Source organism: Vibrio penaeicida (assembly GCF_030689305.1).
Lineage (GTDB): Bacteria > Pseudomonadota > Gammaproteobacteria > Enterobacterales > Vibrionaceae > Vibrio > Vibrio penaeicida_B.
Map to the genome: position 1 here is coordinate 1 of NZ_JAUYVM010000015.1, position 57,671 is coordinate 57,671.

At 44.7% G+C, this 57,671-nt stretch carries 42 protein-coding genes (1 of these 42 running past the window's edge); 34 read left to right on the plus strand and 8 right to left on the minus strand.

Annotation, left to right across the window (positions count from 1 at the left end; genetic code table 11):
• Positions 1–26: 26 nt before the first annotated feature.
• From Q8W40_RS20510 to Q8W40_RS20615, 22 genes are all read left to right on the plus strand, one after another.
• Positions 27–4,952 carry a cadherin-like domain-containing protein gene (locus Q8W40_RS20510; protein ID WP_305399859.1) on the plus strand — a complete coding sequence of 1,642 codons (4,926 nt, stop codon included), beginning with the start codon at positions 27–29 and terminating at the stop codon, positions 4,950–4,952.
• A gap of 461 nt (positions 4,953–5,413) precedes the next feature.
• On the plus strand, positions 5,414–6,052 hold the full coding sequence (betI, locus tag Q8W40_RS20515) for a transcriptional regulator BetI (RefSeq protein ID WP_305399860.1): 639 nt from the start codon (positions 5,414–5,416) through the stop codon (positions 6,050–6,052).
• The gene (betB, locus tag Q8W40_RS20520) at positions 6,049–7,521 is read left to right on the plus strand and encodes a betaine-aldehyde dehydrogenase (RefSeq protein WP_305399861.1); all 1,473 of its coding nucleotides are present in this window, start codon (positions 6,049–6,051) and stop codon (positions 7,519–7,521) included. Before betI ends, betB begins: the two co-directional genes overlap by 4 nt.
• A gap of 46 nt (positions 7,522–7,567) precedes the next feature.
• Entirely contained in the window at positions 7,568–9,229 is a 1,662-nt protein-coding gene (gene betA, locus Q8W40_RS20525; protein WP_305399862.1) for a choline dehydrogenase, read from the plus strand.
• A gap of 74 nt (positions 9,230–9,303) precedes the next feature.
• On the plus strand, positions 9,304–10,248 hold the full coding sequence (locus tag Q8W40_RS20530) for a choline ABC transporter substrate-binding protein (RefSeq protein ID WP_370693412.1): 945 nt from the start codon (positions 9,304–9,306) through the stop codon (positions 10,246–10,248).
• Positions 10,249–10,332: 84 nt separating this feature from the next.
• Positions 10,333–11,190 (plus strand): choline ABC transporter permease subunit, encoded by an 858-nt coding sequence (choW, locus tag Q8W40_RS20535; RefSeq protein ID WP_305399864.1) that lies wholly within the window; start codon positions 10,333–10,335, stop codon positions 11,188–11,190.
• A 3-nt stretch (positions 11,191–11,193) separates the two neighbouring features.
• Positions 11,194–12,396: a choline ABC transporter ATP-binding protein gene (choV, locus tag Q8W40_RS20540; protein WP_305399866.1), complete on the plus strand. Its 1,203-nt coding sequence runs from the start codon at positions 11,194–11,196 to the stop codon at positions 12,394–12,396.
• Between the two features lie 55 nt (positions 12,397–12,451).
• Positions 12,452–13,561 carry a hybrid-cluster NAD(P)-dependent oxidoreductase gene (locus tag Q8W40_RS20545; protein ID WP_305399867.1) on the plus strand — a complete coding sequence of 370 codons (1,110 nt, stop codon included), beginning with the start codon at positions 12,452–12,454 and terminating at the stop codon, positions 13,559–13,561.
• Positions 13,562–13,928: 367 nt separating this feature from the next.
• Entirely contained in the window at positions 13,929–15,182 is a 1,254-nt protein-coding gene (glyA, locus tag Q8W40_RS20550; protein WP_305399869.1) for a serine hydroxymethyltransferase, read from the plus strand.
• A gap of 27 nt (positions 15,183–15,209) precedes the next feature.
• Complete coding sequence (locus Q8W40_RS20555) at positions 15,210–16,583, plus strand: L-serine ammonia-lyase (RefSeq protein WP_305399871.1); 1,374 nt, start codon at positions 15,210–15,212, stop codon at positions 16,581–16,583.
• Positions 16,584–16,623: 40 nt separating this feature from the next.
• Positions 16,624–17,874 (plus strand): sarcosine oxidase subunit beta family protein, encoded by a 1,251-nt coding sequence (locus Q8W40_RS20560; protein WP_305399873.1) that lies wholly within the window; start codon positions 16,624–16,626, stop codon positions 17,872–17,874.
• Positions 17,875–17,883: 9 nt separating this feature from the next.
• Entirely contained in the window at positions 17,884–18,180 is a 297-nt protein-coding gene (locus Q8W40_RS20565; RefSeq protein WP_305399875.1) for a sarcosine oxidase subunit delta, read from the plus strand.
• Positions 18,177–21,200 (plus strand): sarcosine oxidase subunit alpha family protein, encoded by a 3,024-nt coding sequence (locus Q8W40_RS20570; RefSeq protein WP_305399877.1) that lies wholly within the window; start codon positions 18,177–18,179, stop codon positions 21,198–21,200. Before Q8W40_RS20565 ends, Q8W40_RS20570 begins: the two co-directional genes overlap by 4 nt.
• A complete protein-coding gene (locus tag Q8W40_RS20575; protein WP_305399879.1) occupies positions 21,190–21,810 on the plus strand; it encodes a sarcosine oxidase subunit gamma in 621 nt (206 codons plus the stop codon). The genes Q8W40_RS20570 and Q8W40_RS20575 overlap by 11 nt, the downstream gene beginning before the upstream one ends.
• Positions 21,811–21,853: 43 nt before the next feature.
• Positions 21,854–22,711: a formyltetrahydrofolate deformylase gene (gene purU, locus Q8W40_RS20580; RefSeq protein WP_305399881.1), complete on the plus strand. Its 858-nt coding sequence runs from the start codon at positions 21,854–21,856 to the stop codon at positions 22,709–22,711.
• A gap of 301 nt (positions 22,712–23,012) precedes the next feature.
• Positions 23,013–24,209 carry a formaldehyde dehydrogenase, glutathione-independent gene (gene fdhA / locus Q8W40_RS20585; protein WP_126607733.1) on the plus strand — a complete coding sequence of 399 codons (1,197 nt, stop codon included), beginning with the start codon at positions 23,013–23,015 and terminating at the stop codon, positions 24,207–24,209.
• Between the two features lie 245 nt (positions 24,210–24,454).
• Entirely contained in the window at positions 24,455–25,435 is a 981-nt protein-coding gene (locus tag Q8W40_RS20590) for a dipeptidase (protein ID WP_101114743.1), read from the plus strand.
• Between the two features lie 11 nt (positions 25,436–25,446).
• On the plus strand, positions 25,447–25,983 hold the full coding sequence (locus Q8W40_RS20595) for a 4-vinyl reductase (RefSeq protein WP_305399884.1): 537 nt from the start codon (positions 25,447–25,449) through the stop codon (positions 25,981–25,983).
• A gap of 95 nt (positions 25,984–26,078) precedes the next feature.
• Positions 26,079–28,139: an NADH:flavin oxidoreductase gene (locus tag Q8W40_RS20600; RefSeq protein ID WP_305399886.1), complete on the plus strand. Its 2,061-nt coding sequence runs from the start codon at positions 26,079–26,081 to the stop codon at positions 28,137–28,139.
• Between the two features lie 30 nt (positions 28,140–28,169).
• Positions 28,170–30,113 (plus strand): (Fe-S)-binding protein, encoded by a 1,944-nt coding sequence (locus tag Q8W40_RS20605; protein ID WP_305399888.1) that lies wholly within the window; start codon positions 28,170–28,172, stop codon positions 30,111–30,113.
• Positions 30,110–31,396: an electron transfer flavoprotein subunit alpha/FixB family protein gene (locus tag Q8W40_RS20610; protein ID WP_305399889.1), complete on the plus strand. Its 1,287-nt coding sequence runs from the start codon at positions 30,110–30,112 to the stop codon at positions 31,394–31,396. The genes Q8W40_RS20605 and Q8W40_RS20610 overlap by 4 nt, the downstream gene beginning before the upstream one ends.
• Positions 31,389–32,165 (plus strand): electron transfer flavoprotein subunit beta, encoded by a 777-nt coding sequence (locus Q8W40_RS20615; RefSeq protein ID WP_305399891.1) that lies wholly within the window; start codon positions 31,389–31,391, stop codon positions 32,163–32,165. The genes Q8W40_RS20610 and Q8W40_RS20615 overlap by 8 nt, the downstream gene beginning before the upstream one ends.
• 117 nt (positions 32,166–32,282) lie before the next feature.
• Here the strand turns inward: Q8W40_RS20615 and Q8W40_RS20620 are convergent, their stop codons facing one another.
• Both Q8W40_RS20620 and Q8W40_RS20625 read right to left on the minus strand, forming a co-directional pair.
• Complete coding sequence (locus tag Q8W40_RS20620) at positions 32,283–33,335, minus strand: GlxA family transcriptional regulator (protein ID WP_370693413.1); 1,053 nt, start codon at positions 33,333–33,335, stop codon at positions 32,283–32,285.
• 160 nt (positions 33,336–33,495) lie between these two features.
• The gene (locus Q8W40_RS20625; protein ID WP_305399892.1) at positions 33,496–33,744 is read right to left on the minus strand and encodes a hypothetical protein; all 249 of its coding nucleotides are present in this window, start codon (positions 33,742–33,744) and stop codon (positions 33,496–33,498) included.
• 90 nt (positions 33,745–33,834) lie between these two features.
• On the opposite strand from Q8W40_RS20625, the gene Q8W40_RS20630 reads away from it, so the two are divergent.
• The 4 genes from Q8W40_RS20630 (at position 33,835) to Q8W40_RS20645 (ending at position 38,316) form a co-directional block, all read left to right on the plus strand.
• On the plus strand, positions 33,835–35,109 hold the full coding sequence (locus Q8W40_RS20630; RefSeq protein WP_305399894.1) for an aromatic ring-hydroxylating oxygenase subunit alpha: 1,275 nt from the start codon (positions 33,835–33,837) through the stop codon (positions 35,107–35,109).
• Positions 35,110–35,406: 297 nt separating this feature from the next.
• The gene (locus Q8W40_RS20635; RefSeq protein ID WP_305399895.1) at positions 35,407–36,894 is read left to right on the plus strand and encodes an alkaline phosphatase; all 1,488 of its coding nucleotides are present in this window, start codon (positions 35,407–35,409) and stop codon (positions 36,892–36,894) included.
• Between the two features lie 148 nt (positions 36,895–37,042).
• Positions 37,043–37,663 carry a hypothetical protein gene (locus Q8W40_RS20640; RefSeq protein WP_305399896.1) on the plus strand — a complete coding sequence of 207 codons (621 nt, stop codon included), beginning with the start codon at positions 37,043–37,045 and terminating at the stop codon, positions 37,661–37,663.
• 41 nt (positions 37,664–37,704) lie between these two features.
• The gene (locus Q8W40_RS20645; RefSeq protein WP_305399897.1) at positions 37,705–38,316 is read left to right on the plus strand and encodes an HAD family hydrolase; all 612 of its coding nucleotides are present in this window, start codon (positions 37,705–37,707) and stop codon (positions 38,314–38,316) included.
• Positions 38,317–38,327: 11 nt separating this feature from the next.
• On the opposite strand, the gene Q8W40_RS20650 is transcribed toward Q8W40_RS20645, so the two are convergent.
• Positions 38,328–38,810 (minus strand): DUF1772 domain-containing protein, encoded by a 483-nt coding sequence (locus Q8W40_RS20650; RefSeq protein WP_305399899.1) that lies wholly within the window; start codon positions 38,808–38,810, stop codon positions 38,328–38,330.
• 60 nt (positions 38,811–38,870) lie between these two features.
• The gene (locus Q8W40_RS20655) at positions 38,871–39,461 is read right to left on the minus strand and encodes a Crp/Fnr family transcriptional regulator (protein ID WP_305399901.1); all 591 of its coding nucleotides are present in this window, start codon (positions 39,459–39,461) and stop codon (positions 38,871–38,873) included.
• Between the two features lie 108 nt (positions 39,462–39,569).
• On the opposite strand from Q8W40_RS20655, the gene Q8W40_RS20660 reads away from it, so the two are divergent.
• The 4 genes from Q8W40_RS20660 to Q8W40_RS20675 all read left to right on the plus strand — a co-directional run bounded on the left by Q8W40_RS20660 (position 39,570) and on the right by Q8W40_RS20675 (position 41,615).
• Entirely contained in the window at positions 39,570–39,914 is a 345-nt protein-coding gene (locus tag Q8W40_RS20660; protein ID WP_101114758.1) for an ArsR/SmtB family transcription factor, read from the plus strand.
• On the plus strand, positions 39,907–40,410 hold the full coding sequence (locus Q8W40_RS20665) for an SRPBCC family protein (protein ID WP_305399902.1): 504 nt from the start codon (positions 39,907–39,909) through the stop codon (positions 40,408–40,410). Before Q8W40_RS20660 ends, Q8W40_RS20665 begins: the two co-directional genes overlap by 8 nt.
• A 140-nt stretch (positions 40,411–40,550) precedes the next feature.
• Complete coding sequence (locus Q8W40_RS20670) at positions 40,551–40,736, plus strand: hypothetical protein (protein ID WP_305399903.1); 186 nt, start codon at positions 40,551–40,553, stop codon at positions 40,734–40,736.
• Between the two features lie 114 nt (positions 40,737–40,850).
• Positions 40,851–41,615 (plus strand): potassium channel family protein, encoded by a 765-nt coding sequence (locus tag Q8W40_RS20675; RefSeq protein ID WP_305399905.1) that lies wholly within the window; start codon positions 40,851–40,853, stop codon positions 41,613–41,615.
• A 72-nt stretch (positions 41,616–41,687) separates the two neighbouring features.
• Here the strand turns inward: Q8W40_RS20675 and Q8W40_RS20680 are convergent, their stop codons facing one another.
• Entirely contained in the window at positions 41,688–42,248 is a 561-nt protein-coding gene (locus Q8W40_RS20680) for a hypothetical protein (protein ID WP_305399907.1), read from the minus strand.
• Positions 42,249–42,858: 610 nt separating this feature from the next.
• Here Q8W40_RS20680 and Q8W40_RS20685 point away from each other — a divergent pair.
• A complete protein-coding gene (locus Q8W40_RS20685) occupies positions 42,859–47,457 on the plus strand; it encodes a discoidin domain-containing protein (protein ID WP_305399909.1) in 4,599 nt (1,532 codons plus the stop codon).
• A 254-nt stretch (positions 47,458–47,711) separates the two neighbouring features.
• Here Q8W40_RS20685 and Q8W40_RS20690 read toward each other — a convergent pair whose 3' ends face one another.
• The 3 genes from Q8W40_RS20690 to Q8W40_RS20700 form a co-directional block, all read right to left on the minus strand.
• The gene (locus Q8W40_RS20690; RefSeq protein ID WP_305399911.1) at positions 47,712–48,404 is read right to left on the minus strand and encodes an NAD(P)H-binding protein; all 693 of its coding nucleotides are present in this window, start codon (positions 48,402–48,404) and stop codon (positions 47,712–47,714) included.
• A gap of 19 nt (positions 48,405–48,423) precedes the next feature.
• Positions 48,424–49,047, minus strand: a complete 624-nt coding sequence (locus Q8W40_RS20695; protein WP_305399912.1) for a LysE family translocator — start codon at positions 49,045–49,047, stop codon at positions 48,424–48,426.
• Positions 49,048–49,129: 82 nt separating this feature from the next.
• Complete coding sequence (locus Q8W40_RS20700; protein WP_305399913.1) at positions 49,130–50,869, minus strand: methyl-accepting chemotaxis protein; 1,740 nt, start codon at positions 50,867–50,869, stop codon at positions 49,130–49,132.
• A 405-nt stretch (positions 50,870–51,274) separates the two neighbouring features.
• On the opposite strand from Q8W40_RS20700, the gene Q8W40_RS20705 reads away from it, so the two are divergent.
• The 3 genes from Q8W40_RS20705 to Q8W40_RS20715 all read left to right on the plus strand — a co-directional run.
• The gene (locus Q8W40_RS20705; RefSeq protein WP_305399914.1) at positions 51,275–55,804 is read left to right on the plus strand and encodes a PAS domain S-box protein; all 4,530 of its coding nucleotides are present in this window, start codon (positions 51,275–51,277) and stop codon (positions 55,802–55,804) included.
• A gap of 71 nt (positions 55,805–55,875) precedes the next feature.
• Positions 55,876–56,613, plus strand: a complete 738-nt coding sequence (locus Q8W40_RS20710) for a response regulator (RefSeq protein ID WP_305399916.1) — start codon at positions 55,876–55,878, stop codon at positions 56,611–56,613.
• A 198-nt stretch (positions 56,614–56,811) separates the two neighbouring features.
• Positions 56,812–57,671 carry the start of an EAL domain-containing protein gene (locus Q8W40_RS20715; protein ID WP_305399917.1) on the plus strand. It continues 1,144 nt past the right edge of the window, so only the first 860 of its 2,004 coding nucleotides appear in the window; it begins with the start codon at positions 56,812–56,814; its stop codon lies off the right edge, out of view.

The following is a 57,671-nucleotide window of genomic DNA, read 5'->3' on the forward strand; positions in this document are numbered from 1 at the left end:
ATGGTGAGATCAACTTCGGCTACCAGGTGAAAGACGCGGACGGCGATGTAGACAGCGCGAACGTGAAAGTGACCGTGACGTCGGAAGACGATGCGGTAGACGCGGTGAATGACGAAGTGACGGTTGCCGAAGACGGCAGCATCACGCTGAACCTAACGGGCAACGACGAGGCGCCAGACGGCGGTCTTGAAATCACGCATATCAACGGCGTGGCGTTAACAGGCTTGGCACAAAACATCGCGGTGGACAATGGCACCGTGGTAATCGCGGCGGATGGCGCGATGACGTTCGAGCCAGCGGATGACTTCAATGGTGAGATCAACTTCGGCTACCAGGTGAAAGACGCGGACGGCGATGTAGACAGCGCGAACGTGAAAGTGACCGTGTTTGATAACATAGCACCTAATAAACCAACCATCACAAACATTACAGACGACTCAGAAAACAGTGATTACTCTGAAGTGACTTTGCATGGTACGGGTAGTGAGGCTGGTAACACTATTGAAGTGTTTGCTAAAGATGAAGACGGAAAAGACGTCCTAATCGGAACGGCGATTGTTCAAGATGACTTAAGTTGGACGCTTGATATCTCTGATATCAGTGTAACGCCTACGAATGACAATGAGTTTATGTTTGCGAAGGAAACGGATCCTGCAGGCAATGTTAGTGAGGCATCTGATACGGTTCATTATTATCACGGTACCTTTGACCCTGCCGTTACAGAGGCGTCTGATGACTACGTACTTCTTGGCGGTGGTAATGACGAGCTTAGAATGGTGTCGGATGACGACAATGACTACTTTGTTGCTGATGGCGGTGCCCATCATGATCGTGCCGTGTTTACTGGTTCTATTGAAGATTACGATATTAGTATCAATAGCGATGGTGAGATTGTGATATTTGAGCCGACTGAGAATGACAAAAATATCTTTAGAGAATTTGAGTCATTTAAGTTTGATGAAGAAGTTTACACAGTTGAAGACCTGCTTAAACCAGAGGTGACTATTACCAGTGATGCAAATAATGATGAAGTATTGGCAGGCTCTGAGATTGGTCAAAATATTGCTTACCAGATAGATCTTCCGAAAGGGGCGACAGTTGGAACTGTCTTACTCGTTACTTTACCTTCTGGAGTTCAGTCAATTACATTGTCTGAGCAGCAAATTACTAGTGGGAAAGTAGAAGGTTCCTATGTAACTCCTGCAGAGGGCAGTGATTTTGAAGTGAGCGTGTCTATAACGTACCCAGATGGTTCTCAATATGGGTCTACAGATACCGTTCACGTAAACGAAGGACCTGAAGTTAACGATTTCTCTGTATCGTCAACGTCTAGCGTCTTTGACGTACCATTCTCTAGTCATGCGACCGATACAGAAGATGATGCGGATTCAAGTAAAACAACGAGTGTTGTGATTACAAGACTTCCGGAGTTTGGAACGCTATATGTGGTAAATGACGATGGTTCGAGAACAGATTTAGCAGTTGGTTCAAAAGTCGATGATACCTCTAACATTAAGTATGAGTTAGACGGGAATGTTAATGCTGATTTCAGTTTTGATGCGACTGATTACCATAGCGATACCCCAATTAATGACTTAACAGAAATCGCTTTAGAAAGTGGTTTGGTGATTACTGGAGGAAGCATCGCAGATGATGGTTCTTTGGTTCAGGGAACACTGAATTATCATAGCGCAGTTAATGAAAATGGAATTGGTGTTAACGGCAATGAAGTTGAAAGTGACAGCAAAGAATATATTTCTATTGATTTTGGTGATGGTACGAATGTAACTGAAGCAAATATCTCGCTTGGCAGTTTACATGACCATTATACCGATACTGATCTTGGGATTGACGCCAAGGTTCATATCGAACTCTACAAAGATGGCGTTTTACAGAAAACCGTTATAGTTGATTCGTCCAGTGATATTGAGAACTCTCAATATGTTGCCAACCTTCAATTAGACAGTGGCTTTGATGAAATTCGTTTGACGACAACAGCAGGTCAGAATTCAAACTTCACTTTATCGAATATCGAAGTGGTTGATTCAGAAATTAATGACGAAATCGAGTATAAAGCAGTCGATTCTGATGGGCAGGAAAGTGATGACACGGCAGTTGTAGACATTACCATTCCAAGCTCCGAGACTGCACTAGAGAGAGCGCCTGTTGTTAACGGCGATGCAGACTTAGGTAACTCTGCAGAAGATAACGCGTTTGTTATTGATGCGGCTAAATTACAGCTACTGTTGAATACGGCGACGGACGAAAATCAAGACGACTTGTTTATTTCCGCTCTTTCTGTCGATGAATCAAAAGGAGAGCTTGTTGTTACAACTAACTCTCACGGTCAAGTGACAGGTGCGGTGTTCCACCCTAACGAGGATATGTCTGCGGACGATATTAAGTTTGATTTCACTGTTAGCGACGGTAAGTTAACAGATACGGGGAGCGCTTACCTGGATGTTACCCCAGTAGCTGATGCGCCAGAGGTTAATGTATCGCTCACAGGTAGCCCTACTCACGTCTACTCTGAGTTCCCTACATTTGGAATGACCTACGACGACTTCTTACCTGAAAACTTCGATGGAACAGAGTTTGGTATTGAGAACACTCAAATTATTGATGTGTGGGGCGAACGGTCAGGTACATCAGAGCGTGATTACGTATTTGGTGAATTTGACAATGGCGCTAGTTATTCAATATCAGGTGGTGACGGCAACGATATTCTAGTCGGCGCCAAGAACTCTAAAAATGACATCAGAGGCGACTTAGGTGATGACATTCTCGTAGCGGGTAACGGCACTGATGCGTTGTATGGTTCAAATCATTACGATCCTAATGCCAAAGATGTTGCAATCCTAAAAGGTAGCAGCACGGATTACGAAATCAGCAAAGGCTCTGGCTTTACCAGTAATGACCGTTGGTTCAACTTCTCTGAAGATGGAGCGAACGAAGTTAATTCATTGCATTTGCACAACATTAAGTATGTTCAGTTTGAAGATGGTATTTTTGAGCTCGACCCAGACACAGGTTCGTTGACAAAAGTTGAGCCTACATCATCTGAATATCCACTGAATATTGAAGCATCCTTAACAGATGTTGATGAAAGTGAGACGTTAACGGAGATAGAGATTTCTGGCCTTGCTCAAGGCGATGTGTTGAAAGACACCAGCGGAGCAGTCATCGGCACTGCTTCAAGTGATGGCACTATCACGCTTTCTGGTCTTTGGTCTTCCGATGCAACATCGGTGACCTTATCTGGTTTGACTCTAGTAACTACTGCAACTAACGCAGCGGAAATTTCTGTAACTGCAACGTCTCAGGAAGGAAGTGATACAGCAAATACAGCCTCAGGGGATGACTCTATCGTCCTTAGTGATTTTGCTGGCGTAACAATGAGTGGTGATGGGCAAAGCAACACGACTGGCGACACGCATGACACCATTGTCGGCGATACTACTGGCACCGTTGTTACTCATGGGCAAGATTATAATATTGCATTCATGGTTGATACTTCAGGTAGTGTTGGAAGTAGCAATGTTGAAGATATCGAAGACCAGCTAGAGGAAGTCTTTGATAGCTTGATCAACAGTGCAAAAGGTGAGCACTCCGGTACGGTTAATGTGATGTTGGTAGATTTCGATACATTGGCGCATACAAGTGTGAGTGTGGATCTTGCTGATGAAGGGGCTAAAGACAAGCTTGAAACTGTTTTAGATAGCTTGAAGTCTGGCGGCGGCACGAATTATGAAGATGCATTCACTGTTACCAATAACTGGTTTGAAACGGTGAAAACAACACATCCAGAAGCCAATAACATGGCGTATTTCATTACCGATGGTCGCCCAACTTATTACAACACGGATGTTACTAACCCTGTTGTATACAATAGACCAGGGAACTCTAATGATCGTACGTTAGATGATATTTTAAACAATGCTGATTACGTACCGGGTCAAACCTATAGCTACGCAGGCAAGACAATTATCGATACGCATGGAAAAGTATACAGTTATACGTCGGGCTACCACTATGGAACGTTCCAAGGGTTCATGAGACCTGATGGAACGGGAGAGCATGAGTTTGTGCAGATAGCTGGTCGCGGATCCTACGCAGACAGTGCTACCCTTTCACAAGCTGAGCTTGGGTTCGAAATGCTCGAAAGTAACGGCGTAACGGTGGAAGCAATTGGTATTGGCAGCGGCTTGAATGAAGATCAGTTAAAAGATTTTGATTCAGATGGTAACGTGCAAACCAATGTAGATGCAGATGATTTAGCTGAAGCCATCCTTGGTACTTCAGAAGATAAGCTTCCAGGTGCCGATACCATCTCTGCGGGTAGAGGTGACGACATTCTATTTGGTGATTCTATGCACATGTCTGGTGTATCTGCACAGGGTTACGAAGGAATCAAAGAGTATGTGGCAGGTAAACTCAATGTAGCGGAAGTATCTGATGCGCAAGTGCATAATTACATCACCGAAAACATTGAAGAGTTCAATCAGTCAACGGATAAAGATAAAGCTGATCACCTACATGGGAATGAAGGTGATGACATAATCTTTGGTCAAGGTGGCAATGATTACCTATATGGTGGCGACGACAACGATACATTAATTGGTGGACTAGGAAGTGATATTCTGACTGGTGGTGACGATGCAGATGTCTTTAAATGGGTTAACTCCGATTTAGATGGCAGTACAGACAGCATTACCGATTTCCACATTAATGAAGGTGACAAGCTTGATTTGAGTGATTTGTTCACGGACTTATCTGAAAATGAAGTGACATCTATGCTGGACCAAATAAAAGGTACAGTGAATGGCGATGATGATCACTCAAGCATAACCGTTGATAAAGACGGAAGCTCGGTGACGATTGACTTTGAAGGCGTATCAGCAACGGATCTTACTAACAACTTGAGCACGATACTTCTTATTAAAGATGACTAATCAATAAGTAAAATCTTTGTATGTACTTTGAAATGCCGGGGCTAAAGCCTCGGCATTGTTATTTATAAACCGACAACAACTAAGTGACTTAATTTAATTAGATAAATATACGTAAGCGTTATTTCTCATCAACCATGTGATTTAGTTAATTTTGGGTGCTTTAATAAAAGCGATTTATATAAATATATTTTCATTTTCTCTTATCCTAAAGACGACACCATTATTCTTAATTGCGCTATCAGAATCCCCCGCTTTTCCATTCTCTCTCTTTTCAACCTTCAATGTCGGATAGAATTTAAACCTTTAAAAACAAATGGATATAAATATTTTTCTTTGGATTTCTATTTGTTTTTTTGACTTTTTACGCCGATTTCGCTGCGTTGACAATATTCTTAATAGGTCGCATTGTTTTGTTAAATGGTCATTTAATAAAAACCCCAATCGCATATTCGGAGGGTGTTATGCCAAAAATAGGAATGCCAGAAATAAGGAAGCCACAGCTAATAGAAGCGACTATGACGGTTATAGACCGCGTAGGAATGCAAAGTGCTAGCATTGCCTTAATTAGTGAAGCGGCAGGCGTATCCCCAGCAATAATAAATCACTACTTTGGTGGCAAAAATGGTCTGCTTGAAGCCACCATGCGCCAAGTACTTCAGCTGTTAGCAGAAGGAGTTAAAGAACGCCTTTCGGATATTCATGGAAGTGATGTTTTGGGAAGAGTTATGGCGATTGTGGGTGGAAATTTCGACAATAGGCAGGTCGAGAAGCGAATAGTGAAAACGTGGTTAGCTTTCTGGCCTCATGCAATGCATAACCCCATGCTTTTCCGTTTGCAAAGAGTAAACGAGCAACGATTGGTTTCTCATTTAGTTTATGAGCTTAAAAAAGTGCTACCAAAAGAAAAAGCAAAAATGGTTGCTATGACTACCGCTTCATTAATTGACGGAATTTGGCTTAGGGGGGCATTAAACCCAAAAGGTATCGATGCTGAATTTGCGCAACAATTAATCGAAGAGTATTTATTTAGCCAATTACCTGAGGCGTTATTAGCAGACAAACAGTATTTTGCGCATACCAAGAAAGGAACACTTCAATGAGTGAAATAAGTGGCGATTTAAAACAACTTTTTATAGGTGGAGAGTATGTTGATGCGACGTCTGAAGAATGCTTTACATCCATTAATCCAGCGAATGGAGAAATCGTCTGTGAAATACAGCAAGCGTCCAGTGAAGATGTAGACAGTGCCGTTTCTGCTGCAAAAAAAGGAGGGAAGGTTTGGGCAAAGTATTCAGCAGTAGAACGAAGCCGGATTCTCCGGCAGGCGGCAGAATACTTACGTGAATGGAACGACGACATTGCGTTAATTGAGGTAATCGATACAGGAAAACCTATACAAGAAGCGCTGGAAGTTGATATTCAGACTGGTGCGGACGTTATTGAATATTATGCTGGGTTAGTCCTTGGCCTTCAAGGGACTCAGCAACCACTGTCTGATAGCCAGTTTTTCTACACGCGACGTGAGCCATTGGGTGTTTGTGCTGGCATTGGTGCATGGAATTATCCCATTCAAATCGCCTGTTGGAAGACTGGACCCGCCTTAGCTGCTGGTAACTCAATGATTTTTAAACCTTCTGAAGAGACACCGTTGTCAATCTACTACTTGGCAGAAGCACTTAAAAAAGCTGGTTTACCTGATGGTGTCTTCAACATTGTGCAGGGTGATTATCGAGTTGGGCAATATCTCACACGTCATTCTGGAATCGAAAAAGTATCGTTTACCGGAGAGTGCGGAACTGGTCGTAAAGTTATGCAAGATGCGGCCAGCACGTTAAAAGAAGTCACGATGGAGCTTGGGGGCAAGTCTCCACTCATGATTTTTGATGACGCAGATATTGATAATGCGGTGATTGGTGCGTTGTTAGCGAACTTTTACACTCAGGGAGAAGTTTGCACTAACGGTACACGCGTCTTTGTTCAGTCAGGCGTATATGACGAGTTTCTGCGCAAAGTGAAACTAAAAACGGAACAGCTGGTTGTTGGCGAGCCAAGATTACTGAGCACACAAGTTGGGGCTTTGATCAATGAAAACCACCTTAATAAGGTGCTGCGGTATATCGACCTTGCCAGTCAATCAGGCGCGAAATTGCTTTGTGGTGGACGGCGACATGTCTCCCTAGAAACAGAGAACGGATACTTTGTCGAGCCAACGGTTTTCTTTGATTGCACTGACGATATGCCAAATGTCGTTGATGAGATATTTGGTCCAGTCATGTCTGTCTTAAAGTTTGACTCTGAGAGTGAGGTTATTGAGCGCGCTAACTGTACTGAATTTGGATTGGCAGCAGGGGTATTTACTAAAGACGTATCCAGAGCTCACCGAGTGATCGCAACAATAGATGCGGGTATTTGTTGGATAAATACGTGGGGAGCATCACCAGCGGAAATGCCTGTTGGCGGTTACAAGCAGTCAGGAATTGGTCGGGAAAACGGACCTGAAACATTAAACCAATATACGCAAGTGAAAAGCGTGTATGTAGAGCTTGGCGATATAGAAAGCCCGTATTAAAGGGTTAATAAGTCTCAATGAGACAGGGAATAGTAAGGGAATAACTATGGATCATCGCACCGATTACATTGTTGTAGGCGCAGGTTCAGCAGGATGCGTATTAGCGAATAGATTAACTGAAGATGGCGATTTCAGCGTATTGCTTTTTGAAGCAGGAAGAAAGGACGATACATGGAAAATTCATATGCCCGCAGGGCTCGTCTACAATTTGGAAGATGACAAATACAATTGGTTTTACAAAACTGAACCTCAAGCGCATATGAACAACAGACAAATGTACTGGCCGAGAGGGAAATGTTGGGGTGGAGGCTCCGCGCTTAATGCAATGGTCTACATTAGAGGTCACGCCTTAGATTACGACCGCTGGGAAAGTGAAGGGGCGAAAGGGTGGTCATATGAGGATGTATTACCTTACTTCAAAAGGGCTGAAAATCGGAAATCCGGTGGAGACGCATATCGAGGACATAAAGGTCCACTAAAAGTGCACACGGGTGACTTTCCAAATCCATTGTTTGACGTTTTTATTGAAGCAGGTGCCCAAGCTGGTTACCCCAAAACAGCTGACATGAACGGTTATCAGCAAGAAGGTTTTGGCGTTATGGATATGACGATTCATAACGGAAAGCGTGAAAGTACAGCGCAAGCATACTTAAGACCCGTATTACAGCGAGAAAATTTGCAGACTGAAGTGGGGGCGATGACGACACGAATCCTATTCGATGGAACGAAAGCGATTGGTGTTGAATATGTGCAAGATGGCAAGACCAAAAGAGCCTATGCAGACAAAGAAGTGATTCTCTCAGGTGGCGCTATAAATTCGCCGCAACTGCTTATTTTATCGGGTATTGGTGATGAAAAAGAATTGGCCAGACACGGTATCGATTCGGTTGTGCACAGCCCCGGTGTGGGAAAGAACTTGCAAGATCATCTAGAAGTTTACGTTCAGCAAGAATGCGTTCAACCGATCACGCTCTATAAATCCACCAATCCAGTAAATCAAGTGATGTGGGGAGCCGAATGGTTTCTTAATAAAACAGGGTGGTGCTCAACGGCTCATTTGGAGTCCGGTGGATTTATTCGAACAGAGGCTGGCGTGAAGCACCCTGATATTCAGTATCACTTTTTGCCCGGGTTAGTAAACGATCATGGCAGAGATCAGGGTGACCGACATGCCTTTCAAGCACATGTTGGAACCATGAGACCTGAAAGCCGTGGCGAAATCACACTTAGATCGCCCGACCCATTTGAGTATCCCATCATTCAACCTAATTACTTAGCCACGGATAGAGACGTATGGGAAATGCGCCAATGCATTACGCTCACGCGAGAAATTTTTGCCCAAGACGCATTCGCTTCCTTTCGAGGAAAGGAAATTAAACCAGGTTTAAACGTTAGAACCGATGCAGAGATAGACGCCTTCATTCGTGAAAAAGGAGACAGCGCCTACCATCCCTCTTGCACCTGCAAAATGGGGACAGAGGATGATCCGATGGCAGTTGTTGACGAGCACGGACGAGTATATGGCGCGGACAATCTCAGAGTGGTCGACGCCTCTATCATGCCGAGCATCATCAGCGGAAATTTGAACGCACCGACCATCATGATGGCAGAGAAACTGTCCGATTCCATCTTAGGCAAAGGGTTTATCTCTCCAAGTTCAAATATCGATGTTTGGGTTCATCCGGAGTATCAAGTGAAACAAAGATAGGATTTATAGATTCAACGTTTGGGGCGTTAATACCGCGTTGGGTGGAAGAAAGTCATAACAACAAGGAGAAAGTTATGAAGGCAACTATTGGTATGCAAATAGGGAAATATGCACTGGCATTGACGGCATTGTGGAGCTCTTCAGCGATGGCCAACCAATGCCATCTCGTTCGCTTTGCAGATGTCGGGTGGACAGATATCACTTCGACCACAGCGATTACCTCAGAAGTACTAGAGGGCTTAGGTTACGAAACAAGCACGCAGCTTCTATCGGTCCCCGTTACATATAACTCGTTAGCCAATAACGACATTGACGTCTTTTTGGGTAACTGGATGCCAACCATGGCGTCAGATGTTGAAAAGTACATGTCTGAAGGCAGTGTGGACATGGTAAAGGTTAACTTAACGGGCGCAAAATATACCCTTGCGGTTAATAAGGCTGCGTTTGATGCGGGCATCAAGAACTTCTCAGACATTGCCAAATACAAGCGAGAACTCAAAGGCAAAATCTACGGCATAGAGCCGGGGAATGATGGAAACCGCCTGATTCAAAAAATGATCGATACCGATGCGTTTGGATTGAAAGGGTTCAGCCTAGTTGAATCGAGCGAAGCAGGTATGCTTTCTCAAGTTGCTCGTAGCATCCGAAGAGATCAATGGATTGTGTTCCTTGGCTGGGCTCCTCACCCAATGAACAGCAACTTTGAAATCGACTATCTAGATGGTGGTGATGATTACTTTGGCCCTAATTTTGGCGGAGCAGTAGTCCACACCAATGTACGCCATGGGTACATTCGAGAGTGCCCAAATGTCGGAACCCTCCTGACCAATATTGAATTTAGCTTGGACATGGAAAATGAAGTCATGGGCGCGATACTCGATAAGGGAGAAGACCCTAGAAAAGCGGCTCGTGAATGGTTACAGGCAAATCCGAGTGTATTGGATACGTGGCTAAAAGGTGTCTCCACCAAAGATGGGACCGTCGGGTTAGCCGCCGTTAAAGCACATCTGAATATATAACAAATAACAATGAACAGCATGGTAGGAAGGCAGGCGTTTAGTTTTATCTTCCTTCCATCTGTCGATGGATAGCGATGTAGTGTAATGAATTGGTTTATCGAAAATAAAATACCGTTAGGGTCTTGGATTGAAGCATTTGTTGATTGGTTAATCGGTCATGCATCAGGATTTTTTGATGCGATTGCATTCAGTCTAGAATGGATGATTTTGCTTGTTGTCGAACTTTTCCAGTGGTTTCCGCCGTGGTTCTTAATTGCTTTTACCGCTGGTTTAGCGTTTGCATTACATAGAAGCATCGGTATGTCTGTTTTTATCATTTTCGCGCTTCTGCTCATATTGAACTTGGGTTATTGGACCGAAATGATAGAAACGTTCGTATTGGTTTTCTCGGCAACGGCTTTATGTGTTGTCGTCGGGGTGCCGATTGGAATCCTTGCTGCCCACAAACCTTGGCTATATGTAGGTCTGCGACCAATACTGGACCTAATGCAGACCATTCCCACCTTTGTTTACCTAATACCTACGCTCATATTGTTTGGCTTAGGCGTTGTTCCTGGGCTTATTTCAACCATTATCTTTGCTATCGCCGCACCTATTCGACTGACTTATCTCGGTATCATTCGTGTCCCTGAAGAATTGTTAGAAGCGGGTAAAGCATTTGGTGCGAATCGTAGGCAGCTACTATTCAAAGTTGAATTACCGGCGGCGTTACCGACGATCATGGCAGGCATTACTCAATGCATAATGTTGTCACTCTCTATGGTGGTTATTGCCGCGCTAGTTGGCGCTGACGGATTAGGAAAGCCCGTTATTCGGGCGCTAAATACAGTAAACATTTCTCAAGGGTTTGAGGCTGGGTTAGCCATTGTTTTGGTCGCGATTATTTTAGACCGTCTGTGCAAGCAGCCAAAAAGCGTTACTGGCGGCAGAGAAGAGGGATAAACAATGGCATCAGTCACTATTAAAAATCTGGACATCGTTTTTGGTCAAAACGATCTCGATAGAACCTTAGAAATGCTAGACCAAGGAAAAACGCGACAAGAAATCTCAAACGAAACTGGGGATATTGTTGGCGTACACAATGCCAGTTTGGAAGTTAAAGAAGGTGAAATCTGCGTTCTTATGGGGCTTTCAGGGTCTGGGAAGTCAAGTTTACTGCGAGCAATAAATGGTCTGAATACAACGACTCGTGGCGAACTGGTTATAGAGTACGACGGTGAACAAACCGATATTGCTACCTGCGACAGAGACACGCTAAGAACCATTCGTGCTAACTGTGTATCCATGGTTTTCCAAAAATTTGCATTAATGCCTTGGTTAACGGTTGTTGAAAACGTGGCATTTGGACTAGAAATGAAAGGCATCGCTAAAGGGGTTCGTATCTCTAAAGCGATGGAACAACTCGAAATGGTTGGGTTGGCAGAGTGGTCCGAGAAATATCCGCATGAGTTATCCGGTGGAATGCAGCAGCGAGTAGGTTTAGCTCGCGCTTTCTCAATGGACGCTGATGTCCTGCTGATGGACGAACCTTTCTCTGCGCTCGATCCTCTTATTCGGAACCAACTCCAAGATGAATTGTTAGAACTCCAAACGCGCCTAAAGAAAACCATCATTTTTGTCAGCCATGATTTAGACGAAGCGCTAAAGCTGGGTACTAACATCGCCATTATGGAATCAGCTCGTATTATTCAACAAGGCAAACCAGAAGATATCGTTCTACGCCCTTCCACCGAATATGTCCGTGAGTTTGTTGCTCATACTAACCCTTTAAATGTTCTTTGTGGTGAGTCGTTAATGACGCCGGCAAAAGAGCTCGCAGTTAATGATGATCGGTATTACCTCGACCAAGAGAAAATAAGTTGGGTTACGGTGTCACTAAAAGGAGAGGTTATGTCCGCCGGTAGCCAACATGCGGGGGATATTCATCTACTGAAGTGGAATCAAGAAGTCGATATCGAAGCGTTGTCTGTCGAGAGTCTCGTTGTTGCAAGTCCAAGTATCACAATGAGAGAAGCACTAGAAATACGTTATCGAACGGGTCGTCCAATCGTTATTGAAGAGAATGGACGTATTTGTGGCGTGCTGTCAGATAAAGACTTCTATCACGCTTTGCTAGGAAAACATTTCAGCCAAGTGTCCGAAGGATAATAAGGCAATACAACCGCCAACGTAAAACACAGAATGAATAGGAAGGAGTCGCACCATGACCGTGATTGATGAAAATCCAGTTAACCTTAGCCCGATCAACACTCAAACTTGGGTTAATGGCCGTCATATGGTTCGTTGTGTAAAAGTAATTCAAGAAACGCATGATGTGAAAACATTTTGTTTCATGAGTCAGAGCCCCATTATGTTCTTTTTCAAACCGGGCCAATTTGTCACGCTAGAGCTTGAAATAGACGAAGAGCAAGTGATGAGAAGCTATACGATCTCGTCATCTCCGTCTGTGCCTTATAGCTTTTCAATAACCGTAAAACGAGTGAAAGGTGGGCAGGTTTCTAATTGGCTGCACGATAATATGATGGTGGAAAGCGAGCTAGCGGTTCACGGACCGGTAGGTAACTTTAACTGTATTGATCAAACCGCAGACAAGGTGCTGCTATTGTCAGGTGGCGTTGGTGTGACTCCCTTAATGTCGATGGCGCGTTGGTGGTTTGATACTAACGGCAATGTAGATATGAAGTTTGTCCACAGTGCGCAGACTCCGAAAGACATCATTTATCACCGCGAACTGGAATTTATGGATTCACGGATCGATAATTTTGAATTGGCGATAATTTGTGAGAGACAAAACATTGGCGATAGCTGGATGGGGTTTCGTGGCTATTTATCCAAGGAAACCCTCCAATTGATTGCCCCTGATTTTCAGGATAGGTACGTGTTCTGCTGTGGGCCGACACCTTACATGAATGCGGTGAAAAAGATTCTTCAAGCATTGAATTTTCCAATGGAAAACTATTTCGAAGAGAGCTTTGGTGCGCCACCGGAAGAAGCCAAAGAAGAAGCATTAGAATCGGCAGAACATGCTTTGCTTCAACCGGATGATACCAATCTATTTGAAGTCTTGTTTGAGGATGCAGATAGAAGCGCCAAGATTACCGCAGAAGATACTTTGTTATCCGCAGCCTCGAAAGCAGGGTTACATATCCCAAAAGCCTGTGGGATGGGGATCTGCGGTACATGTAAAGTCAAATTGGTTTCAGGTGAAGTCGAAATGAGCCACAACGGTGGGATTACTGAAGATGACGAGAATGATGGATACATTCTGAGTTGTTGCTCCACACCGAAGAGCCATGTCGTTATCAAAACATAATTTGTTTGACCGAGTATTTGTTTGACCGAGCATTAATCGACACTTGTATAAACTAACTTCGTTGACACGCGAAATTACAGGGATGTTCATTAAGCTACGCTTTGTCGGGAAGCCATTGGTCATTAGGTTAGCTTGCGCTAACCTTTTTTTATGCCCACCAGTTAAGACTTTTAGTACGCAGTCATTAAGTCGTTTTTGGCGTCGTAAATAGAATAATTGCCGACGTAAAAAAGCATCATCCCTAACCCTGTGCTCGCTAGTATCAACCCATACAAACAATCCGCGCAAATCCCGTGTGGAAAAAAGCCTCAGCTTGATAAATTAGAATTTCCCTGAGTGCGATGAATGATTTGAATGGAGAGAAAACATGTTCAAACGTAAGGATACAGTGAAAGGGTTTGACGACGAGATTTGGAACGCGATAGAAGCCGAAACAGACCGTCAGCAGCACCACGTGGAATTGATCGCATCAGAAAACTACACCAGTCAAAGGGTGATGGAAGCGCAAGGCACACAGCTCACTAATAAATACGCCGAGGGTTACCCTGCAAAACGCTATTACGGTGGCTGTGAACATGTAGACGTTGTGGAATCCATTGCTATTGAACGAGCAAAGCAGCTCTTTGGAGCGGACTACGCGAACGTACAGCCACACTCAGGCTCTCAAGCGAACTCAGCTGTTTACATGGCTCTATTGAACCCAGGTGACACTGTATTGGGAATGAGCCTAGCTCACGGTGGGCATTTAACGCATGGCGCAAAAGTCAGTTTTTCTGGTAAGCAATATAACTCCGTTCAATATGGCTTAAACGAAGAAACAGGTGAAATTGACTACGACCAAGTTCAAGCATTGGCTTCTGAGCATCAACCAAAAATGATCGTTGCAGGCTTTTCCGCTTATTCACGAGTGGTGGATTGGGAAAGGTTCCGCAAAATAGCCGATTCGGTAGGTGCATATTTGATGGTAGACATGGCTCATGTAGCAGGGCTGATCGTCGCTGGTGCATACCCTAATCCCATACCATTTGCCGATGTTGTAACAACGACAACGCACAAAACATTACGTGGACCGCGAGGCGGGTTGATCCTATGCAGTAAAAACGAAGCGCTTGAAAAGAAATTGAATTCAGCGGTTTTTCCCGGTGGGCAAGGTGGCCCGTTAATGCACGTGATTGCGGCTAAAGCCGTCGCCTTCAAAGAAGCGATGTCGGAGGAATTTGCTAGCTACCAACGCCAAGTTGTGAAAAACGCTCAGGTAATGGCAGAGGTTTTTCAGCAACGAGATTACGAAGTGATTTCAGGCGGAACAGACAACCATTTGTTTTTATTAAGCCTAGTAAGCAAAGGCTTAACGGGGAAAGCGGCAGATGAAGCACTAAGCCGAGCCAATATCACCGTGAACAAAAATGCAGTACCGAATGACCCTCAATCCCCATTCGTGACGAGCGGCCTGAGAATTGGAACCCCAGCGGTTACAACGCGAGGCTTTAAAGAGCAAGAAGTGGCACTACTGGCAAACTGGATATGCGACATTCTCGATAATATCGAGTCCGATGTTGTCGTCCAGGAAGTGAAAGAACAGGTCGAAAAGCTTTGTTCTGAGCATCCGGTTTATCGCTAGCAAAGGCGATTCAATAGGTACGGCATTATGGCAATCAGTATATTCGACATGTTTAAGATAGGTGTGGGGCCGTCCAGCTCCCATACCGTGGGACCGATGAAAGCGGCCAACATGTTTGTGGAGGAACTCGCGCAGCAAAACGTCATCGATTCAGTGGAAGAGATCCAATGTGAGTTGTTTGGATCTTTAGGTGCAACAGGGAAAGGGCACAGTACCGATACCGCGGTGAAAATTGGTTTAGAGGGCTACACACCAGAACTGGTTCAGTCGGAAGAAATTGAGACTCGTATTCGCTCTATCAATGCAACCGAGATGATTTTTTTGAACCAAGAAAAGTGGATTCGTTTTTTTGAAGACAAACACATGCTTTTCAAAGGTGAGGAGATCTTGCCCGGGCACCCTAACGCAATGACGCTGACAGCCCGCAATGCGGAAGGCGCCGTTATTAACAGCAAAACCTATTATTCCGTGGGCGGTGGGTTTGTTGTTGAGCAAGGGAAAGAAAACTCGGTTTTCAATATTCAAGCTGCACCTATTCCATACCCGTTTAATACAGCAGAACAGTTGCTTGCCATCTGCAATAAAACTGGGCACCCGATACATAAAATTATGCTCGCAAACGAGTGTGCGTTTCGTGATGAAGTGAGCGTATTGGATGGTATCAATGACATCTGGGGTGTCATGGCAAGTTGCATCGATAGAGGGTTAACCAAGGATGGGATTCTTCCTGGTGGGTTATCGGTTAAGCGGCGCGCACCTCAAATGCATCGTGACTTGTGCGACATGAATCAAGAAACCGGAATTCGGCATCTAGACTCCATGGCGTGGGTAAACCTGTACGCCATATCGGTTAACGAAGAAAACGCAGCCGGTGGCAAAGTGGTAACAGCACCCACTAACGGGGCAGCAGGCATAATTCCCGCAGTGATTAAATATTACCTAGAGTTTTGCAACGGTAACGAAGCAGGTGTTATTCGGTTTCTTTTGAGTGCTGCAGCTATTGGCATGCTGTGCAAAACCAACGCGTCTATTTCAGGTGCAGAAGTTGGCTGCCAAGGCGAAGTGGGTTCGGCATGTGCGATGGCTGCTGCAGGCTTGGCAGAAGCTGTTGGGGCAACCCCCGAGCAAGTTGAAAATGCGGCGGAAATTGGAATGGAACATAACCTAGGCTTAACGTGCGACCCAGTTGGCGGGCTCGTTCAAGTACCGTGTATTGAACGCAACGCCATGGCAGCCGTAAAAGCGATTAACGCCGTATCCATGGCGTTGAAAGGTGATGGTAGCCATTTTGTCTCTCTCGATACCGCGATTAAAACCATGAGAGATACTGGAAAAGACATGTTGGATAAGTACAAAGAAACGTCACGTGGTGGCTTAGCCGTCAACGTCATTGAATGTTAGTCAGACACAGTTGTGACTGCGTAGTAGAAAGGAATCAACAATGAGCAAATATTCAGGGTTCGGTCTATTCAAACATGCTCTTTCTTACCATGAAAACTGGCAGCGTGTATGGCGTAACCCAAAGCCTAAAAAGGCTTACGATGTGATCATCGTAGGCGGTGGTGGTCATGGTTTAGCAACAGCCTATTATCTGGCAAAAAATCACGGAGTAAAAAATATCGCTGTGGTTGAAAAAGGATATTTAGGTGGTGGTAACACAGCACGAAACACCACGATTGTACGTTCAAATTACCTTTGGGACGAAGCGGCAAGGTTGTATGAACATGCCATGAAGTTATGGGAAGGTTTGTCAGTCGATTTGAATTACAACCTTATGTTCAGCCAACGAGGCGTACTGAACTTGGGACATACCCTTCAAGACATGAGAGACATTGAGAGAAGGGTGAACGCCAACCGCCTAAACGGAATAGATGGCGAGGTTCTCAACCGAGAGCAAGTACAAGAAATGGTGCCCATTCTGGATTGTTCAGACAACGCTAGGTATCCCGTATTGGGTGCAAGCTGGCAACCGAGAGGTGGTACGGCGCGTCACGATGCCGTTGCATGGGGATTCGCTCGCGCCGCCGACAAGCTGGGTGTCGATCTTATCCAGCAAACGGAAGTCACCGACATCCGGGTTCAAGACGGTCGTGTTGTTGGGGTGGAAACATCAAACGGATTTATTGGTGCAAACAAGGTTGGTTGCGTGGCATCTGGGAATTCTGGTGTGTTAGCCAATATGGTGGGTTTGTCTCTTCCTCTGGAATCTCACCCTCTGCAGGCGATGGTTTCTGAGCCATTGAAACCAGTGCTCGACACCGTTGTGATGTCTAATCATGTGCACGGCTACATGAGCCAATCGGATAAAGGTGATTTGGTCATCGGTGCGGGTATAGACAGCTACTTAGGCTACGGGCAAAGAGGATCATTTTCGGTAATCGAACACACTATTTCTGCCATTAAGGAAATGTTCCCAATTGTTAGCCGAGTGAGGCTAAACCGTCACTGGGGAGGGATCGTTGATACCTGTCCAGATGCCTGCCCCATTATCAGTAAAACACCGATCAAAGGTCTGTATTTTAACTGCGGTTGGGGAACCGGTGGCTTTAAAGCAACGCCAGGATCAGGGCATGTTTTTGCTCATACAATCGCGTATGACGACCCACATCCATTAGCAAAACCGTTCGCGATGGATCGTTTTGTATCAGGGTATTTGATTGATGAACATGGCGCTGCAGGTGTCGCGCACTAGGAGTTAATTATGTTGCACTTGTATTGTCCTTACTGTCAGGAACATCGTGAAGAAGAAGAGTTTTCTTATGCTGGAGAGGCGCACATCGAGCGCCCACTCGATCCTGCGTCGCTAAGTGATAAAGAATGGGGTGAATACTTATTCCATCGAAAAAATCCGAAAGGGTTGCATCATGAAATGTGGTTCCATGCCACAGGGTGTAGAAAGTTCTTTAACGTAACGCGAGACACGGTCTCATACGAGATTGTTGAAGTCTACGAAATGGGGCAGTCGCCTAAGCAATCTGCGTCGGAGGCACAGGAATGACACAGCTTAATCGCACACAATCTGGCGGATTGATAGACAGACACGAACCAATCAATTTTACCTTCAACGGCAAGCATCTTACTGGTTACGCGGGTGATACCGTCGCATCAGCCTTGTTGGCAAATGGCATCGATATCGTCGGGCGAAGCTTCAAATACGGTCGTGTTCGCGGCATTTTGGGTAGTGGCGCAGAAGAGCCGAATGCCATCTTACAAGTTGGCAGTTCAGCCAGTACGACTATTCCAAACTTAAGAGCAACGCAAACAGAGCTTTATGAAGGTTTAGTTTGCAGCAGTGTTTCTGGTTGGCCAAATATCGATATCGATTTTAAAGCTGGGCTCGGAAAGTTGGCCGGTGGCATGATGCCCCCGGGTTTTTACTACAAAACCTTTATGTACCCTCAATCTCTGTGGCCAACGTATGAAAAATACATCCGTAAAGCCGCGGGTTTAGGCAGCACGCCAACAGCACCAGATGTCGACGAATACGACAAGATGAACCACCATTGCGATGTCTTGATTGTAGGTGGTGGTTTTGCGGGTTTGACCGCAGCCAAAAAACTGATCGGGCAAGGGCTCAGAATCATATTGGTAGACGAACAGCATCAACTCGGTGGGGCACTGTTGTCATCCAATACCAAAATCAATGGACTAACGTCGTCAGACTGGATTGATGAGACAATAATCGAGCTCAGTAAAGACAGTCAGTGCATGATCCTAAGCCGCAGCACGGCATTTGGGTACTACGACCAGAATTTTGTTGGGGTAGTGGAAAGACGCACCGATCATCTCGGCGAAAATGTCGATGGTCCACGTCAACGACTTCATCGTATACGTGCAAAAAAGGTCGTTTTGGCTACCGGTGCGATTGAGCGCCCGTTAGTGTATGGCAACAATGACCTGCCGGGTAACATGCTTGCCGGTGCTGTAGCAACCTATGTGCGTCAGTATGGGGTCGTACCGGGTGATGCACTTTTGCTAATGACAACTAATGATGGCGCATACGAAACAGCAAAAGCGTGGGTAGAAGCCGGTAAGCAGGTCGCTGCCATTGTTGATTCACGCAAACAAGTCGCTGCACATCTCATGGATTGGGCGATTGATCAGGGCATTTCTGTTTTTGAAGGCTCGTGTGTGATTCAGGCATGTGGGAACAAACGAGTAAAAAGTGCCAAAGTCGCGCCGATTAACGAAGCTGGCGATACGGTGATAGGTAACGTGGTTGAAGTGAGCTGCGATACCATTGCCAGCTCGGGGGGATGGAGCCCAGCAGTTCATTTGTCTTGTCACACAGGCTCTAAACCCGTTTGGTGTGAAGACAGCTTGGGTTTTGTTCCGGGTAAAACGGTTCAAGACCAAACCTGTATTGGCGGTGTTAATGGGGTATACAGCCTAAACGCCATTGCCGATCAGGCGATTGCTGAAGTTCAAAGCCTTCTTAGTTCTCTTGGCGTTAAACCAAGTCAAGATTTAGGAGAGTTTCCAACAATAGACGAGCCCATTATGAGCGATTCAATGGAACTCTACTTGTGTCCTCATGAACGCCCTATTAGCCGAGCGCCTAAGCAGTTTGTCGATTTCCAAAACGATGTAACGGCGGCTGGTATTGTGCTGGCGACTCGAGAAGGATTTGAAAGTATTGAGCACATCAAACGCTATACCGCTATGGGGTTTGGAACCGATCAAGGTAAAACAGGTAACATCAATGGTATGGCGATCGCCGCGAAAGCCATGGGTAAAACCATCGCAGAAACAGGCACCACTATTTTCCGACCTATGTACACACCTGTCACTTTCGGTGCGTTAGCGGGTCGGGATGCGGGACATTTGTTTGACCCTGCTCGTTTTACTTCCATGCATAAATGGCACATTGAACATGGTGCGCTCTTTGAAAATGTTGGTCAATGGAAGCGCCCTTGGTATTACCCAAAAGGTAATGAAACCATGCAGGAATCCCTGAACCGAGAATGCTTAGCTACGCGAAACAGTGTCGGGATCTTGGATGCATCAACGCTGGGTAAAATCGACATTCAGGGTGCCGATGCGCGTGAGTTTCTCAATCGAATTTACACCAACCCGTGGAGCCAACTTGCGCCTGGAAAGTGTCGATATGGCGTGATGTGTAAAGAAGATGGGATGATTTTCGACGACGGTGTAACGTCTTGCATCAACGATAATCACTTCATTATGACCACTACCTCGGGGGGCGCTGCGGCCGTTCTGCAATGGTTAGAGTTGTGGCAACAAACCGAATGGCCAGAGCTTAATGTGTATTTCACCAGCGTTACAGATCAATGGTCGACGATGACGATATCTGGGCCGAATAGCCGAAAATTGCTCGAAAAAATAGCGCCAGATTGGGATGTGTCGAACGAATCTTTCCCATACATGACGTGGCAGAGTGGCGAAGTTGCCGGCGTGAAAGCGCGTATTTTCCGAATCAGTTTTACTGGGGAGCTCTCTTTCGAAATTAACGTGCAAGCCAATTACGGATCTTACGTTTGGGAAACGATTATGGAAGCGGGGAGAGAGTTCGATATCACTCCGTACGGAACGGAAACCATGCATATTCTGCGTGCCGAAAAGGGTTTCATCATTGCAGGGCAAGATACGGATGGTTCAGTGACGCCACAAGATATGGACATGAATTGGATTGTCGGTAAGAAAAAGACATTCAGTTACATTGGCAAGCGTTCATGGGAGCGGGAAGATACGTCTCGCACCGATAGGAAGCAATTTGTCGGTCTTCGCTGTAAAGATAGCCAAGCCGTTATACCTGAGGGTGCACAAGCGGTGCTTGACCCTAAAGAACCAGTTCCGATGACGATGATCGGTCACGTGACGTCAAGTTACTACAGCGCATGTTTAGGGCACTCCATTGCTCTGGGGATGATCAAAAATGGATTAGCCATGTTAGGCGAGTCGGTTTATTTTCCGTTAGCCGATGGCAGGGTTTTAGAGGCTGAGATCACCAGTTCTGTATTTTATGATCCAAAGGGAGAGCGCCAAAATGTCGAATAATGAAACGAAATTTGCCCCTAGGATGGATTCTCCGTTGCAACACGTCGCGCTTTCAGAAGGGGCGAATTTGAATGAAGGGAATGGCGTCGAAATTCGGGAGCTAGCTGGCCTGACTCATATCCTTGTTCGGGGAAACGGCAATGATCCTGAATTTGCATTAGGCATTCAAAATGCGGTTGGATTGACATTACCTCGTACAGCTTGCCAATCAAAAACAGGTAGTGAGACCAGTATTTATTGGATGTCGCCTGATGAGTGGCTTATTGTCTCTAAGGAGAAATCACACATCGTTTTAGAGGCGGATCTGAGAAACGAATTGAACGGGCACTTTTCCGTGGTTGATGTGAGTGGCGCACAAACGGTGATACGCCTGAGTGGGAAGCACACTCTAGATGTTATTAAAAAGTCGTGTCCTTACGACACCGATTTAGAATCGTTTCCTATTGGCAAAGTCGTCGGCACCGTGTTTGCGAAAAGCTCTGTGCACATGATTCGACGCGACGAGCACCAAGTCGATTTAATCGTACGCAGAAGCTTTGCAGACTATCTGTGTTTATGGTTGCAAGATGCCTCTAAAGAATACGGGTTTTCTTTAAACGTCGGTGTTTAGTCGCCGACAGAATCTAACCGCTGACATTCCTAAGGAGAATGGCATGACACAGCACTATATCCTTACTGCGAGCTGCCCAAGCCGACCAGGAACGGTTGATGTAGTCACTCGGTTCTTGTATGAGTGGAAAGCTTACATCAGCGAATTGAGCTCATTTGATGATGAGGTGTCAGGACGGTTTTTCATTCGTGTGGATTTTCGGATGATGGAAGGCGCAAGCTTCGATTCAGAACAATTCACAAAAGAACTCAATATTAGAGGGAACAAGTTCGACTTAGAGTGGGAAGTCTCTAACGCCAATCACAAAACCAAAGTGGTGATTATGGTGTCCAAGTACGACCATTGTTTGAATGACTTGCTCTATCGCTACCGCACTGGAAACCTAAATGTAGAAGTGGGGGCTATTGTCTCTAATCACCCGGATTTAAAACCGCTAGCCGAGTGGCATGGTATACCGTATTACCATTTCCCAATTTCTAAAGAAACCAAATTGGATCAAGAAGCTAAAGTGGAGCAAATCATGGAGGAATATGGATGCGAGCTATTGGTTTTGGCGCGCTACATGCAAGTTTTGTCGAACGGGTTTTGTAAACGTTTAGAAGGTAAAGCCATCAACATTCACCACTCCATTTTGCCTGGATTTAAAGGGGCAAGGCCCTATCATCAGGCTTATGAGAAAGGGGTGAAATTGTTAGGGGCGACCGCTCATTATGTGAGTGATGAATTGGATGAAGGTCCGATCATTACTCAAGGAATGGAGGTGGTGAATCACAGTTTCTATCCCGAGGATTTAGCCAAGAAAGGGATGGACGTTGAATCACTCACGCTCGCCAGAGCAGTTCAACTGCATATTCAAAAGCGCGTGTTCCTTTACAGTAATAAAACCATCGTGTTCGAGTAGTAGTTCGTTTGTTAAAGTAACAGTTCTTATCTTTGAGCAGTAGAATTAGCCCCTATTGAATAGGGGCTTTCTGTTTATTTGGCAAACCTAAAGCGAGGTCGTCAACTTTAAGTAGTCTAAATTTTTCAGCTTCTTCAAATGTCTCAAACAGTCGATTTTACGTCTTATATGGACATGTTTACTCACACATAAACCGATTAACTGGAAAGGGGCTCACTGGTTTTCTCGTACCGACTTTCTTGTACCTGTCGATGAGAAGCGAATTGAGCATCAAATCAAATTGAATAGGGATACGGAATTTATGTGTGGAAATCATGGAAACCGCGGTGTGGTGTACATGGGGGAGAACAGTGTAGAAGTTCAGCCCATTGCTTACCCAGAACTTATGATGGGTAAACGAGCGTGCCAACACGGCGTTATTTTAAAGGTGATCACAACCAATATATGTGGAAGCGATCAACACATGGTTCGCGGGCGAACGACGGCAGAAGCAGGGCTTGTTCTTGGGCACGAAATTACGGGGCAAATCATTGAGTGTGGACGAGATGTCGAGTTTCTTGAAGTGGGCGACATTGTCTCTGTTCCCTTTAACATTGCCTGTGGCCGATGCCGAAACTGCAAAGAAGGCAATACGGGTATTTGCTTAAACGTAAATCCTGCGCGCCCCGGCGCTGCATACGGTTATGTGGATATGGGTGGCTGGGTTGGCGGACAATCGGAATACGTTATGGTGCCTTATGCCGACTTCAACTTACTTAAGTTTGATGACCGTGAAGGTGCGTTAGAGAAAATCAAAGATCTCACACTACTGTCGGATATTTTCCCAACTGGCTATCACGGAGCCGTGACGGCAGGGGTTCAACCGGGTTCAACGGTATACATCGCCGGAGCCGGACCTGTTGGATTGGCGTGTGCCGCTTCTGCTCATTTACTTGGGGCAGCGTGTGTGATTGTGGGGGATATGATTCCCGCACGATTGGAGCAAGCAAGAAGCTTTGGTTGTGAAACGATTGATCTGCGAGAGGAATCTACCGTTCCAGAAATGATAGAGCAGATCCTAGGTGTGCCAGAAGTGGATGCAGCAATTGATTGCGTTGGCTTTGAAGCGAGAAGCCACGGTTGTTCGCATCACAAAGAGCAACCTGCAACGGTTCTTAATACTATGATGGACGTATGTCGTGCGGGTGGCGGCATCGGTATACCGGGCTTGTACGTGACGGGCGATCCGGGGGCGGTCGATGAAGCTGCGAAGATGGGACAACTCGGTGTAAGGATCGGGCTAGGCTGGGCGAAATCGCATTATTTTGTCACGGGTCAATGCCCCGTCATGAAATACCACAGGCAATTAGGACAAGCGATTCTATGGGACAAAATCGATATAGCCAAAGCCGTTAACGTTCAAGTTATTTCTTTGGATGAAGCACCCGATGGGTACAGCGAGTTCGATGGCGGTGTCGCGAAGAAGTTTGTTATCGACCCACATGGAATGGTTGCGTAGAAAATCAACCTAAAGCCACAACATAAGCGAAGAATAGCGACCTATTGGGTCGCTATTTTTTTTCCAGAGCAAAAGATGACGGCATTCCTAATGTTCTTGTCGCTTTCAAGCCGTTTTTGCGCAAATTGACACGTTAGACTCAAAACCTAAGAGCAACACCTTTACCAGCATTCCCCAAAACCAGAATGCTTTGTGCGTGCAGCACCTAATACGAGCACGAGCTTAACAAAACTTTGGAGTCGAATATGTCAGATGCAGAAAAGCTACATGAAGCATCCATCATTTTAGATGGACTTGTGATAGCCAAATGGGACAGAGCACTTTTTGAAGACATGGCGAAAGGGGGATTAACCGCCGCCAATTGCACGGTTTCAGTATGGGAAGGGTTTCAAGATACCGTGAACAACATTGCGGAATTTAACACCTTCTTTCAAGAGCACTCTGACTTAATTCGACCCGTAAGAACAACTCAGGATATTCACAAAGCAAAACAAGAAGGGCGGACAGGTATCATATTGGGTTTCCAAAACGTCCACGCTTTTGAAGATCAAATTGGTTATGTCGAAGTGTTTAAGCAACTGGGTGTCGGTATTGCCCAAATGGCATACAACACGCAAAACCTTGTTGGAACGGGGTGCTATGAGCGCGACGGCGGGCTATCTGGCTTTGGGCATGAAATCGTTCGTGAAATGAACCGCGTTGGCATGATGTGCGATTTATCTCACGTGGGAAGCCAAACATCAAAAGAGGTCATTCTCGCGTCTGAAAAACCCGTCTGTTATTCACATTGCTTGCCCCTTGGTCTTAAGGACCATCCTCGGAACAAGTCGGATGAGGAACTGAAATTCATCGCCGATCACGGTGGTTTTGTCGGCGTAACCATGTTTGCTCCGTTTCTCAAAAACGGCATCAAGTCCACGATTGAAGATTACGTCGAAGCCATTGAGTACATCGTCAACATCGTGGGGGAAGACCACGTCGGGATTGGAACGGACTTTACGCAAGGGCATGACGAACCGTTTTTCGAATGGCTTACTCACGACAAGGGCTACGCTCGCCGTCTCACTCGATTTGGCGAAATTATCAACCCGAAAGGCATTAGAACGATCGGAGAATTCCCAAACCTTACCGAGGCGTTACTCAATCGAGGTTGGACACCAAGAAAAGTACAGAAAGTGATGGGTGAGAACTGGGTAAACACCCTCAAAGAAGTTTGGGGCGAATAAGGAGAATAAAAATGAGCGCACATGCACCTGAAATGGAAATCAAAGTAGACAGCGAAACAGGCGTTTGGGTAACAGACGCACTTCCGATGCTGTACGTACCACGACACTTTTTCATCAACAACCACACGGCGATCGCGGAGTCACTAGGCGACGAATTGTACGCGGAGATCTTATACAAAGCCGGTTACCAATCGGCGCACTATTGGTGTGAAAAGGAAGCCGAAAAACATGGGCTTTCTGGTGACGCCGTATTTGAACACTACATGAAGCGTCTTTCCCAACGTGGTTGGGGGGTATTCCGAATTGAAAGTTTGGATATCGAGAATGGAACGGCGCGAGTTCGATTGGATCACTCGGCTTTTGTTTACCACTACGGAAAAGTTAATCGCAAAGTGGATTACATGTTTACGGGCTGGTTTGCTGGCGCGATCGATCAAATCGCAGAGAGCTTGGGCTACAACGTCAAAACCAAAGCTACACAGATTCAAAGCGCGTCCGAAGAAGGCGTTGATTACGGAGTCTTTGTCGTTGAGCCGCTGGGAAGTTAAGTGGAAGCGGTAGAAAAGTAAGTGAAATCGGTAAAAAAGAAGTGAAAGCACTAAAAAAATAAAAGCGGTCGGATGTAAACAGTAAGGAAGCAGCGATGTCTCAGTTTGATGCACTATTTCAGCCATTGAATATCAATAACTTAACAATAAGAAACCGTGTTGTGAGCACGGCTCACGCTGAGGTGTACGCCACTGAAGGCGGTATGACCACAGAACGTTACGTTAAGTATTACGAAGAAAAAGCCAAAGGTGGCGTCGGTCTTAGTATTTGTGGAGGCTCAAGTGTTGTCTCCATAGATAGCCCACAAAGCTGGTGGAAATCCGTTAATTTATCAACCGACCGAATCATTCCCCACTTTCAGAATCTTGCTGACGCGGTGCACAAGCACGGTGGTCATATCATGATTCAAATCACCCATATGGGGCGTCGTTCTCGATGGGATGGCGGTGACTGGACCACTTTGGTGAGCCCAAGTGGTATTCGAGAACCCGTTCACCGCGCAACGTGCAAAACCATCGAACCTGAAGAAATTGAACGCATCATTGGAGACTACGCTCAAGCCGCGAGGCGAGCAAAAGAAGGTGGTCTTGATGGTGTCGAACTCTCAGCCGTACACCAACACCTAATCGATCAATTTTGGAGCCCTCGCGTGAATAAGCGAGAAGACGAGTGGGGTGGCAGTTTTGAAAACCGAATGCGCTTCGGGATTCGTGTTCTGGAGGCTATTCGAGAAGAGGTAGGGCGAGACTTTGCTGTTGGCTTAAGAATCTGTGGGGATGAGTTTCACCCCGACGGCTTAACGCACGATGACATGAAAAAAATCGCGACTTACTACGACAAAACGGGCTTGGTCGATTTCTTTGGCGTTATTGGTTCGGGTTGCGACACGCACAACACATTAGCAAATGTGATTCCGAACATGAGTTACCCACCAGAACCATTTCTGCACTTAGCTGCGGGAATTAAAGAGGTGGTGAACGTTCCAGTTATTCATGCTCAAAACATAAAAGATCCAAACCAAGCGCAGCGAATACTTGAAGCAGGATACGTGGACTTTGTGGGCATGACACGCGCGCACATTGCCGACCCACACCTTATTGCGAAAATAAAAATGAACCAAGTGGATCAGATTCGCCAATGTGTCGGAGCAAACTATTGTATCGACCGTCAGTATCAAGGGCTGGACGTGCTTTGTATTCAAAATGCGGCGACTTCTCGCGAGTCCACCATGCCCCATATTATTTCGAAAACAGACGATGTGATTCGAAAAGTGGTGGTTGTGGGTGGCGGCCCAGCAGGAATGGAAGCCGCACGAGTCTGTGCCGAGCGCGGACACAATGTTGTGTTAATCGAAAAAGCACCAGAGTTGGGCGGGCAAATTACACTGGCAGCGAAAGCACCCCAGCGCGACCAAATTGCAGGTATAACGCGTTGGTATGCATTAGAGTTGGCGAGGCTCAGTGTCGAAATGCACTTCGACACTGAAGCAACAGAAGAGATCATTTTAAGCCACGATCCGGATGTCGCTATCCTTGCCGTTGGTGGTACTCCCTTCGTTGAGCAAAACCCTAAATGGGGCGCGAAAGACGGGTTAGTCATCAGCAGTTGGGACGTACTGAGCGGAGAAGTCGAGCCAGGTAAAAATGTGTTGGTTTACGATACGATTTGCGAATTTTCAGGTATGTCTGTTGCTGATTACCTTTCATCTAAAGGATCGCTTGTTGAGTTAGTCACTGACGACATCAAGCCGGGAGCAGCGGTCGGTGGAACCACGTTCCCTACCTATTACCGAAGCTTGTATGAAAAAGAAGTCATCATGACACCGGATTTCATACTCGAAGAAGTCTACAAAGAAAACGATAAGCTCATCGCCGTGCTAGAGAACGAGTACACGGGGCAAAAAGAAGAGCGCGTCGTCGACCAGATTGTGGTCGAAAACGGGATCAGACCGTCCGAAGAACTCTACTACGCCTTGAAAGCGCAATCGGTTAATAAAGGGCAAATGGATATTCAAGCGCTCTACGATGCGAAGCCACAGCCATCATTGGAAAAACAAAGCGAAGGCATGCTTTTGTTCCGTATCGGTGACTGTACCGCGCAAAGAAACACACACGCAGCAATATACGATGCGCTCAGACTGTGTAAGGACTTCTGATAACAGACGCAGAATTAGGGAGTAGAAGCGATGATTAATCAGATCTTACCTTGGTTGCTGGTAACAGTGATCCTAGTTTGGGTTCTTGGAGCGTTAAAGCGTATTTTGATGTGGCGTAGAGGAAGAAAGGAGCCGGTCAATGTTGTTGCTGGCCTGCTATCCATTCCTAAGCGTTACCTTGTCGACTTGCACCACGTCGTCGCCCGAGACAAATACATGTCGAACACGCACGTGGCAACCGCAGGAGGCTTTGTTGCGTCGTTGCTCGGGCTGATGGTCATCTATTTATTTGACCTCGACTATCAACCCGTAGCATGGGCTGTGCTTATTTTACCTTTTCTCGCGATGTTCGTAGGGGCGATATTTGTTTATCGCAGGCGAGTGAACCCTCCGCCAAACCTATCCAAAGGGGCATGGATGCGCCTTCCTAAAAGCTTGTTGATGTTTTCTGCATCCGGTCTGGCAATCTGCGTGTTCACTCTTGCCTCTCATGACTCCGTTGTTGGGAACACCGTGTTAGCCGTGGTGTTACTGTTAGGCATTGCATTAGGTTTGCTAGAGCTAGTGGTAGGTATGACGTGGGGTGGGCCGTTAAAGCATGCTTTTTCTGGCGCATTGCATCTCGCGTTTCACCGCAGAGCAGAACGCTTTTCCGGCATTCGTTCTACAGGATTAAAACCAATAGACATCAAGGAGCCCACTCCAGGTTTTGGGGTAGCCAAACCCGAAGATTTTTCATGGAAACAGTTGCTGAGTTTTGATGCGTGTGTCCAATGTGGTCGATGTGAAAAAATGTGCCCTGCGTTTGCGGCTGGTCAGCCTCTTAACCCGAAGAAAATGATCCAAGATCTGGTTGTTGGGATGGCGGGTGGAGATACTTCACGCTATGCCGGTCAGGGTTACCCCGGAAAAGAGGGTGACATTGGTGAAGGCGGTAAAGACCAACCTCTATTTGAAAAGCTCTTGGATCCGGAGACTGTTTGGTCTTGCACAACTTGTCGGGCGTGTGTGGAAGAGTGTCCCATGATGATTGAACACGTTGACGCCATGGTCGATATGAGAAGGCACTTAACGCTCGATCTTGGTCAAACCCCCGGTAAAGGTCGGGAAGTATTGGAAAACTTGATCGCGACAGATAACCCGAAGGGTTTGCCTCCGGTTCAGCGCCATAACTGGGGTATCGATCTAAAGTTGCCAGTACTCAAAGATGTTAAAGAGTGCGACGTGCTGTTTTGGGTGGGCGACGCAGCCTTTGATATGAGGAATCAGCGCACCCTACGCGCGCTGGTCAAGTTGCTGCGTCGTGCTGGGGTATCTTTCGCCGTTTTGGGGAACGAAGAGTTGGATAGCGGGGATCTCGCGCGCCGGCTGGGTGACGAAGCCACTTTCCAGCGCTTAGCGAAAGCCAATATTGGCGTACTGAACAAATATCGCTTTAAGACAATCGTCACTGCCGATCCGCACGCGTTTCATGTTCTAAAAAACGAGTACCCAGATTTTGGCGGTAGTTTTGAAGTTGAGCACCATACTCAGCTACTTGCAAGGTTGGTTGAGGGCGGGGCGCTGCACTTGGATAGCGACGCATCTAAAGGCACCGTGACTTATCATGATCCATGTTACCTGGGGCGCTACAACGGGGAATATGAAGCCCCCCGTTTCCTACTTAAACAGCTTGGGTTTGAATTGAAAGAGATGGAGCGTTCTGGCTATCGGTCTCGATGTTGTGGCGGCGGTGGAGGGGCTCCGGTCACAGACATACCGGGAGAAAAACGTATCCCCGACATACGTATGGAAGACATCAAAGAAACGCAGGCAGATGTGGTTGCAGTTGGGTGTCCCCAGTGTACATTAATGCTTGAAGGTGTCGTAGAACCAAGACCCGACGTGAAAGATATTGCGGAGCTTCTACTAGAGGCCTTGCCAGCAGAAGAAGCAGAACCTTCAGCGGCTGGCACCGTTAAGGAGGTTGCATGAGTGAAATCATCGTAAGGCGAGATCCACGCAGAGAGCATATCGCACGGAATAGACTTCACCCTGAACACTTTAACCTTGGTGCTCCTCAATACGGACCGACAGGTTTAATTCGTAAAAAGGTGCATGGCATTGGTTTTATCGGACCGAGTGGCTTGAAACGCATTGATCGCCTCAATTTGAGCAGTGCCTCGACAAGTTCGGTTGTCAGTGTTCGCGGAGCCTCTCAAGAACCGAAACGGAAAGACTACATCCCAGAGAGCACCGATGCCCCAATCATGGTTGTACTTGAAACTACGTCTGGAAAAATTTCTGAACACGGAAAAGACATTTTGGGGCTAGCTCATAAACTGGCGTCTTCTTCACCCACTCAGCCTGTCGATCTCGTCTTGTTCGGGGAGCTAAAGGAGGAGCTGGGAAGTTTGGGCGTGGATAGAGTGGTTTACGCCAAAGAAAACGTATTTTTGGGCTACAACCCCGAAGGAAAAGCCAAATTTGCTCATGAACAAGTGATGAGGCTCAATCCTAAAAACATTCTTATCGCGGAGAGTGATGACGGCAGTGGAGAGCTAGCTCGCAGGTTGGCTGCCTCGCTTAATGTGAGACCAAGTACGAACGTGTACAAATGGCAGAACGACCAATGCCATTGTTTGTCCTCCAAAGGAACGCGGCAATACGTTCAGAAGGCATCAAGAGTGATGCTACTACTACCCGAATGCGAAGAACCAGTAACGGAAACGAGCCATGCCTGTATTGATATTGGATCAGAGTTCAACTCGGACCTATACGTGCCTATAGGTGTTTCAGACAAAGGTTCGGTTGATGTCGACCCTGCAACTATTTCACTTGGCGAAGCAGAATTCATTTTGTCGGGGGGGAATGGTGTGAATGACTGGGCGTTATTCAAACAATTGGCATCGGAATTGGGTGCCACGATGGGCGCGAGTCGAGTTGCGGTAGACGATGGATTTATGCCAAGAAGTACTCAGGTAGGTGCGACGGGCACTTGGGTTACGGCCAGAGTTTACATCGCTGTGGGTATTTCTGGAGCCGTTCAGCACCTACAAGGGATTGAGAAGTGTGAAAAGGTCATCGCAATCAATACAGATTTGGGGTGCGACATGATTAAGCGCTCTGAGTTAAGTGTGATCGCTGATAGCAGCGAGATCATGAAAGCGATGAGTGCACTGCTACGCAAAGATTCAGATGAAATTGCCATCGGAGACACTTTGATTTCCCATTCCGACTCGAACAACCTTGAGCACAAGGAGGTTGAACATGCTTAAAGCGATAGGATTAGTTTCAGTGGGGGAGCACCCTTATACCAAACGCGCAAGGCGAGCAGATCAAGACGCTAAAATGGTGGAATTAGCACTGGGTTTGGAAGCCGTGAGTTTGGAGCTATTGCACGCTGGCGATCCTGATGAACCTTCCTTAAGAGATTACCTAGGAATGGGTATTCCAGAGCTAACCGTGCTTTCACAGCCAGCCAATGCGGATGTTATTCCGGCGCTGGTGGATTACATACGCTCTACGAATGCTGATGTAATACTGACAGGGACTGAAGCGGAGATAGGTGAATGTTCTGGGTATCTGCCTTATACCGTAGCCAATTTACTGGGTTTCACATTGGTACCTAAAATCGTTGAAGTGCTTCGACTCGATAAACACAGTGCTACGTTGTTGCAAGCACTACCAAGGGGACAAAGACGAAAGGTAGAAGTGAATTTGCCGTTTGTCGGTCTCGTTGATTCGGCAGCAGCAGAGCCTAGGCAAATTTCTTATTTAAAGTCGGTTTCTGGGAACGTCTATTATTTGGGAGCACCATTTATTAAAGATACGGCGCTGGAGAACTGGGAATTTGAGCCGGCAGCCAAACGACCGAAACGTTTGAAAAAAGTGAAAGCAACATCGGCAAAAGACCGATTTAAAGCCGCAACTGCGAAATCGGAAACGACATCGAGCCAAGTAATGCACGAGCCAGATCCAAATGAGGCTGCAGAGGAGATTCTGAAAGTATTAAAAGCGGAAGGGCTACTAAAAAAGCGTGGATAGCCTCTATTTCTTTTGATCCGTTTAACTCACCTCCCAACAAATAAAAATCCGATAAGCATTGTTTATCGGATTTTTTATGATTTCGTGAATCAGATATGAGGGTCGAAAGACCGAAAGCTAAATCACGCTTTTCACCATCACCTCTTCATGAAGGGATACCGATGCATAAGTCGGCTCATTCGATGGAGAAGGCGCATGACTACTTGCAGAGAACTTAGCAGAACGCTCAGATTTAGGAGGAGAGCCAAAGTAGTCGCGATAACACTTACTGAAATGAGACGTCGAAACGAACCCGCACGCGATAGACACTTCAATAATGGACAGATTTGTCTGCTTAAGAAGTTGCTTTGCACGGTTTAGCCGAAGGTGCAGGTAGTAACGAGAAGGGGAGTAGTTTAAGTATTTCTGGAACAGACGTTCTAGCTGCCTTCTTGAAAGATCAACATATCCCGCCATTTCGTCCATACTGATGGTTTCCTCAAGGTTAGCTTCCATCAGCATAATGATTTCGCGAAGTTTGGGCTGAGAAGCGCCGACCAAACTTTTTAGTGGCAGTGTTTGCATTTCCTCGCTGTCGCGAATACGGTCACAAATGAACATTTGCGAAATCGCAGCACTGAGTTTTTCGCCATGTTGGCGATTAATCATTTGGAGCATCATATCCATCGGCGCAGTTCCACCCGTACAGGTCATGCGTTTCTCTGATATGGTGAAAATCTTATTACTCACGTGGATGGCGGAAAATTCTTCCTGCATACCAGCCATATATTCCCAATGGATGGCGCAAGGGTGCCCATCCAGTAAACCGGCTTTCGCAAGAATATAGCTTCCCGTACATAAGCTGCCCAAGGTAATGTGCTGCCTGTCCAAATGTAAAAGCCAATTGAGCATTTTAGGCTGGCATTGCTGCTGTACTCCAACCCCTCCGCATACGATAACGGTTTCCGCTTCGGAAGCGAGCTCCATCGACCCATCAACATTAATACTAAGCGCATCACTAGCCCGAACTGACTGACCATCTAGGCTCACCGTATTCCATTCATACAACTGCTCTCCCGACAATTGATTCGCCATTCTTAGCACTTCAATGGCTGAAGCAAATGCGATCATGGTGAAATTTTCAACCAGTACAAAGCTGATTTTTGTCCCTGTTCGTATTGATGAGGTCATAGTGATCCTCCTTTTGCTTCCGTGTGTGAGTAAACTGATCTTCAAGATTGCTCATGTGATCTTTTTGTTATCATTTGGTTAATAATTAATCAGTCAATGGTATACCTGTAAAGACAGATTGTCTTTGTTTGTGATCTATAATTTATATTTAATTGATCATTCAATTAAATATAAAAAAGTAAATTTTATCGAGGGTTGTGTGTGCTTTTCGTATTTTATTGATCGCTAACACATTGTGAAGGTTTGTTCCTTCAACTTGTCTTTTTTGAGCAAATTCGTGTCTCAAATAACTAAGTGTGAACTTTGGGTATTGCTCAAGATATCCCACAACAACCACTTTATGATTGCGGGCTTTTGTAAAGTGGGTTGTTGGCAACCCTTTAACATCGGCGTGTTTGTCATCACCCATTCACTCCGCTGCTTTTTAGGGAATCAGAGCTTTTCTCAACAGTGTTGGTGAAAAGTGTGTGGGATAGTTAGCGCTATAAGAGATAGACCCATGGAAGCAAATATCAAAAAAAGGCCTCAAAAAGGACTTGTAGACGAGCAAAAAGTGTTGGACATGTTGCGAGAGCGAAACCCTCGATACTCGTTGGAACAAGAGTTTTACAACAACCAAGAGCTGTTTGATATCGATATGAAATCTATATTCGAACGTGAATGGCTTTTTGCAGGATTAACGTGTGAAATTCCTGATAAAGGAAACTACATCGCGTTTGAGGTTGGGAACAATCCAGTCATGATCACACGGGGTGATAACGGCGAAGTTTATGCCTTGCATAACGTATGTCGTCACCGTGGTTCGAAAATTTGTACAAAGCATCGCGGTAAATCCGCTAAGTTAGTTTGCCCATACCATCAATGGACATACAACATGGATGGTGAGTTGATTTACGCCGGTCAGGAGATGGGGTCGGATTTTGATAAAAAGAAATTCAGTTTAAAGCCTATACACTGTAAAACGGCAGGGGGATACATCTTCATTTCTCTCGCTGAGAATCCGCCTGAAATTGACGAGTTCCTCAATGATTTAGAGCACTACCTAGAACCCTATGACTTGGAGAATGCCAAAGTCGCCATTCAAAGTGTCATGATGGAAGAGGCGAATTGGAAGCTCGTTATCGAAAATAACCGAGAGTGTTACCACTGTGAAGGTTCACACCCAGAACTGTTAGGCTCCCTTTTAGAGTGGGATGACACTAACGATCCACGGGCGTCTGACGAGTTCAAAGCGCTTGTTGCCGAAAAGCAAAAGATATGGGATGAAAATGGCATTCCACACGCTCACAAAAGTGCTTATGGGGATCAAAATCGAATTGTGCGCATGCCCTTAAAAGATGGCGTGAGCGCAATGACGATGAATGGTGAAGTGGGCTGTAAGAAATTAATGGGGCGTATCAATACTCCTGATTTGGGTTCAATGCGAATTCTGCATTTGCCTAACTCATGGAACCATGCCCAAGGTGACCACTTGATCGCTTTCCAAGTTATTCCTGTTGCGCCCCAGTTAAGCAAAGTGATTACCAAGTGGGTTGTCCATAAAGATGCGGTAGAAGGTATCGATTACGATGTAGATAACCTACGTAAGGTCTGGGATGCAACGAACGACCAAGACCGTATTCTTGGGGAAACCAACCAACTGGGTATTAACTCGATGGCTTATGAACCGGGTCCATACTCCGAGACCTATGAATTTGGTGTGATCAATTTTATCAATTGGTATGCCGACAAAATGCTCGCTAACCTTGATAGCGGCATGGTGGGCAATGAATAATGCGACTCTATTTGTTGACCGCCTTTTTAAAAAAAGATGAACATTTTAGGTTGTTCTCTTTTTCTTAGGTGATGAAACCAAAGGAACCTCTCTACTGGGGTTCCTTTTTTCGTTTTAAAGAACAAGGTGATGCTTTCGAGTAGCGCCAAAATTTTCAATCAATGGAACAGAAACGATGAAACTACATGGAAGAAGATTATCGCTCATGTCCTTAGCAGTAGCCGCTATTGGTTTAAGTACCAATATGGCGCTTGCTGAATCGCAAAAAAAAACATCATTTTGGTCATAGGCGATGGAATGGGACCACAACAGGTGGGCTTGTTGCAAACGTATTCAGATCTTGCCCCTAAATCGGTGCTAAAAGGGAAAGGTACGGTGTTTGAGCGCATGATCAAAGGCGGCCAAATGAACATGTCGATGACACACCCTGATAAAGCGATTGTGGTCGATTCCGCTGCGTCTGCTAGCCAACTTGCAACAGGACAAATGTCGGGGTCCGAGATGATCGGGCTAAATGCGAAAGGGTATTCGGCGCGCACCGTTCTCGAAGTAGCGAAACAGAAAGGCATGTCGGTAGGGTTGGTTTCCGATACGCGCATTACCCACGCAACGCCAGGGTCGTTTGCTGCACATGTAGCGCATAGAAGTTTGGAAAATAAAATAGCAGAGCAAATGCTCGCAAGCGATGCTGATGTGTTGCTCTCTGGTGGTTTGAGGTATTGGATACCCAAAAGCGCGAGTGACAAAACCTCGGAAGCGCACAAAGTGCTCACTACGAAAACCGATGGAAAAGTACGTATTAAATCGAAGCGGAAAGATGAACGCAATCTCATTACAGAGGCTGAGGGATCGGGATACGAAACCGTATTTACTAAAGAGCAATTAAGCAACTCGAAAGGTGATAAAGTGCTTGGGTTATTCTCTTATTCTGGGATGTACGATGGCATTACTAACAGCAAGCTCGAAGATGATGAACAGCGTGCACAACCGACACTCGAAGAGATGGCTAAACATGCGATCAGCGTGTTAGAAAAAAACGAGAACGGGTTTTTCCTAATGGTCGAAGCAGGTCAAATCGACTGGGCAGGGCATTACAACGATACGGGCAGTATGCTGCACGAGATGCTAAAAATGAACGATGCTGTCACCAGTATTCTAGACTGGGCTGATAACAGAAACGACACCCTAGTATTGGTGACCGCAGATCATGAAACTGGCGGTTTTGGCTTCAGTTATTCGGCGGTGGACTTACCCGATCCTCAAGAGTTGCCTGGAGATGCATTTGAAGGAAGAGACTATAAACCCAACTTCAATTTCATTTCTCCTAATGTCTTGGATAAGATTTACAACCAAAAAATCAGCCACGCTGACCTGTTTTACTCTGAATTTGATGGATTAGATAAAGCGCAGCAAACCCCCGAGAATCTAGCGAAATTAGTCGCTGAGAACAGCGATTTTGAAATCAGTGTAGCCCAGGCGACAAAGATACTCGACACTCAGCCTAACACCTATTACGTTCGGGATCACAAATACCTAAGCAGTAAGACCGTGCCAAAACTGGAAGGGTATGGTGCATTCTTCGTGTACCAAACAGACGATAACCGACAAAACTTGCTGGCTCGGGAATTGGCAGAACAACAGGGTGTGGTATGGAGCACAGGAAGCCACACCAGCACGCCAGTATTCTTATTTGCTCAAGGTGAAGATGAAGCGGTTGCGCCTTTCACAAGCAAACTTTTGCATCACACGGATATTGGTCGTTTTATGATAGATCTTATTGAATAGTATTTATCATCTCGTACAGATAAATATGCACTCTGTTTTCAAAGCCACCTTATTCGGTGGCTTTCTTTTTATACTTAGCATCTTGAGGTGGTTTGAGTATTGTTCCAATGCTATCTTTTTGATTACACAAACGAGAAGGAGCATCAAAATGGATTTTGATTGGATAGAGTGGTTTGGCTATCTCGCATCTTTGGTCGTACTTGTATCGCTAACAATGACGTCCATCTTAAAGTTAAGAGTGATTAACTTTATCGGCTGCTTACTTTTTGCAGCGTTTGCCTATTTTATTGATTCTTATCCCACTATGTTGATGAACTTAGGTATTGCAGGAATCAATGTCTATTATTTGTGGGGTATTTATACCACCAAAGAGAGATTCAAATTGATCTCGGCTTCTGTCGATTCTGAGTATTTTGATCATTTTGTTGCCACTAATTTAACAGACATTGAGCAGCAAACCTCTGTAGAATCGATAAAAAAATCGGATACGGCATTTTATACACTTCGAAACAACAGTATTGCGGGCGTGCTGGTGGGGAATATGGATAAGGACGGCACGTTATCTCTTGTGCTTGATTTTGTGACGCCAGAGTATCGAGACATGAAGGTCGCGCAGTATTATTACCAATTGCACCCAGAAGTGATGAAGCAACGCGGTGTAAACATGCTTAAAGCCATCGCGAAAACGAGAGAGCACGAAGAGTATCTTTTGAACGTTGGTTTTTCTCCTTCTAAGGAAAACGCCGCGGTGTATTTAAAGGCTTTATAACCCCAGCGCGCACTTGTGCATCAATTATCAAAGGCTAGGATATGACAATAAAAAATATCGTTTTTGACGTAGGTAATGTGATCGTAAAATGGTCTCCTCTTGAGATCGTTTCCGCAACGTTTGATGTGGAAGGGGAAGCCGCCCAAAAACTGGCTCAAGACATTTTCTCCCATCAAATTTGGCTTGATCTAAATAAAGGTCGGTATTCTGAAAGTGAAGCGAAGCTGGCTTATCAAACTCAACTGCAGCTAAGTGCAACCGAAACTGACCGACTCTTTGATAACGTGAAAGCGTCACTGTCCTTATTAGAAGGCACAGAAGACATGATGAATGATTTAAAAGAATCAGGCTATGGCATTTACGCACTCACTGATAATGTGCATGAAATTGTTGCGTTTCTTAAAGATAAGTACAGCTTTTGGTCGCTATTCGACAATACCATTGTGTCTGCGGAATGGGATGTACTGAAACCTAATCCTAGAATATACCAGTTGGTGGTGGAGCAATGTAACGTGGAAGCCAGTGAATCCGTATTTTTGGATGACATGCCCGCTAACGTAGAAGGGGCAAAAACACAGGGCTTTCACGCTTTCCAGTTTTCAACGGCTAAGAAAGCGCGAGAAGATTTGCGTAGCTTAGGTGTTTCCGTATAGAAAGAACAAAGCTAACGGGTGATACTGCGTGTTCGTAAGTGAGGGATTACCAATGCAATCGAAAAGGTAATCATACTGACAATAACACGCAGTAAATTCGCGGTATTCCACTGATCTCGAATGTCTTCCCAATCATCGGGTAAAGCGGCTGGATTCCATGACTCGGTGTAATAGTTAAGCGGTAAATTAACAAACCGAGTAAAAATAACTATCCCAATAAAGTAACTCAAGGCGATGGCTAACCAAACCAGTGCTTGTCGTTTGTCCTTTCTCAGCCACACCACTCCGGTTATCGCAGGCAACAGAGCGGCACCAGAAAAGCACACAAAAAAGCCAGCGTGTCTCACATTGATGTTAAACAGCGATTGTACCGTAGCGTAGGTGCTGCCATCGACTTCGAGCATGGCGTAGTTCACATTAAAACTGTAGGTGGCAAAAAAACCAGCCATAAGTCCAAGCAGTAAAGTAGATGTCGCTTCTAGTCCCTTTTCCATTTTGCTTTCCTTTTTTTGCGTTAACGGAAAGTTTGGCGAAATGTCGGAGGGTTGTACTTATCATTTGGTAAGTGAGATGGATTTTTTTAATCGAGAAAAGGATTCAGGGGTTACGCCGATATAGCTTGCGAGGTGCATGTTGGGTAAACGCTTGAGCTCTGGTCTTAGGGTGATAAGTTTAATGTAGCGCTGCGCTGCGGTAAGTTGTAGCCAATCTTTCTCTCTATTGAACTTTTCTGCTAATACATTTTCCATCCAAAGGTGAGAAAACGTCATCCAGTCGTTTTCGTTGGCAAAAGTTTGTTTGAAAACATCAAAATCCCAACGCCATCCGCTTCCACTTTCAATGGATTCAATAAAAAAACCTGCGGGCTCATTCCTTAGCGATTCTGTCACCGGCCAGAAGAAAGCATGATCAACAAAAAAGGCTTTGTTGTGTTCTTTTCCGTCCCTATCGAGGTAGTACATCCTCACTGAGCCTGAGTTCAATAGAAAAACTGTATTCCATTTTGACTGTGAATCGAGAAGAAACTCTTGTGGTTCGAATCGGAAGGATTGCGCTGAAAGAGTAAGTCTATTTTGCGTTGGCTTATCAAGTGCCCTAAAGAACCGACTTTCCACCATGGTTTCCTTTTCAATATTTCTTTGCAACCAGTATAAGACCTAAGCTTACCAAGACGAGAAACCTCAATGTCTCAATGATAAGAACTTGGCTTTGATCATGTTGTAATATTCCCATATAGGAATATATTGAAGTTTATGGCTAGAACAAAAACCACATTTGATCCATTTAACGCGATAGCTGAACCTAAAAGAAGAGAGCTACTGGAAAAATTAGCTGGCAAAGAAATGACGGTTAATCAGCTAGTTGCATCACTTGGGTGGAGTCAGCCAATGGTATCCAAACATTTGGGGGTGCTAAAAGCCGTCGATTTGGTTAGAGAGCGTAGAGAAGGAAGGTTTCGCGCTTATCACGTAAATGGTGAGCAACTTAAGTCTATTCAAGACTGGGTTGTTCAATTCGAGCAATATTGGACCCATACTTTAGATAGTTTGGGTGAATACCTACAAGAGATTCAACAAAAAGGGGACAAGGATGAGTAATCAACACGTAGAACCCACCATTCTAACAAGAGAATACGATGCGCCTATCGCTTTGGTATTTGAGGCATGGACTAAAGTAGAGCACATGACAAAGTGGATGGTTCCTATTCCTGGCGTAACCTGCGAATTTACCCGAGCTGATATTCAGGCTGGTGGATCGTCTCTTCACAAGATGGTGATGCCAAATGGTTTCGAGATGTGGCTTTTATCTCAATACATTGAAATTGTAGAACCGCACACGGTTGTGTTCATTCAATCGGTATCGAATGAGCAGGGCGAGATCATGCCGAGCCCACAAATGCCTAATTGGCCGAAAGAAATGAAAACAACGGTTAAGCTTGAAGAAAATGGCAGCCAAACTAAATTACAACTGATTTGGGAGCCCGTTAACGCGACACCAGAAGAAATAGCCGCATTTGACGCATCGCGCAGCCAACACGGTGCGGGTTGGGGAACTGGCTTGGATAGTTTGGGACGATATCTTTCAACTCAATAGCTACATAGCCGTATGGCAAAAGTATCGGCTGTTAGGGGCTCATAACAGCCTTTTTTGTTTTAGGTGAATAGGGGATAGAAGTTTTTTGCAGAGTGGGCGGTCAGTATTGTTACAAGCGTACTGTGTATATGGCGAAACCTATGCCCATAGAAATCTATTTACCCTGCGATCCAGAGTGGCTTTGCCAGACAATACTTACTGTCTTTGGCATTGTGTTTGTCATCGGGTTGATACGCTTTGCTTTCATCTTGAAGAATGAATATTCTTCAATGCAGAATACGTCTAAGCCAAAGCCCAACAAAAAGAAATCCCGCCGCAAACGTTAAAATCTAACCCCAAGCCAAAACAACTTTGCATTCCGGATTGACGAACGATCACCTAGTCACTTAATGTTACCGGGTATTGCCTCCTCTTTTTAGATTGATTTTAGAGAACATTCCATGACCACTACTGAGCAGCGTGAGTATCTAGGCCCATTTCAGGTCTTTATTTTGTTTTTGTCTGTCTTTGTTTTGATATCCGTTGTATTGCAATTGACAACAAAACTACCCGATGACATCAACACTATGCTCAGATGGTCGGATCAATTTATCTGTGTTTTCTTCTTTATTGACTTCATTATTCAATTGAAGCATGCCCCCGATCGCTGGCGGTATTTTCGCACGTGGGGGTGGATAGATTTGCTTTCCTCTGTCCCATTTGGCTTTTATCCGCAGTTTGCACGTGTCGTTCGTGTTATTCGTCTCATTCGTGTTATTCGTTCTGTTCGTACATTAGCCAATGTCTTTTTAAGGAACAAAGTAAAAAGCTCGTTCTCATTCGTTGTTTTTGTTTCGATTCTTATGCTGACCGTTGGTGCAATCGCATTACTTTTGTTAGAGCAAGGGGTTGAAGGTGCCAACATTCATAATGCAGCAGACGCATTTTGGTGGGCGTTTGTAACGATAACTACTGTAGGTTACGGGGATTTCTATCCCGTCACAGCTGAGGGTAGGTTTGTTGCCTCTGTGTTGATGACAACGGGTGTTGGCTTATTTGGTACTTTTACCGGCTTTGTGGCTTCTTGGTTTCTAGAAGAAGACAAAGAGGATCAAGGTAAGCACATAATGGCAAACCTCAAAGACGAAGTAACGGAACTCAGATCAGAAGTCGTTGAACTTAAAGCATTGCTTATAGAATTAAACCAAAAAAAAGACCCCAATTAAGGGGTCAGTCAGATTGACATAGACTAAGGTTAAGGTTTTTATGAATTAATTATGTGGATATTTTTGTGTATCTTAACTCTTACAAAAGCGTGTGAGCGTATACTCTTCACCACTGCGAGAGGTGTACTCTTTGTCGACGCTGTGCGCAATGGGGTCGCCCTTCGCTCCCGTTTCTAGAAGGCTGATCCAGTAACGGTGGTTAGATTGGGTTTCCATGCACAACGAGGTACGAGATTCCAGCTGAATATCTTGGATGTTTGCCAAATTATCAATACTGCCTACGTGTGTCCCTAGCGTAATCTCTAGGTGCGAACCTTGAGCATCTTTAAGTAAAATAGCTTCCGGTTCGCGTTTGTGACCTGATAAAGCGACAAACTGTGAAGGGTTATCTAACCCCACTAATTTCCCATCTGCAAAGCAGGCAACCAAGTTGCAGTAGTACACCATATAGTTCACCACGTCTTGGTGTGAACCATGCTCTAGCGGGAAGGATGAATCCAATATTTCTTTTGCTCGTTGTTGCTTTTCTGTCACTCGTTGCGCATTTGATTTTTCAGCAGCGAGGACAGAAGTCGCATCAAACTGTTGTTCGGTTTCTGTATTTTGATTGTTCGAAGCAGTTGATATAGTCATAGTGATGTCCTCATCATTTATCTTTTTGCCAGCTTAGGTAAAAGAGGTGACTGTTCTTTTGCCCTTGCTTCAACTTTAGATTAGCGTCATTCACATCAAAATTTCACAATAAAAATTTCACAGTGTAAATTTTACAAAAAAGCCTGTGAAATTTTACACAGCTTCTATCACTCCTATGCGCTTTTCATATTTTGATGTCTTATCAAAGCAGAGCAACGACTTGCTTATATTTTTTGACTAGCGCCATCTTTAAGCCAGCCTGTCCCGCATCACCATTTTGAGGTAAACGCTAACGTGTCATCTCCCTATTATTTTTGAGAACGAAATAAAAAGAAGATTACCGACAAACTTCACCTGTTGAGGTAAGGGTAAAAAATTGACAAACTATTCATGGTTTTTGCATACACATGTCACAAAAAACAAAGATTTCAGAGAATTTCTTTTGAACACCATCACTTTAAAAATTAAAAAATAGCGCTATTTTCTGTGAATGGAAATAAATAGAAACAAATAAAAAGCATAGAAAACAAAGCGAAAGAAAACGAAAGGAATCAAGAAAAAGAGACACTCAATATTTGATGTTCACTTTCTGATATTAGGGAAAATATTCATGAAATGTACCAAATCATATATCAGCGCAACGGCGTTGGTTTTTGCAACGATAACCGCTGTCGATGCCAAGGAACTCGGCGATATTGATGCAAATTCAATTCAACTTACCGGACAGACTCTCACGCTAAAAACAACGGATAACGAGCATCTTAAAATCTCTATCCTCAGTGAGAACACATTTCGGATACAGGCGAGTCAAACGGCGACGTTTGTCAATGAGACAGTCGATGCGCTACTCGACCAATGCAATAATTTTAACTGTAATGCGAGTGACTTTGATGTCAACGCACTTCCTACCATTGTCGTCGACAACAACGTAGACAATGTGAATGTTCAATTGACGACGAATTCCAATTTTTACGCTCTTAATACGAATGAAATATCATTAAGAATTCAGAAGTCGCCACTGACCTTTTCTTTATACAAGCAAGGTGACCCAACCGCGTTATGGTCTGAAATTGTTCCTATCAGCATTGGGCAAGCTAAAACAAACTTTGATATTGAATCGCTTAAGATGGACAAGCCGAGTGGGAAAACTACTCAAACGCTTTCCAGTGGCTTAGAGGAACATTTCTACGGCGGCGGTCAGCAAAATGGTGAGTTTGAGTTCAATGGCAAAATCATGGAAGCGTCGTATTCTGGCGGTTGGGACGAGTACGACCGACCTAACCCTGCCCCGTTTTTTATGTCAGACAAAGGTTACGGAGTACTTAGAAATACTTGGCGAAATGGGGGACAAGATTTTAGAATCATTGATAAATATACATCCAGCTACAACGAAAATAGGTTTGACGCTTATTATTTTACTGGGGACTCTATTAAAGACGTTGTCGAGCAATATACCGCGTTAACGGGTCGCCCTCATTTGATGCCTCGATGGGCGTACTATCTCGGTGATGCGGATTGTTACAACAACAAGAACGGCTATTACCCACAAGGCTGGCCTTCCGAACCAGGAACGACGATGGATGTTGTTGAACAAGTGGGCATTCCTTATAAGAATTACGATATGCCAATAGGGTGGATTTTGCCTAACGATGGGTATGGTTGTGAATATGAAAACCTATCAGGCACCATCAATGCGCTAGACGATCTGGGAATAAAAACTGGTTTATGGACACAACGCTCGTTAGATTCTATTGCGCAAGAAGTCGCGGATGGCATCAGCGTTTACAAATTGGACGTAGCATGGACAGGACCAGGAAAGCTGTACTCTTTATCCGCGAATAACGATGCTCACCAGGGGTTGATCAGTAATTCCGACACAAGGGGAATGATTTGGACGGTAATGGGCTGGGCAGGCACGCAGCGATACTCGATTGCGTGGACGGGCGACCAATACTCTAGCTGGGACTATATCCGTTGGCACATACCAACGTTCATTGGTTCCGGTCTTTCAGGTCAAGCGTACGCTTCTTCAGATGTCAACGGCATATTTGGTAACGGAGCTGAAAAATACACTCGCGATATTCAGTTCAAAACTTTCACCCCAGTGTTAATAGCGATGTCTGGCTGGGACAACAAAGAAAGGAAACACGCTTGGTGGCACGATGGAGAGCAAAGTGGTAAATCCTATCGTGATATTAATCGCCAATATTTGAAGTTGAAGTCCGCTCTTACCCCTTACTTGTATAACTATGCTTACGAGGCGGACAGAATCGGTTTTCCAATTGTCAGAGCGATGACTTGGGAGTTTCCGGACGATCCTGTACTTAAAGATGAAACCTACAAATATCAATACATGTATGGAGAATCTTTGTTGGTTGCCCCTGTGTATGAACCTATGCTTAAAAACGGCGGATGGCACAAAGACGTTTATTTGCCAGAAGGGCTATGGATCGATTACTGGGACGGAACCCGTACTCAATCGCCATCGGGCGGGACACTGCTCTCACATTATCCGATTTCTATCGACACAATGCCTGTACTTGTCCGCGCAGGTGCGATTATTCCAATGTATGAAGGCGCCCGATCTGACCAGTTGCAGGATAAAACGCACCTGATTCTAGATATCTACCCCCATGGTAACAGCCAATTTACGTTGTTTGAAGACGATGGCGAAACACGTCAATACAAAGATCAAAATGCATTTGCAGATACAAGCATCCGCGTGTCTGCGCCGGAAAATGTGGCAGGAGACATCACGATCAATGTTGACGCGACAACCGTGCACAATAGCTATACCGATCAAGTGACCAGTCGCAGTTACCACCTTAAAGTGAACTCTTTACTGGAACCGTTAAGTGTACGGTTTGGCAATTTAGAAATGACGTCTGCGAGCACGCTAGACGAGTTCAATGCTATTGAGCAGGGGTGGTACTACGCCGCAGATGAGAAATTTGGCACCATCCATATCAAAGTGCCAAACCTATCAGTTTACCAAGGCATCGAATTTAATATAGACATTGATGAATTAGCCACATTACCGGCGACTCCACCTTATCCGAGCCCACTCTACGAGACAGATTTTGACAAAAGTAAGATCACCATTATTCAAAGTGCTAAAGAGCAAGATTTTCAGCCGTTTAGCCATGCGCTAGATGGAGACGTCAGTACCATTTATCATTCACCATGGTGGCCAGAAAACGACGGCGATCGACTACCTCAGTCATTCACTATCGACCTAGGTGAGGACTACATAGTCTCTGGTTTCACGTATCTTCCGAGAGAGGACGCTGGAAATGGCACGGTTACGCAATATAGACTTTTCTTATCTAACGATACGAGCAACTGGGGGGAACCCGTTAGCGAAGGTGATTGGGAGGTAAGCAACGAACTGAAAATTGCGAGATTCACGGCACAGAATGCTCGATATCTAAAATTTGAAGCATTAGCGGGTGTTGGTCAATTCTTTTCCGCGAGAGAGTTTGATGTGATCACCGAACAAATCGAAGTCCCACTTAAAACGGTTGATTTAACCCTCTCTAACGGTACTGCTGTTGGTAACGCTCAGCAAGATAAGGCAGTGACAGGGGACGCAATGCAAATGAATGGCTTGTCTTTCTCTGGAGGGATTGGGGTTTCTGCGCCGTCGTCTCTAACGTTCTTCCTTGATGGAACCTGGTCTGAACTCAATGCGGATGTGGGCATTGACGACAGTTGCAAAGTAGACGGGAATACCGTTAAAGCTTCTATCTATTTGAATGGGTTTAAAGCCTGGGAGTACGATATAGAAGGTCCTACCGTCGTCAAACCTAATTTAGCGTTAACCGGAATACGTAGCGTTGAGTTAACCGTTGAAGATGTTGACAACAGTACCGCTGGTGATTGCATTAATTGGGCAAACTTGAGAATAAGTGGACCTGAATCCGCTACATTTAACGAGATCAATAAGTCCGATTTTGTCTTTATTGAGCGACCCAGACACCAGCAAGGGCATGCGATAGAGAATGCGTTTGATAATGACCCAAAAACGATGTATCACTCACCTTGGAACCCAGTTAACGACAGTGAAAGAGCACCTCAACAATTTGTTGTTAACCTAGGTGGGACGTTTGATGTCCATAGTTTCAGTTATCTTGCACGTGAAGGTGCTGGAAATGGCGCTATTGGGCAATATAGGCTTTCACTCTCACTTGATGGTAACCAATGGACCGAAATAAGCAGTGGTCAATTCGAACGTGTATCGGAAGTTCAAAAAATCACATTCAATGCCACTAAGGCAAGTTACTTGAAGTTTGAAGCGTTGTCCGGTGTGGGGGATTTTGTGTCGGCGGCGGAGTTTGATGTGTTTGGAACTCGGAACACCAACGATTTTGATAAGAGCACAATAACGATTGTTCAAGCGCCTGATTTTCAATCTAGCTATGATCTGGCGAAAGCATTTGATAACGACCCAACCACCATGTACCACTCACCTTGGTTCCCTAACGACGAAAGTCAAAAGGCGCCTCAAAGCTTTGTTATCAAACTTGGAGAAACACTAGATGTATCAGGATTTGGTTACCTTGCACGTGAAGATTTAGGGAATGGTACGATTGGGCAATACCGAATCTCTTTATCAATGGATGGCACGCAATGGCGAGAAGTAAGTGCTGGTATTTTTGACCCAAATACTAGGGATCACATTTTATCGTTTACGCCAATTAAAGCTAACTATGTCAGATTCGAAGCCTTATCTGGACGAGGTGATTTTGTATCAGCAGCGGAATTTGATGTGATTGGTACTCGGCACGATTTTTTGCCAGAGAACATGACATTCATTTCAAAGCCTCTTTTTCAGCCGGGTTCAGAAATTGAAAAAGCTTTTGATAATAACCCTGACACCATGTATCACTCGCCTTGGTTTCCTAGTGACGCAAGCCAAAGGGCGCCTCAGAGTTTTGTTATCAAGTTTGGAGATACGCTCGATGTATCAGGGTTTAGATACCTTGCACGTGAAAACTTAGGAAATGGCGCCATTGGGCAATATCGAATTTCGCTTTCATTGGATGGCACCCAGTGGCAGGAATCTAGTAGCGGTAATTTTGATCTAAACACCAGAGAGCACACCTTATTATTTACGCCAATGAAAGCAAACTATATCAAATTCGAGGCGCTATCCGGACGAGGAGATTTTGTTTCCGCAGCGGAATTTGATGTGATTGGCTCCCGTTAGAAATCCCACCTACTTTGGTCATAGTTCTTCCAACTTAACGGAGGAGCTATGACCCAATCTGAATAGGTCAACCCACTACTTCTATCATTAAAAATAGTACGAGCTTAGACGCTTGATTTCAGTATGTGAATTGGATTTGGCACTGTAAAAGCATCATGTGAAAGGTTTTAATCAAGTCAGAGCGGGAATTAAGCAGGAGTCGTAATTAAGTAAAAGCGGATCCTTATTTCATCAGTTTGAATTTAAAACGTCGGTTATTTAAATTTATCCAGCATCTCGTACATTGAACGAGTATCAAAAATGGTGGGGTACGTTTGAGATGTTTGAGTTTCAAATAACGAATAGAGCATACACTGCGCCACGTCTTTTCCGGAGATAGGTTTGAAATTAGCAAGTTTGCCAATGAGAAGAGGCGAAAGGAGTTTAAGAACATATTCAGTTATTATTTCGCTTTTTCGCGGTTTATCACGCTCGCCGCTTAAAGGACCGGGTCTGACAAATACGACCCTTTCAAACCCCATTTTTGATAAGGCTGACTCCATGCGTCCTTTGCACTTCAAGTAATGAGAGTAAGATTCAGGGTCTGCACCATAGCTAGAAACAACAGCAATGCGTGTTACGCCGAGCAATTTCATTTCCTGAGCAACATTGCACACCAAGTCAACGTCCACTTTAGCCAGCTTTTCCTTTGAGCCCGCTTGCTTGAGTGTTGTACCTAGGCAAATAAAACCAATTTCTGGAGAGGGGGAGTTTTCATCCCACTGCGTTACCGACAGGTCAACGTGGATATGCTCTTTAAGCTTTGAATGAGAGAGGTGCGTAGGCCTTCTTCCAATGGCATGGACTTTTGCAATGGCGTCTTCTTTGAGAAGTAACATCATTAACTCATGACCGACTAAACCACTGCCGCCCGCAACAATTGCCACCTTACTTTCTGGAATGCTCATAACACCTCTCGAGAATTTATTAGCGTGAGGTTGTGGACAACAAAATACCTGAACCCACAAACACGCCACCAGTCAGCTTATTAAACAGTTTGGCACGACCACTTTGCAATAACCAATTTGAAGATTTCGCACCTAAATAGGCATAGATCAAAAGCCAAGACAGTTCCATCACTGCAAACGTACTGGCCAATATGGAATATTGAGTGAGTAAAGAGAGTTGAGGGTCAATAAACTGTGGAAAAAGTGCCGTAAAGAAGATGATGGCCTTTGGGTTACTGGAGCCCACGATAAAACCACTTAAAAACAAACTGCGAGGTGATTGTTGTTGGCTTTTTCCTTCAGCAACTTCATAACTTTCCTGTTTAGAAAGTAATGCCTGTACGCCAAGGTAAATCAGATAGGCTGCACCCGTCCACTTAATGATATTAAATACCCACTCGGACGTTGCGATGATCATGCCTAACCCGGTAAAAGAGAGCGTTAGGATGCCCATAATGGCGGTTAAGCTGCCAAGAGCGGTAAATACTGACGAGCGAAAACCTTGTGTTACCGATTTACTTAAACAAAGCAAAACACTGGGACCCGGTGATGCGGTGAGTATGCATATCGCCGCGACATAGATCATCCATGTATTCCAATCCATTTCTCTATCCTTATGAAAAATGCGCCACAAAAAAAGGCAGCGATATCACTGGATCGCTGCCTACGTTGATACTTTGCTTAAATTACTGAACTTTAAAGCGTCCGACAACCTTATTTAAACCGCTTGATGTCGAATCAAGGGCTTGGTTCACGGTATTGGCCTGCGAAGCGTTGTCGTTCAGTTGATGTACGATCTGCTGAATAGCGACCATATTTCTATTCACTTCTTCTGTAACCTGACTTTGCTGATCCGCAGAGGTTGCCATTAGTGCATTCAATTCGTTTATTTCAATGACAGAATCGGTGACTTGGTTTAGGGAATCCATGACCTTATTGGTATTCTCAGCGGTGTTCTCACAACTATTGCGCGTAGACTCCATTGCTGAAACCACATTGTCGGTGGCATTTCGTAACTTACTCAGCATTTCGTTTATTTGAGAGGTACTGTCTTGCGTTCGCGCGGCTAGGGCTCTTACTTCGTCGGCTACGACTGCAAATCCTCTGCCTTGCTCACCTGCACGGGCTGCTTCTATTGCCGCATTAAGTGCAAGCAAATTCGTTTGTTCAGCAATTTCACCAATCACTTGCAGTACGGTGCTGATCTGTTTTGTGTCCGCACTCATCGTCCCGATAGACTGAGACATGCTGCTTACTTCATCAACCAAGGCTGAAACACTGTTTACCGCCTGAGAAACAATTTCTTTTGATTCCTCAGCATTTGCAGAGGTGTGCTCGGTTAACTTCGCCGCATCAGATGCATTTTGTGCAATGGATTCAGCGGTAGCGCTCATTTCATTTATTGCCGTGATCGCTTGTTCGGTTTCAATATTGTGGTTGTTCAGCGTGTTTAAGTTCGATTCTGTTTGGCTGTTTATTTGAGAGACAGCAGTATCAATACTGTGGCTGGATTGAGAAACTTCGACAAACATCTTCTGAAGCTTTTCAATGAATAGGTTAATCGAATGAGATATTTGGCCGATCTCGTCTTGAGAAACCACATCCAAACGTTGAGTTAAATCGCCACTTCCTTTAGATAAATCGGCAACAACGCTTTTCAAGTTTTGCAAAGGTTTAAATGCGATATGCAGCAGAGCAACACTTATCCCGATAATAACAACGGCACAGACGATCAAAGCCATCGTGATCAACCAATTCAACGAAGACGTATTTTTCTCGATTAAATCCAGGTCGATGTAACCATTTAGCTGCCAGCTCTTTTCACCCAAAGATACTCGCTTGTTAAACGGCATTAGATTGTCACCTTGCTTATTTGAGTAGATAACAGTGCCATTTTGAGAAATCAGTTCGATGTAACTACCGCTAATTGCGTAGTCGGCAACAATGGATGACATTTCACTTAAGTCGATAACAAAGAAGTCGACAGAGTCGTCTGAACGACGCATTGAAATGGTCAGAAGGGGTTTGCCATTTGTGACTGTCACATCACTGATGGCCGGTATTTCTGTTTGCGAAGATGCGGCGTTAATAAAAGCTTGAGAAGCGTCTTCTTCCATTATGCCGGAGTCATCAAATGCGTAGTCGTTTACGATTTTAACGACTTTATAGAAACCGGAGTTTTCCTTGGTCTCTGCAATATCCATCATGCTGAAGTTTAGGCTTTTCGCCAAATTCACTTGTCGTTGCAGATCGGTACTCAGTTTCTTCTTAACCAATTCGATGTTGTGGCTGATGTTTCGTGTATCCGAATCATTAATGTATTGGCTAATGAAGTAATTAACACTGACGTAAGAAGTCAGAATGGTAATAGAAACAATGATGGTAATTAGAGCGATGATCTTGTTTTTAAAAGATAGGTTTTTCATGCACTTTACATCCCTAAAAGTGTACTGAAGAAAGCAACCACATAGCGAGGAGCTAATGATACGCGCCACATGTTAAGCAGAGCGCTGCCAATGTGCAATCAATACGCAACAAAGACTCAAAATTGAGCTTTATATAAATAAAAATGAGCTTTTGCCAAGAAGGGTGTTCGATAAACACGTATTTAGAAACTTGATTGTAACCAGCTGACACTAAAACCGAAGATTGGGTGGCGAATCAACAAGGTGAGCTATAATTGTAAGTGTTAGAGTGGGCGCTTAATACGCAATAGCGAGAATTGAATCTTAAATAATATTGTAATAACAAAAAGATAAAACGATCGCGGTGCAGTTAAAAAGAGAAGTTTGCGTATTGTAGCCAATTAACCAAATGGGTTTAGGCTAGGTATGAAAATCAAAGTTAAAAATATAACACTACTTATCGCTGTTACAACATTACTGTTTTCAGTTCTCTATTACGTTACGTGGAATGCAACACATGAACTTGAAAATAAAGTTCAAGATGAAATGCAGGACGTTGCAAAAGAACTGATAGAAAAGATCGATCGTAACTTATTTGAACGGTTTCACGATGCCCGAGCTTTTGCCTTAAATGCAAGGCTTTCCTCCAGCTTTCCTAGCGAAAACAGCCCTCCAAACCAAAACCTAGAAGAATACCTCGATAAGCTCATTACCGAATATAAGGTTTACAGTCACATTTTGGTTTTTACCAACCAAGGTGATCTCGTTGCGCAAAACCGAATGGATGTCTTCGGAGAGGAAATAAAGCCAATAGAATCGAAAGCGGAAAAAGTACTGCTAAAGCAGTGGTTCAACAATGTGTTGAATGAATCCTACTTAAAACCGTTGTCACCAAACCCAGCATTTCCGGAATTAGGCACCGTGGTTTATGGCCCCCACCCGTCTCTTTTTGGTCAACAGAACGTACGTGATGAGCAATTCGATATGATGTTTGCAACGGCAATAAAGAACGATATTGGCGAGGTGATGGGGGTATGGGTAAACGTATTGGATTTTAAGTTCCTAGAAGAGATTTTTCTCGAATACCACTTATCGTTGCTAATGAAAGGCTACAACAATGTTCAACTACTGCTTGTCGATCAAAAGGATGATGTCCTTATCGACATGCGAGCAAAAGACAATCAATCGATGAATTACTTTCGAGAAAACTCGGAATTGAAAGGGCAAAATATCGACGATCACTATCGCACTCAATCCACGGTTTATCGAGACTCTACGTCAGGCATTTCATTGGTGAACCAAAAGGGTGGCGAAGTACTGTTAAGATTACGCGCGAGTAGCTTAGGTGCTTATGACTTTCCAGGTTTAAACTGGCAGGTCTACATCCAAGTCCCACCCGAATCGGCGTTCGTGGAAGCGGCCCAACTCAAAACAAAGCTGTGGCTGCTATCTATTATGATTATCGCTGTATTGACAGCAACGGGCTTGTACATGTTCTACCGTGTGAGCTCCCCACTTAAACAGTTGGCGAATATATTCTCGCAGCTGTCACGTAACGACTTTTCTACGCCGTTACCTAAATATCGCCGAAACGACGAAGTCGGGGAAATCATTAAGGCGGTCGACATATTTAAAAGCCGGCTTCAAGAACGTGAAAAGCTGCTTAAGAAAACGCTAGACCAACAGCAAGAGCTGGATTTACAGCGCCGAGCAATTCGAGCCGCAAAATCTGGAATGATGGTGTGTGATGCTGAGGACCAAGAACTGCCTATTGTTTATGTCAATCATGCGTTCTTGGCAATGACGGGGTATACCAGTGAGGAAGTTATTGGTCGTAATCCTCGATTCCTTCATGGTCCTGATCCAGACCAACCCGGGCTAATTGAGCTAAGGAGTGCTTTATCAGTAGGAAGGTCTTGTAATGTCTACATTCAAAATCAGCGCAAAGATGAATCAATATTTCAATGTCACTTACATGTTGACCCTGTTTACTCCGATGAAGGTGAATTAACGCACTTCATTGGTATTCAAACCGATGTGACTGAGTTGCATCAGGCTAAAGAGGAAGCTCAAGAAGCTAATAGAATGCTGCAAGATCTGATTGCACAAACGACGCTGGAATTGGAAGACAGTGAAAGTCGTATGAAGGCGGTATTCAAATCAGCCATCGATAGCTTAATCATCTTCAAATTAGATGAAACCATCCTAGACATAAACGACTCCGCTAGAAAATTGTTTGGTTGGACGAGAGAGGAGCTGTTAGGCAAGCCATTTGATACCTTACTGGCAGATGATTTTGAACAAAAAGGCATCAACTTTCTGACCCACTCGATATCAGTGGAATCGCCTGACAGAGCGAATGAAAGCGATGAAGTGATAGGGCAAACCAAAGAAGGAACGCTCGTTCCATTGGAGATGTCAATTACACAAGTCGCGGTTAATGGTGAAGCTTACTACTTGGGTACGTTACGAGACATTAGCGACCGTAAACACGCGGAGTCGGAGCTTAAGTTAAGCAAAATAAGCCTACAAGATTTGGTCAGACGTTTGAACCTTGCCACCGAAGCTGGGGAAATTGGTATATGGAATTGGGACTTTAGAAGCGGCGAGCTTGAATGGGATGACCGTATGTTTCTTATGTACGACGTGGACAGAGAAAACGCCACGGATACTTACGACATGTGGAAAGCACGAGTGCTGGAAGAGGATGCCTCTCGTGCAGAAGAAGAGTTGATGACAGCAAAAGATACGTTATCGCGTTTCAGTTCTGAGTTTCGGATTCAATGGGGGAATGGTGACGTTAGATGGATCAAAGCCGCTGCGGACGTTGTGTTTGATGAAAGCACGGGCGAAGCCATTGGGATGGGTGGGGTTAATATAGACATTACCAAAGAGAAAACTGCACAAGATGTTCTAAGGCGTGAGAGTGAAATCGCCACTGCCGCTAATGAAGCCAAATCGATGTTTCTTGCCAATATGAGCCATGAAATTAGAACGCCAATGAATGGTGTAGTCGGGATGATCAATCTGTTGAGCGAAACGGAGTTAACCCCCGAGCAAAGTACAATGGCAACGACAATTCGCGATTCTTCAATGACACTTTTAAACATTATTAATGACATTTTAGATTTCTCTAAAATTGAAGCAGGGCAAATGCAAGTGGAAAACATACCCGTTGAATTCCACGTAGTCATGGAGCGCACGGCAGATGTGTTGTTCTTACAAGCTCAGAAGAAGAATATCTCCCTATTGTTAAAACACGATTCCCGTATTCCTCAATACATAATGAGCGACGGAGTTCGATTAGGGCAGGTGTTGCTCAATGTTGTTGGCAACGCAGTGAAGTTCACAAGTGGAGACGAACATTACCAAGGTCAAGTTTGGATAATGTCAGAGCTCGTTTCTAATGATGGTCGAGACGAAATCGAAATCCGTGTACAAGACAACGGCATTGGTATGTCGCAATCACAAATGGATAAGTTGTTTTCCGCATTCACACAAGCAGACACATCGACTACCCGAGTATACGGAGGCACCGGGCTAGGCTTGTCTATCACAAAATCACTGATTGAAATGATGGGCGGGCGTATTCGGGTAGAAAGTCAGGTGGGTGAGGGCAGTTGTTTCATCATGACAATACCCTGCGTTTATGACCTCAATTTCCGAATGGAGCAGGATGACATCCCTTACTCAGAAGCGAGAATTCTGTCGGTCTTACGTTCTCCAGAGCTTAGTGAAGTAGTGAAATACAATCTCGAATCGGTGGGTTGTGAGGTGGTTTCTGTTTCTTCATTTGCGAAAGCCGAAATGGTGCTTACTCATGAAGAAAAAGGCTTCAATATCATGATTGCAGGCCCTGAATATTCCTCGAAAGACATCGATATAGTGTATGAAGGGAACATAGGGAAGTTGCTTGATGGTAAAGCGAAAACATTGCTGTTGTCCGAGGATTCCTCTTCAAGTAAAGGGTTTGTCTCTTCCAATACGATGGTATCTGGCGCGCACCCTTTAAAACCGAGTGAACTTGAAATGGGTATTGCGATCTTAATGGGCAAACGCAGCCCTATCGTTGAAAACAAACAAAAACTAAGGGCTACTAAAGATTTGCCTACAAAAGAGCAGGCTGAGAAAGAAGGCAGGCTTATATTGGTGGCGGAAGATCAGCCCACCAATCGTGATGTGATAGAAAGGCAATTAAATCGGTTAGGTTATGTGTGTGACATGGCAGAGGACGGTCTAGCGGGCTTGAATATGTGGAATAAGGGGCGCTACGGGCTCGTACTAACAGACTGCCATATGCCGATAATGGATGGCTTTGAACTCACGAAAGAAATACGAAAAATAGAGATCGAACAAGATGCAGCGCAGAGAACGCCGGTCATTGCGATTACCGCTAACGCGTTAGTTGGTTCGGCAGAGCATTGCATCCAAGCAGGAATGGACGATTACCTTTCTAAACCCGTGGAATTGAATACATTAGGGAAAATATTAGATAAGTGGCTGGACGCGTCAGTCGAATCAAGCAGTGAAAACGATGAGAGCGAGCATGCCGACCACCAGGTTAATGTTGATGCGCCGTTTAAGCACGATTTGCAAATATCAGAGCTAGAAGAGTCGAACGCCATCAATCTTGAACGGCTTGAAGCCATTCTCGGCACTGCTGAATTGGACGTCGTTGCTCCGCTTTTACAAGGTTACTGGGATTCACTGCAAGAAGACATGAACGCATTGGAAAGTGCGCTAACCAATAAAGACGAAAGCCAGATTCAAAGTATCGCTCATGCCGCAAAAGGTGCGGCGAATTCAGCAGGCGCAGAACGGTTGGCAGAATCATTTATGACCATGCAAAATGAAGCATTGAAACAGGATTGGGGGCACTTAGAAAACGTTTATCAACAAAGTGTTACAAAAGTAACAGACATTCAAAAATACTTAGAAAAAGAAAAAATTATATAGCTTGAATAGGTTACTAAAACTAGGGATTGAAGATTGAAAAACAACGTTAAAAAGCTGGGAAGGAAAACACTATGAAGGCGTCAGAAATATTCTCCAAAATAACGGTCATGATCGTCGAAGATCATGATTTCTCCCGAAAGGCGACTCTTTCTATGCTGCTTAGGCTCGGAGTAGAAAATATCCTCACTGCCCCAAATGGTAAAATCGCGATTCAAAAACTGGATATGCATAAAGTCGATATCATTATTACCGATATCAACATGCCTGAAATGAACGGAATTGAATTGTTGAAAGAAGTTCGAACGGGCAATACTAGCAACGATAAATCCACGAGAATAATTGCGGTGACGTCCTATTCAAATACGGAAGTATTACGTGCTTGTATGAACCTAGACATCAACTCGTTCCTTGTAAAGCCAATCACCCTCGACATGGCGAAAGAAAAGATAGTGGCTGCGTTTAGCGAATCTGCCCAACTCTTCCATGAACATGAATACCATCAAGTTGAATCCGATTTTGATTGCATGACTGAAGACCCTGCTGTTCAGCATGAAATTAAGCCAGTGAACAATGCGCCTGAAAAACCAACGTTAGGCCTTAATGAAAGGTTGATTTCCAAATTGAGTGATCTGGAAGTGGGTATGCGTTTAAAGCAAGATATCTGTGCTGCAAACGGCTCCCGTTTAATAGCGGATGGAGTGGTATTGAACGAAAGGCTCATCAATCGAATTCATGAACTCAGCGGCATCATCAATATAGATCAGCTTAAAGTGGAACTGCCAGAAGAAGATGTCACAAAAGTTTCATAAATCAGGCTAATTCCAGTCATTGTTTGTGTTTATTCAACTTGGTTTTTAATTTCTTTTTTTATTCTCTAAATTAAGAACAGTATTGCGCACGCTTTACTCTATAATCTGCACATAGCGTTGTGGTAGCCACTTTTATATTGTGGTTAATGAACTTGCGTATATGCATACAGATTATGTATAAATCAGGCGAATATTGAAATGAAAGCCATATTTCAAATCATTTTAAGCTCATTTAGAGCGGCGATGGTCTCACTGATCCCTTATTTATTTTTCCGTTCGGCTTGGATTGTATTTATTGTTGTAAACAATAATTATGAGCTGATTCCCTATGAAGATATTGCAACTATAGATATTTTGCTCGGAAAAATATTCCCAGTTTTACTTACATGTACACTCGCCTATCACCTTTCTTTTCATTTCTTTGATGAGCGGTTGCTGGTCACTTCCCTTGCTTTAACAATGTTTCTCATCTTTTCAGGCTACATTACGAAGACCGAAAACGGGCTGATTCTCTCGGACGCGTTTGTTCTCGATGATGCGGTATTTGTGCCTGTTATGGTTTGCTTAGGGTATTTCCTTGTGAATCGCTACGTGAAATACAAGCTGATACACACTAGGGTCGTTAACCCTGTTTTAGAAGGTGCGATAAACGGGATGATGCCTCACCTCGTTGTCTTTATGGGAATGGGAGCCCTGTACTATCTATTTGGTCAATATACGTTCCAGACTCTTGTGGACGTGATTGCCCAATGGCCTGCTGGTATTCAAGCTTATTTGCATACGCTCATCATCCACATCACCTGGCTGTCAGGAATACACGGTGCAGCCGCTTATTACACCTTTTTTGATTCTTCTTTTGTTTCAGACGTCTATGTGACAAATATGTCGTTTAGTATGTTTTTCGATGTGTTTGTTATTTATGGCGGTGCTGGTAGTACGTGGTCGTTAATTATCTCTATATTGCTATTTTCTAACATGAAATACGCAAGAACGCTCGCTAAGCTTTCCATACCTTTTGCAATAATCAATGTGAACGAATTATTGGTTTTCGGATTACC

Excerpts from the sequence above, each read along its gene's own strand:
- Q8W40_RS20610 (WP_305399889.1), top strand. The coding sequence starts at position 30,110 with ATGAGTGAAATCATCGTAAGGCGAGATCCACGCAGAGAGCATATCGCA.
- Q8W40_RS20685 (WP_305399909.1), top strand. The coding sequence starts at position 42,859 with ATGAAATGTACCAAATCATATATCAGCGCAACGGCGTTGGTTTTTGCA.
- Q8W40_RS20595 (WP_305399884.1), top strand. The coding sequence starts at position 25,447 with ATGAGCGCACATGCACCTGAAATGGAAATCAAAGTAGACAGCGAAACA.
- Q8W40_RS20555 (WP_305399871.1), top strand. The coding sequence starts at position 15,210 with ATGGCAATCAGTATATTCGACATGTTTAAGATAGGTGTGGGGCCGTCC.
- betA (WP_305399862.1), top strand. The coding sequence starts at position 7,568 with ATGGATCATCGCACCGATTACATTGTTGTAGGCGCAGGTTCAGCAGGA.
- choW (WP_305399864.1), top strand. The coding sequence starts at position 10,333 with ATGAATTGGTTTATCGAAAATAAAATACCGTTAGGGTCTTGGATTGAA.
- Q8W40_RS20560 (WP_305399873.1), top strand. The coding sequence starts at position 16,624 with ATGAGCAAATATTCAGGGTTCGGTCTATTCAAACATGCTCTTTCTTAC.
- Q8W40_RS20675 (WP_305399905.1), top strand. The coding sequence starts at position 40,851 with ATGACCACTACTGAGCAGCGTGAGTATCTAGGCCCATTTCAGGTCTTT.
- Q8W40_RS20605 (WP_305399888.1), top strand. The coding sequence starts at position 28,170 with ATGATTAATCAGATCTTACCTTGGTTGCTGGTAACAGTGATCCTAGTT.
- Q8W40_RS20665 (WP_305399902.1), top strand. The coding sequence starts at position 39,907 with ATGAGTAATCAACACGTAGAACCCACCATTCTAACAAGAGAATACGAT.
- Q8W40_RS20575 (WP_305399879.1), top strand. The coding sequence starts at position 21,190 with ATGTCGAATAATGAAACGAAATTTGCCCCTAGGATGGATTCTCCGTTG.
- Q8W40_RS20645 (WP_305399897.1), top strand. The coding sequence starts at position 37,705 with ATGACAATAAAAAATATCGTTTTTGACGTAGGTAATGTGATCGTAAAA.
- Q8W40_RS20630 (WP_305399894.1), top strand. The coding sequence starts at position 33,835 with ATGGAAGCAAATATCAAAAAAAGGCCTCAAAAAGGACTTGTAGACGAG.
- Q8W40_RS20660 (WP_101114758.1), top strand. The coding sequence starts at position 39,570 with ATGGCTAGAACAAAAACCACATTTGATCCATTTAACGCGATAGCTGAA.
- Q8W40_RS20600 (WP_305399886.1), top strand. The coding sequence starts at position 26,079 with ATGTCTCAGTTTGATGCACTATTTCAGCCATTGAATATCAATAACTTA.
- betB (WP_305399861.1), top strand. The coding sequence starts at position 6,049 with ATGAGTGAAATAAGTGGCGATTTAAAACAACTTTTTATAGGTGGAGAG.
- Q8W40_RS20705 (WP_305399914.1), top strand. The coding sequence starts at position 51,275 with ATGAAAATCAAAGTTAAAAATATAACACTACTTATCGCTGTTACAACA.
- Q8W40_RS20590 (WP_101114743.1), top strand. The coding sequence starts at position 24,455 with ATGTCAGATGCAGAAAAGCTACATGAAGCATCCATCATTTTAGATGGA.
- Q8W40_RS20690 (WP_305399911.1), bottom strand. The coding sequence starts at position 48,404 with ATGAGCATTCCAGAAAGTAAGGTGGCAATTGTTGCGGGCGGCAGTGGT.
- Q8W40_RS20650 (WP_305399899.1), bottom strand. The coding sequence starts at position 38,810 with ATGGAAAAGGGACTAGAAGCGACATCTACTTTACTGCTTGGACTTATG.
- Q8W40_RS20640 (WP_305399896.1), top strand. The coding sequence starts at position 37,043 with ATGGATTTTGATTGGATAGAGTGGTTTGGCTATCTCGCATCTTTGGTC.
- Q8W40_RS20570 (WP_305399877.1), top strand. The coding sequence starts at position 18,177 with ATGACACAGCTTAATCGCACACAATCTGGCGGATTGATAGACAGACAC.
- Q8W40_RS20670 (WP_305399903.1), top strand. The coding sequence starts at position 40,551 with ATGCCCATAGAAATCTATTTACCCTGCGATCCAGAGTGGCTTTGCCAG.
- Q8W40_RS20700 (WP_305399913.1), bottom strand. The coding sequence starts at position 50,869 with ATGAAAAACCTATCTTTTAAAAACAAGATCATCGCTCTAATTACCATC.
- Q8W40_RS20565 (WP_305399875.1), top strand. The coding sequence starts at position 17,884 with ATGTTGCACTTGTATTGTCCTTACTGTCAGGAACATCGTGAAGAAGAA.
- Q8W40_RS20620 (WP_370693413.1), bottom strand. The coding sequence starts at position 33,335 with ATGACCTCATCAATACGAACAGGGACAAAAATCAGCTTTGTACTGGTT.
- glyA (WP_305399869.1), top strand. The coding sequence starts at position 13,929 with ATGTTCAAACGTAAGGATACAGTGAAAGGGTTTGACGACGAGATTTGG.
- fdhA (WP_126607733.1), top strand. The coding sequence starts at position 23,013 with ATGTGTGGAAATCATGGAAACCGCGGTGTGGTGTACATGGGGGAGAAC.
- choV (WP_305399866.1), top strand. The coding sequence starts at position 11,194 with ATGGCATCAGTCACTATTAAAAATCTGGACATCGTTTTTGGTCAAAAC.
- Q8W40_RS20635 (WP_305399895.1), top strand. The coding sequence starts at position 35,407 with ATGGGACCACAACAGGTGGGCTTGTTGCAAACGTATTCAGATCTTGCC.
- Q8W40_RS20625 (WP_305399892.1), bottom strand. The coding sequence starts at position 33,744 with ATGGGTGATGACAAACACGCCGATGTTAAAGGGTTGCCAACAACCCAC.
- Q8W40_RS20530 (WP_370693412.1), top strand. The coding sequence starts at position 9,304 with ATGAAGGCAACTATTGGTATGCAAATAGGGAAATATGCACTGGCATTG.
- Q8W40_RS20615 (WP_305399891.1), top strand. The coding sequence starts at position 31,389 with ATGCTTAAAGCGATAGGATTAGTTTCAGTGGGGGAGCACCCTTATACC.
- purU (WP_305399881.1), top strand. The coding sequence starts at position 21,854 with ATGACACAGCACTATATCCTTACTGCGAGCTGCCCAAGCCGACCAGGA.
- Q8W40_RS20545 (WP_305399867.1), top strand. The coding sequence starts at position 12,452 with ATGACCGTGATTGATGAAAATCCAGTTAACCTTAGCCCGATCAACACT.
- Q8W40_RS20695 (WP_305399912.1), bottom strand. The coding sequence starts at position 49,047 with ATGGATTGGAATACATGGATGATCTATGTCGCGGCGATATGCATACTC.
- betI (WP_305399860.1), top strand. The coding sequence starts at position 5,414 with ATGCCAAAAATAGGAATGCCAGAAATAAGGAAGCCACAGCTAATAGAA.
- Q8W40_RS20710 (WP_305399916.1), top strand. The coding sequence starts at position 55,876 with ATGAAGGCGTCAGAAATATTCTCCAAAATAACGGTCATGATCGTCGAA.
- Q8W40_RS20680 (WP_305399907.1), bottom strand. The coding sequence starts at position 42,248 with ATGACTATATCAACTGCTTCGAACAATCAAAATACAGAAACCGAACAA.